The organism is Enterococcus sp. 4E1_DIV0656 (assembly GCF_002140695.1).
In the GTDB taxonomy this organism is placed as follows: domain Bacteria; phylum Bacillota; class Bacilli; order Lactobacillales; family Enterococcaceae; genus Enterococcus_D; species Enterococcus_D entomosocium.
In genome coordinates this window covers 24,887-82,557 of sequence record NZ_NGLF01000004.1, presented here as the reverse complement: position 1 = coordinate 82,557, position 57,671 = coordinate 24,887, and the positions used below count along the sequence as shown (strand labels likewise).

64 protein-coding genes (1 of these 64 cut by a window edge) are annotated in these 57,671 nt (G+C 38.4%); 59 read left to right on the top strand and 5 right to left on the bottom strand.

Going from position 1 to position 57,671, the window contains the following annotated elements; translation table 11 throughout:
* The 4 genes from A5882_RS19010 to A5882_RS18995 all read left to right on the top strand — a co-directional run.
* A protein-coding gene (locus A5882_RS19010) for a primase C-terminal domain-containing protein (protein ID WP_086373501.1) crosses the window boundary here: on the top strand, positions 1–1,195 show its 3' portion. Its footprint begins 305 nt before the window's first position; only the last 1,195 of its 1,500 coding nucleotides appear in the window; its start codon lies off the left edge, out of view; the stop codon is at positions 1,193–1,195.
* Between the two features lie 136 nt (positions 1,196–1,331).
* A complete protein-coding gene (locus A5882_RS19005) occupies positions 1,332–1,619 on the top strand; it encodes a type III secretion system protein PrgN (protein ID WP_086373500.1) in 288 nt (95 codons plus the stop codon).
* 267 nt (positions 1,620–1,886) lie between these two features.
* Positions 1,887–2,297 (top strand): hypothetical protein, encoded by a 411-nt coding sequence (locus A5882_RS19000; protein WP_139843269.1) that lies wholly within the window; start codon positions 1,887–1,889, stop codon positions 2,295–2,297.
* A gap of 12 nt (positions 2,298–2,309) precedes the next feature.
* Positions 2,310–3,062: a hypothetical protein gene (locus A5882_RS18995; RefSeq protein WP_086373498.1), complete on the top strand. Its 753-nt coding sequence runs from the start codon at positions 2,310–2,312 to the stop codon at positions 3,060–3,062.
* A 117-nt stretch (positions 3,063–3,179) separates the two neighbouring features.
* Here A5882_RS18995 and A5882_RS19960 read toward each other — a convergent pair whose 3' ends face one another.
* Together A5882_RS19960 and A5882_RS18985 are read right to left on the bottom strand one after the other, a co-directional pair.
* Positions 3,180–4,124, bottom strand: coding sequence for a helix-turn-helix domain-containing protein (locus A5882_RS19960; RefSeq protein WP_176462069.1), 945 nt, complete (start codon positions 4,122–4,124; stop codon positions 3,180–3,182).
* 354 nt (positions 4,125–4,478) lie between these two features.
* Complete coding sequence (locus A5882_RS18985) at positions 4,479–4,748, bottom strand: helix-turn-helix domain-containing protein (protein ID WP_034872731.1); 270 nt, start codon at positions 4,746–4,748, stop codon at positions 4,479–4,481.
* Positions 4,749–5,417: 669 nt separating this feature from the next.
* Here A5882_RS18985 and A5882_RS18980 point away from each other — a divergent pair.
* The 38 genes from A5882_RS18980 to A5882_RS18800 all read left to right on the top strand — a co-directional run bounded on the left by A5882_RS18980 (position 5,418) and on the right by A5882_RS18800 (position 42,332).
* The gene (locus A5882_RS18980; protein WP_054115557.1) at positions 5,418–5,819 is read left to right on the top strand and encodes a hypothetical protein; all 402 of its coding nucleotides are present in this window, start codon (positions 5,418–5,420) and stop codon (positions 5,817–5,819) included.
* 867 nt (positions 5,820–6,686) lie between these two features.
* On the top strand, positions 6,687–7,031 hold the full coding sequence (locus A5882_RS18970; protein WP_086373497.1) for a hypothetical protein: 345 nt from the start codon (positions 6,687–6,689) through the stop codon (positions 7,029–7,031).
* A 60-nt stretch (positions 7,032–7,091) separates the two neighbouring features.
* Positions 7,092–7,433, top strand: coding sequence for a hypothetical protein (locus tag A5882_RS18965; RefSeq protein ID WP_086373496.1), 342 nt, complete (start codon positions 7,092–7,094; stop codon positions 7,431–7,433).
* 250 nt (positions 7,434–7,683) lie between these two features.
* Complete coding sequence (locus A5882_RS18960) at positions 7,684–8,112, top strand: hypothetical protein (RefSeq protein WP_254908557.1); 429 nt, start codon at positions 7,684–7,686, stop codon at positions 8,110–8,112.
* A gap of 92 nt (positions 8,113–8,204) precedes the next feature.
* On the top strand, positions 8,205–11,831 hold the full coding sequence (locus A5882_RS18955; RefSeq protein ID WP_086373494.1) for a collagen binding domain-containing protein: 3,627 nt from the start codon (positions 8,205–8,207) through the stop codon (positions 11,829–11,831).
* Between the two features lie 13 nt (positions 11,832–11,844).
* Positions 11,845–12,165 (top strand): hypothetical protein, encoded by a 321-nt coding sequence (locus A5882_RS18950; RefSeq protein ID WP_086373493.1) that lies wholly within the window; start codon positions 11,845–11,847, stop codon positions 12,163–12,165.
* Positions 12,166–12,216: 51 nt separating this feature from the next.
* Entirely contained in the window at positions 12,217–12,378 is a 162-nt protein-coding gene (locus tag A5882_RS19650) for a DUF2065 family protein (protein ID WP_139843268.1), read from the top strand.
* 67 nt (positions 12,379–12,445) lie between these two features.
* Positions 12,446–12,832: a hypothetical protein gene (locus A5882_RS18945; protein WP_086373492.1), complete on the top strand. Its 387-nt coding sequence runs from the start codon at positions 12,446–12,448 to the stop codon at positions 12,830–12,832.
* Between the two features lie 4 nt (positions 12,833–12,836).
* Positions 12,837–14,300, top strand: a complete 1,464-nt coding sequence (locus A5882_RS18940) for a CpaF/VirB11 family protein (RefSeq protein ID WP_086373491.1) — start codon at positions 12,837–12,839, stop codon at positions 14,298–14,300.
* Complete coding sequence (locus A5882_RS18935; protein WP_086373490.1) at positions 14,269–15,126, top strand: type II secretion system F family protein; 858 nt, start codon at positions 14,269–14,271, stop codon at positions 15,124–15,126. The genes A5882_RS18940 and A5882_RS18935 overlap by 32 nt, the downstream gene beginning before the upstream one ends.
* Complete coding sequence (locus tag A5882_RS18930) at positions 15,123–15,887, top strand: hypothetical protein (RefSeq protein ID WP_086373489.1); 765 nt, start codon at positions 15,123–15,125, stop codon at positions 15,885–15,887. Before A5882_RS18935 ends, A5882_RS18930 begins: the two co-directional genes overlap by 4 nt.
* A 17-nt stretch (positions 15,888–15,904) precedes the next feature.
* Complete coding sequence (locus A5882_RS18925; RefSeq protein ID WP_086373488.1) at positions 15,905–16,273, top strand: hypothetical protein; 369 nt, start codon at positions 15,905–15,907, stop codon at positions 16,271–16,273.
* 4 nt (positions 16,274–16,277) lie between these two features.
* The gene (locus A5882_RS19950; protein ID WP_176462067.1) at positions 16,278–16,421 is read left to right on the top strand and encodes a hypothetical protein; all 144 of its coding nucleotides are present in this window, start codon (positions 16,278–16,280) and stop codon (positions 16,419–16,421) included.
* A 13-nt stretch (positions 16,422–16,434) separates the two neighbouring features.
* The gene (locus A5882_RS18920; RefSeq protein ID WP_010749182.1) at positions 16,435–16,845 is read left to right on the top strand and encodes a hypothetical protein; all 411 of its coding nucleotides are present in this window, start codon (positions 16,435–16,437) and stop codon (positions 16,843–16,845) included.
* 26 nt (positions 16,846–16,871) lie between these two features.
* Positions 16,872–17,165, top strand: coding sequence for a hypothetical protein (locus A5882_RS18915; RefSeq protein ID WP_086373487.1), 294 nt, complete (start codon positions 16,872–16,874; stop codon positions 17,163–17,165).
* A complete protein-coding gene (locus A5882_RS18910; protein ID WP_010749184.1) occupies positions 17,119–17,397 on the top strand; it encodes a TrbC/VirB2 family protein in 279 nt (92 codons plus the stop codon). The genes A5882_RS18915 and A5882_RS18910 overlap by 47 nt, the downstream gene beginning before the upstream one ends.
* A gap of 63 nt (positions 17,398–17,460) precedes the next feature.
* Complete coding sequence (locus tag A5882_RS18905) at positions 17,461–19,737, top strand: hypothetical protein (RefSeq protein ID WP_086373486.1); 2,277 nt, start codon at positions 17,461–17,463, stop codon at positions 19,735–19,737.
* Between the two features lie 11 nt (positions 19,738–19,748).
* Complete coding sequence (locus A5882_RS18900) at positions 19,749–22,379, top strand: VirD4-like conjugal transfer protein, CD1115 family (protein WP_086373485.1); 2,631 nt, start codon at positions 19,749–19,751, stop codon at positions 22,377–22,379.
* Positions 22,380–22,423: 44 nt separating this feature from the next.
* Positions 22,424–22,912, top strand: a complete 489-nt coding sequence (locus tag A5882_RS18895) for a hypothetical protein (protein WP_254908555.1) — start codon at positions 22,424–22,426, stop codon at positions 22,910–22,912.
* Positions 22,913–22,962: 50 nt separating this feature from the next.
* Positions 22,963–25,341: a pLS20_p028 family conjugation system transmembrane protein gene (locus A5882_RS18890; protein ID WP_086373483.1), complete on the top strand. Its 2,379-nt coding sequence runs from the start codon at positions 22,963–22,965 to the stop codon at positions 25,339–25,341.
* Between the two features lie 11 nt (positions 25,342–25,352).
* The gene (locus A5882_RS18885; protein WP_086373482.1) at positions 25,353–25,802 is read left to right on the top strand and encodes a single-stranded DNA-binding protein; all 450 of its coding nucleotides are present in this window, start codon (positions 25,353–25,355) and stop codon (positions 25,800–25,802) included.
* 12 nt (positions 25,803–25,814) lie between these two features.
* Positions 25,815–26,123 carry a DUF5592 family protein gene (locus tag A5882_RS18880; RefSeq protein ID WP_005230821.1) on the top strand — a complete coding sequence of 103 codons (309 nt, stop codon included), beginning with the start codon at positions 25,815–25,817 and terminating at the stop codon, positions 26,121–26,123.
* A gap of 3 nt (positions 26,124–26,126) precedes the next feature.
* On the top strand, positions 26,127–26,696 hold the full coding sequence (locus A5882_RS18875; RefSeq protein ID WP_086373481.1) for a hypothetical protein: 570 nt from the start codon (positions 26,127–26,129) through the stop codon (positions 26,694–26,696).
* 17 nt (positions 26,697–26,713) lie between these two features.
* Entirely contained in the window at positions 26,714–28,639 is a 1,926-nt protein-coding gene (locus tag A5882_RS18870; protein ID WP_086373480.1) for a VirB4 family type IV secretion system protein, read from the top strand.
* Between the two features lie 4 nt (positions 28,640–28,643).
* Entirely contained in the window at positions 28,644–29,759 is a 1,116-nt protein-coding gene (locus A5882_RS18865) for a lysozyme family protein (RefSeq protein WP_086373479.1), read from the top strand.
* 24 nt (positions 29,760–29,783) lie between these two features.
* On the top strand, positions 29,784–30,449 hold the full coding sequence (locus A5882_RS18860; RefSeq protein WP_086373478.1) for a hypothetical protein: 666 nt from the start codon (positions 29,784–29,786) through the stop codon (positions 30,447–30,449).
* 356 nt (positions 30,450–30,805) lie between these two features.
* Complete coding sequence (locus A5882_RS20280) at positions 30,806–31,042, top strand: hypothetical protein (protein WP_176462070.1); 237 nt, start codon at positions 30,806–30,808, stop codon at positions 31,040–31,042.
* A complete protein-coding gene (locus A5882_RS18850) occupies positions 31,042–31,914 on the top strand; it encodes a hypothetical protein (protein ID WP_254908554.1) in 873 nt (290 codons plus the stop codon). The genes A5882_RS20280 and A5882_RS18850 overlap by 1 nt, the downstream gene beginning before the upstream one ends.
* 56 nt (positions 31,915–31,970) lie before the next feature.
* On the top strand, positions 31,971–32,414 hold the full coding sequence (locus tag A5882_RS18845; protein WP_086373475.1) for a hypothetical protein: 444 nt from the start codon (positions 31,971–31,973) through the stop codon (positions 32,412–32,414).
* A gap of 278 nt (positions 32,415–32,692) precedes the next feature.
* Entirely contained in the window at positions 32,693–32,965 is a 273-nt protein-coding gene (locus A5882_RS18840) for a hypothetical protein (protein ID WP_005237637.1), read from the top strand.
* A 17-nt stretch (positions 32,966–32,982) separates the two neighbouring features.
* A complete protein-coding gene (mobP2, locus tag A5882_RS18835) occupies positions 32,983–34,494 on the top strand; it encodes a MobP2 family relaxase (RefSeq protein ID WP_086373474.1) in 1,512 nt (503 codons plus the stop codon).
* A 16-nt stretch (positions 34,495–34,510) separates the two neighbouring features.
* The gene (locus A5882_RS18830) at positions 34,511–34,702 is read left to right on the top strand and encodes a hypothetical protein (protein WP_005230848.1); all 192 of its coding nucleotides are present in this window, start codon (positions 34,511–34,513) and stop codon (positions 34,700–34,702) included.
* A gap of 119 nt (positions 34,703–34,821) precedes the next feature.
* Complete coding sequence (locus A5882_RS18825; protein WP_086373473.1) at positions 34,822–38,244, top strand: DUF3991 domain-containing protein; 3,423 nt, start codon at positions 34,822–34,824, stop codon at positions 38,242–38,244.
* Positions 38,245–38,257: 13 nt separating this feature from the next.
* Positions 38,258–38,671, top strand: a complete 414-nt coding sequence (locus A5882_RS18820) for a CPBP family intramembrane glutamic endopeptidase (RefSeq protein ID WP_086373472.1) — start codon at positions 38,258–38,260, stop codon at positions 38,669–38,671.
* Between the two features lie 61 nt (positions 38,672–38,732).
* Positions 38,733–40,913: a DNA topoisomerase 3 gene (locus tag A5882_RS18815; protein ID WP_086373471.1), complete on the top strand. Its 2,181-nt coding sequence runs from the start codon at positions 38,733–38,735 to the stop codon at positions 40,911–40,913.
* Positions 40,910–41,374: a single-stranded DNA-binding protein gene (gene ssb / locus A5882_RS18810; protein WP_086373470.1), complete on the top strand. Its 465-nt coding sequence runs from the start codon at positions 40,910–40,912 to the stop codon at positions 41,372–41,374. Before A5882_RS18815 ends, ssb begins: the two co-directional genes overlap by 4 nt.
* Positions 41,375–41,479: 105 nt before the next feature.
* Positions 41,480–41,959, top strand: a complete 480-nt coding sequence (locus A5882_RS18805; RefSeq protein WP_086373469.1) for a transcriptional regulator — start codon at positions 41,480–41,482, stop codon at positions 41,957–41,959.
* Positions 41,960–42,188: 229 nt separating this feature from the next.
* Complete coding sequence (locus tag A5882_RS18800; RefSeq protein WP_080542687.1) at positions 42,189–42,332, top strand: putative holin-like toxin; 144 nt, start codon at positions 42,189–42,191, stop codon at positions 42,330–42,332.
* Positions 42,333–42,622: 290 nt separating this feature from the next.
* On the opposite strand, the gene A5882_RS18795 is transcribed toward A5882_RS18800, so the two are convergent.
* The 3 genes from A5882_RS18795 to A5882_RS20200 are packed head-to-tail and all read right to left on the bottom strand — an operon-like array spanning position 42,623 to position 44,728.
* Entirely contained in the window at positions 42,623–43,609 is a 987-nt protein-coding gene (locus tag A5882_RS18795) for an alpha/beta hydrolase (protein ID WP_086373468.1), read from the bottom strand.
* A gap of 4 nt (positions 43,610–43,613) precedes the next feature.
* Positions 43,614–44,594, bottom strand: a complete 981-nt coding sequence (locus A5882_RS18790) for an alpha/beta hydrolase (protein ID WP_086373467.1) — start codon at positions 44,592–44,594, stop codon at positions 43,614–43,616.
* Positions 44,594–44,728, bottom strand: a complete 135-nt coding sequence (locus tag A5882_RS20200; RefSeq protein ID WP_254908553.1) for a hypothetical protein — start codon at positions 44,726–44,728, stop codon at positions 44,594–44,596. The genes A5882_RS18790 and A5882_RS20200 overlap by 1 nt, the downstream gene beginning before the upstream one ends.
* 110 nt (positions 44,729–44,838) lie before the next feature.
* Here A5882_RS20200 and A5882_RS18785 point away from each other — a divergent pair, with 110 nt between their 5' ends.
* From A5882_RS18785 to A5882_RS20195, 17 genes are all read left to right on the top strand, one after another.
* Positions 44,839–45,339 (top strand): TetR/AcrR family transcriptional regulator, encoded by a 501-nt coding sequence (locus A5882_RS18785; RefSeq protein WP_086373466.1) that lies wholly within the window; start codon positions 44,839–44,841, stop codon positions 45,337–45,339.
* 576 nt (positions 45,340–45,915) lie between these two features.
* Complete coding sequence (gene dcm / locus A5882_RS18780; RefSeq protein WP_086373465.1) at positions 45,916–47,373, top strand: DNA (cytosine-5-)-methyltransferase; 1,458 nt, start codon at positions 45,916–45,918, stop codon at positions 47,371–47,373.
* 313 nt (positions 47,374–47,686) lie between these two features.
* Complete coding sequence (locus tag A5882_RS18775; protein ID WP_086373464.1) at positions 47,687–47,890, top strand: hypothetical protein; 204 nt, start codon at positions 47,687–47,689, stop codon at positions 47,888–47,890.
* Positions 47,891–47,934: 44 nt separating this feature from the next.
* A complete protein-coding gene (locus A5882_RS18770; protein WP_086373463.1) occupies positions 47,935–48,264 on the top strand; it encodes a hypothetical protein in 330 nt (109 codons plus the stop codon).
* A gap of 93 nt (positions 48,265–48,357) precedes the next feature.
* The gene (locus tag A5882_RS18765; RefSeq protein WP_086373462.1) at positions 48,358–48,537 is read left to right on the top strand and encodes a hypothetical protein; all 180 of its coding nucleotides are present in this window, start codon (positions 48,358–48,360) and stop codon (positions 48,535–48,537) included.
* Between the two features lie 98 nt (positions 48,538–48,635).
* The gene (locus tag A5882_RS18760; RefSeq protein WP_086373461.1) at positions 48,636–49,298 is read left to right on the top strand and encodes a DUF2786 domain-containing protein; all 663 of its coding nucleotides are present in this window, start codon (positions 48,636–48,638) and stop codon (positions 49,296–49,298) included.
* Positions 49,299–49,325: 27 nt separating this feature from the next.
* Positions 49,326–49,571, top strand: coding sequence for a hypothetical protein (locus A5882_RS18755; RefSeq protein ID WP_086373460.1), 246 nt, complete (start codon positions 49,326–49,328; stop codon positions 49,569–49,571).
* A complete protein-coding gene (locus A5882_RS18750; RefSeq protein WP_086373459.1) occupies positions 49,561–49,878 on the top strand; it encodes a hypothetical protein in 318 nt (105 codons plus the stop codon). Before A5882_RS18755 ends, A5882_RS18750 begins: the two co-directional genes overlap by 11 nt.
* A 43-nt stretch (positions 49,879–49,921) precedes the next feature.
* Positions 49,922–50,308: a DUF6075 family protein gene (locus A5882_RS18745; protein ID WP_086373458.1), complete on the top strand. Its 387-nt coding sequence runs from the start codon at positions 49,922–49,924 to the stop codon at positions 50,306–50,308.
* Positions 50,309–50,415: 107 nt separating this feature from the next.
* Positions 50,416–50,865 (top strand): NUDIX hydrolase, encoded by a 450-nt coding sequence (locus A5882_RS18735; RefSeq protein WP_086373457.1) that lies wholly within the window; start codon positions 50,416–50,418, stop codon positions 50,863–50,865.
* A 66-nt stretch (positions 50,866–50,931) separates the two neighbouring features.
* Positions 50,932–51,519: an HNH endonuclease signature motif containing protein gene (locus A5882_RS18730; protein WP_139843267.1), complete on the top strand. Its 588-nt coding sequence runs from the start codon at positions 50,932–50,934 to the stop codon at positions 51,517–51,519.
* A 19-nt stretch (positions 51,520–51,538) separates the two neighbouring features.
* A complete protein-coding gene (locus tag A5882_RS20275; protein WP_139843266.1) occupies positions 51,539–51,850 on the top strand; it encodes an AAA family ATPase in 312 nt (103 codons plus the stop codon).
* Positions 51,851–52,717: 867 nt separating this feature from the next.
* Complete coding sequence (locus tag A5882_RS18720) at positions 52,718–53,035, top strand: LPXTG cell wall anchor domain-containing protein (RefSeq protein ID WP_086373454.1); 318 nt, start codon at positions 52,718–52,720, stop codon at positions 53,033–53,035.
* Positions 53,032–53,691 (top strand): WxL domain-containing protein, encoded by a 660-nt coding sequence (locus A5882_RS18715; RefSeq protein WP_086373453.1) that lies wholly within the window; start codon positions 53,032–53,034, stop codon positions 53,689–53,691. Before A5882_RS18720 ends, A5882_RS18715 begins: the two co-directional genes overlap by 4 nt.
* A gap of 110 nt (positions 53,692–53,801) precedes the next feature.
* Complete coding sequence (locus tag A5882_RS18710; RefSeq protein ID WP_176462066.1) at positions 53,802–54,458, top strand: WxL domain-containing protein; 657 nt, start codon at positions 53,802–53,804, stop codon at positions 54,456–54,458.
* A 96-nt stretch (positions 54,459–54,554) separates the two neighbouring features.
* On the top strand, positions 54,555–55,550 hold the full coding sequence (locus tag A5882_RS18705; RefSeq protein WP_086373451.1) for a DUF916 and DUF3324 domain-containing protein: 996 nt from the start codon (positions 54,555–54,557) through the stop codon (positions 55,548–55,550).
* 256 nt (positions 55,551–55,806) lie between these two features.
* A partial coding sequence (locus tag A5882_RS20195) for a BspA family leucine-rich repeat surface protein (protein ID WP_176462065.1) occupies positions 55,807–57,671 on the top strand: 1,865 nt, incomplete at its 3' end.

Below are 57,671 nucleotides of genomic sequence, written 5' to 3'. Positions count from 1 at the left end.
AATCAATACTTTCTTTGTTGATTTTGACACATTGGATCCAAACTTTGACTACGGAGAAATTATCTTGGCCAGTCACGAGATCGGCTTTATGCCGACAATGATTCTACGTACACCGCATGGATTTCAAGCTTTCTATGTACTAGAAAAGCCTGCATACGTGACGAAGAAATCAAATTTTAAAGTGATCAATGTGGCCAAAATGATCTCAAAAAATCTAAGGAATAAATTTTCAAATGATTATCGGTTTCCTGTCGATGTAAATGCCAATCATTTTGGGATCACACGGATGCCTTCTGAAGAGAATGTTTTATTCTTTGAACCACAGTATCGCTATAGTTTTGAAGAATGGATCGACTGGTCAATGAGAGAAGATGCGGACAAAAAAGCGGAGATCAAGAACGTTTTTGTATTGCCATCTACTCAAGAATTTCGTCAAGTCGATGAACCCTGGTTCCAGCTGTTGCTAAAAAGTCAAAAAATACAAGGTGAAAAGGGCGTATATGGTCGAAATAATGTCATATTCACCTTGTCTTTGGCATACTTTTCGTCAGGATACGAAGTAGAAGCATGTGAATTGACGATGTTAGAATTCAATGACCGCTTGGCTAACCCTTTATCTGATCGAGAATTAACCAGAATCATTCGTTCCGCTTACTCCGGAAAATATCAAGCAGCGCACAGAGAAAAAGTTGTCCTATTATGCCAAGAGTGGGTCGATGCCAATCTTTCTGAAGAGCAGCTATTCAATAAAAAACGGGGTTGGTGGAAATTCAAGAAAGAAAGAGCTCTTCGCAAGTATTCACATAGTCATGAATGGGCAGAAGATCTACTGTCTTATTTGAATGAGCAATCCTATGAAGAACAACCATACATTATTTCTACAAAAAAAGAGTTAACTGAAAGTTTAAAGATCCCAAAACGTTCCCTGGACAAAGTACTGAAGCAGTTAAAAGAAGAGAACAAAATTCATATTAGTGTTCGTGCTGGTCGTAATGGAGGTATTATGCTAGCCTCGATACATGGATTGATGCGCTCCGTTATCCGGCTAAAAAAAGAAAGCCAGGGGGCTTATTTCGCTGCGATCTCAGAAGCTTTTGGAAGAGAATACACGTTTATCCAGACAGCACTGAAACGCTTGATAGAACCCAATAAGATCGGCGTGCAAACAAATCTGTTCATGATCGATACAGGTTGAAACTAAAAGGTGCAAATTGCCTATTACATTATATCTATGATACGTTGCTCCTTTTTCTCCGTCTTGCTTGCTGGTCTTAAGAAAGAGTAGTACTATTATCGCAAACGTAATAATATGGTGGGAGGTTTTTCTGACTATGAGTATCAATACCTTTGTATATCCCTACCCGATCAATGTATTTATTATTTCGCGGTTAGGTATGACAGTAGAGCAATTTTGTGAGTTGCATGGCTATAAGCAGAGTACAGTAGCAAGCTGGGTAACTAGAAACCGTGCAGTAAAAACGTTACCTTGTGATTTTTTATATTGTCTTAGTCTTTCTTCAGGCTGGTCGATGGATGATGTTTATCGTCATTTATTGGTATTGGAGGAGAAGTTCTTAAAGAGTATCAATCCAAAAAAAGAAAAAGAACAAATTAATTAGTTATGTCGATCATTCTTCGTTGTATTTTAGGTTTTTACGTGTTCGTTAAGTGATATAGGCAATGTAACACAATAAATGATTTTGTCAGTTTACTTTTTTGGGAAGGTTCAAGTATCTGTATTTATTTGTGAAAGGTAATATTATTACATTTTTGTAAGGGTTATTTACAATATCCTGTTACTAAAATATACTTGAGTTAGAAAGGGGGAACAGTAGATTCATTTTTCGAATTTACTGAAAGATATGAAGAAATCAAAAAGGAAAGTATTGACGATTGTTTTATCTTGCACAGTTTTGGTAGTACTTGGTACACTATTTTTCCTGAAAAACAATGGTAAAACAGGCATTTTTATTGAAAATAATAAAGGTGCAATAGAAGTTCCTATTACAATAGCAAGAAATTATCTGAATGATTCAGAAGTTCTTTATGAAAGTAATTCGATAAAGTCTACGAATAAACCAATAGAGGAAGTTAGTATAAGTGGTGAGAGTTCTATTTCAGTTACCATTTATGGAGAAGAGCAAACAGTTACTGGATATGTTGATAGCAATACAAAAAACTTTTCTTTATTGTTAAAAGTAGCTAGTTATGACGAATCTACGGGTAAAATAGTATTAGATTGCAACTATGATGATGGTATAAACAAAATAGAAAAACAATTGATTTTCCAAAAATAAGGAGAACTAAAAATGAAAAAAATATTTTTAACGTTAGTTTTATTCTTTGGTATTTCAGTATCAAGTAGTATCCATGCTTATGCAGATGAGATTGCAACAGATGAATCAGGAGCAGAACAAATTTCAAATGAGAGTCTAAGCGATGAAGTAATAGATAGTTTAACAATTGATGATTTTGTTAAAGCTTATGAAATTTCGAGCTCAGATGAAGCATTTAAAGATCTATCTGAAGATGATCAAAACTTATATATGATTAAGCTATACAATGATATATACGAGGCAAAAAGCTATAGGGTAACAGCAAGATACCTGCCATCTGCCTACGAGAATTTGAATAGCGCGGAGAAAAAACTTGTCAAATCATATCCTGCGCAAGCAGCACAAGTGTATACTGCTTCTAGTTTGGCTACCAAAAGGACAAATGCACTATATAAAAACGGGTTGCATAATGGAAACGGAGATGCTTTTAGACATACTTATTGGAATTCTGAGATGACAACGATGTTAGCTGGATATGGATCAAGTTTCAATCCTTCTAACGGTAAAACAAATGCGAAAAGATGGGCAGATGCTCACGAGGAAAATAAAAATCAACCAGCTAATGAAAAGCAGATGGATCTTTTCAATAATAATGTTGGTAGATCGATTGTAAATAAGAAATATTCATCAAAGGATTTGGAGAAGAAGGCTTTAGCAAAAGTCGATGCAGGAAGTTGTAGAAGAATTGTAAATAACAAAGTAGTTGCTACAACTAAAGCAAGATAGTTTTTCGAGAAGAGATGAATATTATCTCTTCTTTTTTTGTAGTGATGATTTGGGAAAATAGGAAACTTCAGTTTTAAATATATAAAAAAAGCCCAGCAAAGAATACTAGGCTTTTTCCTATGGTTTTAAAATGTATACAGGTGGAATATGAATATTGTTTGGACGATCACCGTTTCTATCAGATAGACGTTGGAAACCGCCATGTAGCCCTTCTACCAAACGACTTGAGGGTAATAAATTGTGCCAATTAGTAACAATTTGATTCAATTTGTTTAGCTTATTTTGTTTTTCATTGTTTTGATTTTCGGTGTAGATGGCTAGAACATTCTCTAAGTATTGTGCCCACATTTTCAGTTCAATGGAGTCAACATGGTCTGCTGTAGCTATTAATTTACTTAAAGGCTGCTTGGCTTCTTCAAAATAACCTAAATCCATTAAGCAATCGGATAGGTTTCCTAAGCAGATTGGATAATACTTTTTGTAGAAATGATTAAATGAGTCCATAACATTGAAGTCGACGTCTATCAATTTTTGACTGACAATTTGAAGCTGATCCATTGATAGCAAGGTCATAAAATCTGCAAAGAATTGAAGATCGTAAGAGGTCAGATGATTTGTAACTAATATTTGATTCATTAATGCCTGGACTTCAAGAATATCTATTTCAGGTATTTGTCTTGTATCATTTGCAAAATACTTTTCTAGCAACAATCGCATTCTGGTTAGCGTCAAACTATTTTTTTGATAGTTTACCAGGTCTTCGTACAGGATAATTGCTTCAGCTATATCATGTGTATCAGTGACAATATTGTATCGCTTGAAAAGGTTTTTGTATTCATGGTTTTCACTTCGATAATAGAGATCCAAGATATCTTCAATCCTGGCATTCAATTTTTTTGCTAGTGGTACAAGTATATATATCGGAAATTCACTTTTACCTTTTTTTATTCTTACATACGAACTTTCACTAAGAATCGTATCAACTAATTCCTTCTGAGATAATCCACGACTTTTTCTCAGATCCTCGATTATTTGCACTAAAATGATAGAATCCTCATTCACAGCTCATTAAACCTCCATAAGAAATTGCGGATTCCGCAATTTCTTAATTTTTTGTTGTAAAAATTTTACCAAGTGGTACTATTTGACTTGTAAATTTACACTATTAAAGTATCGGAGGAAAACACCTATGAGTTTAGATTGGATCTTATTTTTATTTGCTGGTTCAGGTAGTGTTCAAACACGTGATGTGCAAATTGGTACACGCTAAAAGTATTTGTGAGATAAAGTTTTAAAGTCTATTTTAGAGTGATTTTGTAAAGATGATCATTAAAAAAACACGTCGGCGGTAACAATACATTTTCAATGCTTACAATTTCACTCTTTTCAATCCAAACAAAAAAAGCTAGTTAGAAACTAGCTTTCAGGTGGGTAGCGATTAAATGGCGGCATATTTTCAATTTCACTGAATAGCTCCGTAATTGGAATCTCAAGTATTTCAAACAATGTCAGATAGACATACATCGAAGGTTTTTCAATGCGATTGTTTTCGATTGTTGAAAGATACGAGTAATTAATATCCGCAATTTCAGCTAAATCCCTTATTGTATATTGATGTTTGAGTCTAGCTTCTTTGATCGCTTTAGCTAGATGATATTTAATATTTGTGTACTCTTCATTAGTCATTAATTTAGCCTTTTTATTTTTGAAAATACCATATAAAGCAAAAAAACGTTTGTCTATATACAAACAAAATGGTATAATATTAATGTGAAAGTGAAATATAGTATTGTTGATGTAGTAACTTAAATACTTAGTTAAAATGACCGATAGTAGAAGAAGAGACAAGGATGTTATTTTAGATTGAAAAAATAAATTGTTGTCAAAATAAATTTCTTATGCTATGTTTTACACATAAAAATAAAACAATATTTTTGTTTGACATACTTGTACGAAGCCAAACAAAAAGGAGCCCCCGAAGTAAATCTCGTCACTGCAAGAGCGCCAACTCATGCAGGAGTCAATGATAAACCTCGGTTTCCAATCAAGTGTACACGCACCTGAACGGATTGAGCTCCTTTGCGTCGTAGCTTCTCTACAACGATGTAATTATAACAGATAATGATTGTAGAAAGAAACTTCTGATTCAATGTATTATTGAAAAATGTATGTTTGATCTTTAGTTTCTTCTACAGTTGATCTAGGTGTATGATAGGCCAAATCATCATTTTTGACGCCATCTGTTATTTTCGTTGAAGAGACTGCGATTCTTAGGAGGTAAATTCATGTTCTCGTGAATTTACCTCCTTTTTGTTTGCTTTTATGTAAGTATGATCTAGGAAATGAGGAATGACAATGACAAAAGGGTTAGCAGTATACGTTAAAGATCTAGCAAGAATCAAAACAACGGTACAACTATTTAACACGCAGCATTGGATGATCGAAGGGGAAAACGCCTATCGCTATACGACTCTTTTTGAAAAAGGGAAGCCAAAAAAAATATTTTTCGGGGCTGCCAAAACGGAAACGATCTTTCCCCAAATTAAACTTCTTTTTGATCAAAAGGAAAGAGTCATTGCTCAACGGTTAAATTCAAATGGTCGTCTGATAACGACACGGGAAAACAAATATTTCAAAGTCCGGAACCATCGAGCGGAACGAGCGTTAGAAGTATATGCCTTGATCACTGCGATAGAAGAAAAGGAATACGAAGAAATGATTCAAAATTATTGGTACCAGGAACGAAAAAGAGCGTAACTGCTTTTTGAACATTTAATTAAACATCTTTTGTTTGCTAGTTTCTAGCAAAATCTCTTGATATGAGTTGATAACGAACGAGTATCGAGAACTAATTGAATAAATGAATTGGGTATTAGAACGCCCCTCTAAACTAAACAGCATGGCTACTAAGGGGTTTAGAGTAACCAGGAATACAATGAACTGGTGAGCCAAAAACATTGAAGGATTTGCCAAGACCGCAAGTGTGCGAGCGAATATCCGGCCTTCATAGGAGTTAGATTTCTCCGGTTGTAAAAATCTGCGACTTTTATTTTGTTCTATTTACGAATCTGGTAAACAAAAGATGTTTAATTGGTTAATAATAAATTTTAATAAGGGAGTGCAAGTTATGACGAAGACAAAAAAGTTATTGGCAGTTGGAAAGTTTTTCTTGAAGATGATGTTTAAAGTTAGTATGGGATTGCTGAAGGTTGCGGTATTTATCTTCATTTTTACTTTCACGTTTGCTGCGATCAACGCTACTTCAACATCATTTTCTAGAAGGTGATAAAAGTGAAAGTCTCTGAATTAATCAAGATCACGAATAAAATAAGAAAAATAGATAAGTTGAAAAGCCGATTATTTTCTTTGCTGATTGTAATAACAGTTTTGTTTGGTATTGGAATCTTAGGCACATTATTTTTATTCGGCAATCAAGGGTTGGTTGTATCGTTTGTTTTAATCAAGTGGCTTATAGCAATAACTATCGTCATTTGGCTTTCAATTAGCGTTTTGCAGATCAAGATTCTCCTAGAAAAGCGGAAAATTTGAACTTATTTCTTGTCTATATCAAATGTAAAACTGAAGTAGGAGGGAAATATTCTGAAGACGGATCAACTGAAAAGAATGAGAAAAACTAATCCAAATGAATTTAAAGAGACATGGCGTAGCAAGCAGATTAGATTAAAACAAGAAGAGCAGCAAAAGCTAGACCATGCTACTGTTAGAAGAGGATCCTTTTCTTGGAAAGAAGGGGAAGTCATTAATTGGAAGATATTACCAATCAGAGATGAATTGAAAATAATGAATGAAATTTACAAAGAATATAAGACACGTTATCCAAGTATCGTGCCTCAAGGGTCAGTTGGTACTTGTACTGAAGTAATAAATGCGCAAGTCTTTGCGTTAAAGATTAAATTCGATAACGGTGAAGAATTTTGGTTTATGAGAAGGGACTTAGAAGAAGTCTGATTCCACTATCCACCAAACTAGTTAACTAACAGAATAAATCAAGTAGAAAGAGAGTTAAACATGTTAAAAGTAGGAGATTTAGTCCTGTGGGGAATAAACATCAGTCCTGTATGGCATATAGTTGTCGAAAGAACTCAATTTAAATGTGAAACTCAATATAGTTTTATAACACTAACTACTGGTTCTCTTACTACAGAGTGGTTTGACACACTAGATGATTTGTACGAACGTTATAAAGATTTCATTATCTCACGTATAAGCCCTGATTTTTCACCAACAATTGAAGAGGTAAAAAAAGAATCAAGCCATAGTATAAAAACAGAGTTGGAAAAATTGGAAAAAGATATAACTAGGATGAAGGCGTTAAATGATCATTCTGAATTAGATGATTGGGATCGATGATAATCTTTGTTTGAAGGGATAAAAAAAGGTCTCCTAGTTTCCGCTAGAAAGACCAAATTATTATGTCCTAAGTAATTATAATAAAAAGAAGAATTATTACAAATATATTGACTTTATTTTTTGAATTCGGGAGCTTGAGGAATATTTCTCAAGTTTTTTTGTTACCCAAAAAGGAGAAAAAACATGAAGAATGTCTGTCGTAGTCCATAACTAAAGAAAATATCAACGAGTGAAGGGAGGGCAGAAACAGATGGATGCTGAAAAGAAAACCTTGTATTTAACCGTAGGAAAGGAGGTTTCCCTAAGTTTTACAGGAAACGGTGAAGCATTACAGTATATTCGCTTGAGCGTGAATAAGCTGGCAGAAATTATTAATAATGGCTTGGTCGATCGCCAAAGTATTTTTGAAATTGACGAAGTTTCACTGATCACAAAAAGTAATTATAAGACCGTTGTGCAAGTGGTCGCTGGGAAACAAGTATTACACGGTAATACGGATCATGTAGACGTGGTTATCGATACAGATAAAACAAAACAAAAAGCCGCTGGAAAAGATATTTTCACAAATGGTGACTTTTTATTTATCGTTGATCAAGAACAACACATATCGAAACAAGAGCTGCATACGCTAAATATAAAGAACTCAAAAAGTTATTTAAACGAAGGAGACCGCCTATGATCTTATATGGCCAAGGAACAAAGAATGCGTAATCGAGCGCCACCGTCCTTTTCGAAAATCCATTTTGAAGGAGAGGATGTGAACAGGTACCAATGAAAAAGAAGCACAAACTCGTTGTTTCGTTTTCAGTGATGATCATTTCTCTTCTTGCTATGGCCAACTTTCCTTATGTTTTGGCACAAGAACAAACAGATACCGCTAAAACGGATCAGGAAGTGGCTGCAGTATCGGAAGAGACCTTAAACAAAGAACAGGAATCAACCGTTGTTCAAGGTGCTGATGGCTTACTGTACGTGGTAGCAGACAAATCAGACAAAGAACAGCTGATTTCTTCAGATACACCGCAGATCGCTGAAAAAACAGAAGGAGACTTTACAGCTGTTGAAGTAGGGGTCGATGAAAAGCGCCAGGAAAAAGCGGATCAGGCAGATCAAGAAATCAAAGACTTTGATGAAATCGATCTAAATGATGTTGAATCGCTGCAATCGGCAGTCAATAGTGAAGATCTTCCATTTATTGAAGAAGATCAAGTCGCTGAAGAATTGTCGAAAGCCAAAGATTTAGAAGAATCCGAACAGATCTTAATGCAGACACGTTTCTTTTATGCTGAAGAGATCCTGAACCAAACGAATAACTTTAATGATGTTCCTTCTATGCTAAAAGAAAGCAAAGTTGCTTTACTGGCTTCTGTTTCAAAAACAGTCTCTGAAACAACGATCAATCCACCAGCTGGCTATCCTTGGCTGATGTATATCGTTCGTAGCAACGGCTATTCTTATACAGAAGACCGAGGGATCCGACGTACGATCGATGGGAAAGATGCGTTTTGTTTACAAGCAGGGGTTACGGCAGCTAAGACGTACACGGATGTCGGCAGCAGCTATTTAAGTACTTCTCAAAAAGAAACGATCACGTCTATTATTAGTGCTTACCGTGAGTTAGGCGGTTGGGCAAATAACGACGCTGGAAAGCAACGTTGGATGGCTGCAACGAGTCTTGTTTGGGAAAATTCAAATGAAAAACCAAAAAGTATCACCATTACCCCATACCACAAAGATGGTGTAACTGACTGGAAAAGCAAAATGACTACACGAGCTAGTCAGATCCGCACACGTCCGCAATGGGACGCAACGTCTAAGACGGTCTATGAAGGAGAAAAAGCAACCTTTACTGTGAAAAACAGTTGGGGCGATCATAACCTCTATGTGGAATCCGTCAGTGGTGGGGCAAAAGCAACGATCAGTGGCAATAAATTAACCGTCGATACGAATGGATCCACTGCAACAAAAATCACTGTAAATATGGTGAAAGGTTCGAAAACAAACGAAAAATACCCCACTACTGTCTGGGCAAACGGTTCATATCAAAAACTGGTCACTGGTTCTTTTTATGTTTCAACTTCCGTAACCGTGAATGTGAAGCGAAAAGGGACTGTGGATGTCTTGAAAGTAGATGCAGATACGAAAAAGCCACTAGCAAATGCGACCTTCCGCTTTACGTATGATGGAAAGACAACAGACGTAAAATCAGGAACGGATGGGAAGGCAAAGCTAGGAGAACGCTTAAAGGCTGGGTCAGTAGTCAAAGTGAAAGAGATAACCGCTCCTTCAGGCTATAAGTTAAACGGAACGGAGTTTTCAATCACGGTAGGGGAAAACACGAATGTTTCGAAGACCTGGACAAACGAGCGACTCGCAGGTGCTGTAGAGCTTACTAAAATCGCAGACGTCGATCAAAAGTCGTTAGATGGTGTGGTATTTACACTATACAAATCCGACGGATCCATTTTACAAGATAACCTAAAAACCGATACAAATGGCCAACTAAAAGTAAAGGATCTAACGCTGGGATCCTATTACTTTAAGGAAAAAACGCCATTGGTTGGTTTTGAAACAGATAGTAAAAACTACTCGTTTACCATTACTGCAGATGTGACTGAAGCAAAGCCGGTGAAATTAACAATCACCAATCAGTACAAATTGAGTGCTTCAAAGACGGTATCAGACAAGAATGAGACAGGCAAAACCAGCAATACTTGGTCAGCTGCTTCCGATGATTTTCTACAATATGATTTAACGACAAGTACGGTAGAAAAACTAGGGTCTCGTTACTTAGCTGATTTTGTTATAGAAGATCAGTTTCCAGCTGAAACGGCTGCGATTTCTACGGTACAAGTTTTGGCGCAAGGTAGTGATGTGACAGATCAATTTACAATTACCAAAGATCTGACGAACGGGAAAGTGATTGCTACTGCAAAAAGCACCGCCCTTACAACTTCTGGATTTTATGGGAAATCATATGATCTACGTACGAAAATGATGCTAAAACAAGAAGTTCTGACCGCTAAAAACAAAGCAACACTGGCCTTCAGTAAGCAAGGTAGTGTGAAAACAGGAACGAAAACTGCTGCTTCAAACGCTGTTACAACGACTTTACCAGCATTCAAGCTGACAGTGAATCATGTGACAGAAACAGAAAAAGCGCTGCTTAAACAAGTCGTTGAGACCAAGTACGATGGGGAGTCGTACGAGTATAAGCCGCTGGATGATCTATTCGACGTGAAAGGCAATCGCTACCGCTCGAAAGTGACTAGAAGTGGGGTCGTTGCTGGCAAAGATCTTGTACTTGAGATCCCGTATTATCTACCGTCCTTAGAGATCAATGCCGAGAAAGTTTCAATACTGACTGGCAAAGCGTCATTGACGGACAACTTGAAGGCGACGATCACTTTTTCAAAGTCAGCGAGTTACGAAGAAGAATTGAAAAACGTTCTTTATCGATTGACTGTAACTGATCAAAAACAGAAGAAAACTGTCTTTACAAAAGATATTTCGCTTGGTTCTTATGCTTCAAGCCTAGCTGTTGATTTACCTACTGCAGGCTTTACTAAAGGAGAGAAGGTTCCTTACTCTCTTTCCCTTCAGGTGCTGAAAAATCCTGACAAAGTAAAGGCTGAAACAGATACGATCGATTTTTCAACATTCGGGTATACCGCTTCAGAAAAAGTTCTCACAAATGCGGATCTGAAAAACGGTAAGCTTTCCTATGGCGCAGTGAGCCAAACAGAAGCAACGAGAAAAACCAAAACGTATGTAGAAAAGAAAGAGACTCTTCAGTTTGATTTTGAAGAGCAGCGTTCGTCAAAAACGGGCTATGGGCTACCAATCACATTAGCGCCAATCTACAGTAGTGAGATCCAAGATACGCCACTACTCTCGTTTACACTTTCTTCTCCAACGAAGCTAGTCGATACCTATTTAGATCTTCAGTATGTCGAATCAAAAGGGAACGTTCAAATCCCGTTAGATCGTACGATCAATCAAGTAGCGAAACAAACGACGGCCGCTATTACTTCTACAAAATTTGAGTTTCCTCAAATAAGCGTAGAGGAGAAGACGGGTGCATTGTATACGCAAGAACAAGTAAAAAATCCAACAAAAAAGATATCAAACAAATTACTTGATGGGGGAAGAAAGTTTTATTTGCCGATTTGGGCAGAAAAAGGGGACTACAATCTGACGCTGCAATCGAATGTGGTTGGCCGGAACTTTATTCAAGTATCGATGAACCAAACGCTTTCGATCTACGCAAACATGTATGCGACGATTGATAGTAAAACAAAGAAAGAAGATGAATTGTTACTCACGCCGGTTTATCCTGATACGACTGTGCCAAACGGATGGTCAAAAGCAGAGATCACGTGGTTAAGAGGAAAGTAAGGAGTTGGGCAATATGTATGGTTCAGCCGTTTTTGATGTACGATCGGAATTAAAACAGTCCAGGCACCTATTGCGTAAAGTAGTTTTTAGCAGTTTAGGGATCCTGGTCTTTTTCTTTCTCTTTAAGCAGTTGATCGGGATCCCGTTCAATTACTTGAATCAGATCAGTTCTTCGTTTTTAAACTTTGGTGCTGGAAGCAGCAATGTCTCCGGTTCGCTGACCTCAGCGATTCAACAAAATCAATTTGTTCAGGCCGTTATGGTATTCGTTACTGGGATCTTGGCAGTCTGCACCAAATTTTTTGATGAAATCAAACAACTATTTTTCAAGTAACGATCGGCTTTGATAGCCGGTTTCTATTTCTACTGAAGGGAGGTGACATTCATGGATACAGTTCAACATCATTCTCACACATTGATGAACATTGCGATTGCAGTAGGTTTAGTTGCGATCGTCGGGGGTGCAGCTTTCGTATTTTTTCCTGACTTAACAAAACAAATGCTCGCTAAAATCACTACTTACGTTTCAACATTACCAACAAAATAATGGATAAAAAGATGATCGGGGAAGACACTCTTTGTCTTCTCCTTTTTCTTGGTTAGGAGAGGGAGGAATGACACATTATTGGCGACAGATCACGGTTATGATCGTAGGAGCACTTTTTATGATTTTAATTGCGTGGTTTTTTATCGGAAATGCCAAGAAAGATACGGAAGCATTTAACATTACTGAAGCGTTAAGAACAGCTGCAATCAGTAACAAAGATGATTCTGCACGCATTCAACCAGGCACTTTTTACTTGGATCAAGCCAACTTTGAAAAAGAGTTTGAGCAGACGATCAAGAAGCAGCCGTTTTATGCAAAAAAAACGGTAAAAGTGACGTTCAACTACTTAAAAGAAGCAGATAACAAAGGAATCAAAGGCATTCGTGCCTATGTTGAGTCCGATGGATCCATTGACGAAGCCACATGCATTTTAAGTACGCCGGAAGGAGGGTAAATCAATGGTTGTTATTAGAGAAAAAAAGTCCGTCTTTCAAGATGAAAAAGACGTGTTAAGAAATGTAAGAAATCTCGTGATTACCAATCAATTTCGCAATGTACCGTCAGCTGCTGAAGAAGAGCAAGACGATTATTTGAAAAAATTAGTTGAAGAGAGTCGAGTCGAAGTGATTCGAGACGATTTAGTCGAGCACTATCCAGATGAAGTGATGCGTGCCTTCACTTCTAAAGTTTCTCGTGAAAAGCTCGTTAAGTTGGTTCAAGAAGAACAACGATTTGGAAAAAATGACGAAGGACACAAAAAAGCGGCTTATGTTATCAATGAGATCGTCGGCTTTGAATTTATCGATTGCCTGCTTTTGCAAGACGAGACAATCACGGATATCGGATGGAACAGCACGTTTCTAACCGTCGAAAGTGCGGATCAACTACGAATTTACACGGCAGAACAATTACAGTTGACCGATCCTGAAAAGACGGTATTTCGAATCGTAAAGAAGTTCGCGGATGCTGTAGGAAAGCCATTTACTCGAAATGACCCTATCTTGGATAGTGTATCAGGAAATTTACGATTAAACGCTATGCATCAAGTGATCAGTCCAAGTGGCACTACGATGTCCTTACGGGTCAGTCGACCAGGTCTAGTGTTGACCGAAGAAACGTTTGTCGATTTTGCGCCATCTTTTGTTTTAGACTTTCTTAAAATAATTATGAAGGCTGGATCAATGAGCGTGATCGGTGGGGAGACGGGTTCTGGGAAAACAGAATTGATCAAAATGATGTTGTCCTTTGTACCAAAAAAAGACCGTATCTTTATGATTGAGGACGTTCCTGAAACAAGGATCAAGGAACTTTTGCCAGATCATGATATTTTTTCTCTCGTTACAGGAAATATCGTGACGATTTCAGATCTGGTTCAAGCCGCTTTACGGAATTATCCTAAATGGATCGTTCCGTCAGAGACACGGGGTTCTGAAGCTTATGAAATGATCCAAGCTGCACGGACAAACCATTCGGGATTGACGTCGATTCACTCAACAAATTGTCGCGCACATCCTCGAAGGTTAGTCACCATGTCTAGTATGGGGTACAAAATCAATGAAGAAGCAGTTACTGAAGATATCCTTACATTCTTTGACTTTGGGTTTCAGATCAAAACTGCTTATATCGAGATCGATTCGGAAAATCTTATTTTCAAAAAAATTCGATATTTGTCAGAAATCGTAGAGTATTCAGTAAAAGATACGGCCATTACTTTGTTTAAACAAGTATTAAACAACGGGCAGTTCTATGTTACTACGGGTCAGTTGTCTGATCAGTACAAGGAAAAGCTAGCAGAACGCTTCTTAACTTTTAATTTTCCTGAAATGACCAATGAAAAGATTAATAAATCGGAAGAGCTTGAACAGATTCTTCAAAAGGCGGTGAAAGAGTTTGCGGATCAATCAACTTCAGACGGAAACTAAAAACCGTGTAAATCTTGAAGAATTACATGCATTAAACAGTGCTTACGGGCAGCGATTAAAGCAAAAAGAGATCGTTCAGCTCGTTGGACTCCCAGCTGTAGTCTTAGGCGTTTTTTCATTGATTCTGACGTATATTTGGTGGATCGTTATCGGGTGTACAGTGATTGGTGCCATCTACGGCTATCGGTTTATCTTGCCAAAGGTCGTGAATCGGCGGTACCAGATACAGTCATTGGTGGCCAGAAACAAATTTCTTTTGAATCTCACACAAGTGACAATGGACAATGATTTGACTGTTCTTCAGTCGTTGGCCTATGTGATCGATGAAACAGAAGGAGAACTTTCTGAAGATCTCCGAAGCTTGTATGCCGCTCTTGGTGTAGGGTCTGATCCGGAACGGGTCTCTTATTTATTGAATACCTTATCTGAAAAGTATCATGATGATGCGATTTTTGGTCAGTATTTGGAACAGCTTGACACGATTATTCAAGAAGGGAAAAACAATACAGATTCGTTGCAATACCTAACAGAACACCACAGTAAAATGTTAGAAAAAGTCAATTCGTTTCTAAAGAAGAAGAATGAAATGTTAAGCGGTGTGCAAACACTTCTTTTTTTAATGGGCGCTATTATCTTACTATTTCATGGGGTTTCTTTCTTCATGAATGGTGATTTTGCGCAATACATGGACGGCTATGCGCACCATCCAATCGGTTATGTCAGTTCAGCCATTTGTCTCATTTCGCTTAGTGTGATCTTAAATAGTTTCTTCAAGCAGTATTTTGATGATTCTGTCACGGAATTGGGGGTGCGAACCAAAAAATGAATCTCGTTATTCGAAACAAAACCGCTGTACCAAGTGAGAATCGACCATTTTTTTCCCGTTTACTTTCAGATGTTGTTTATCAAAATCTATTAGAAATGAATAATACTAAGGAAAACATTGAAAAGTGGGCGAAAAAGAAAATTCGCACCTCTGCCATCTGTTTTTCTATCTTTGTGGTTCTTGGCTTTTTAATGAGTTTGTATCTGATTCCTATTGGGCTAGTTGTCAGTGTGCTGATTTATTTGGACACGATCAAATCAGTTAAGGTCGTTTATCAGCAGTTTCGATTTGAACGTCAAATTCAATTTTCAAAATTTTCACGGCTACTTGTTCCGATATTAAAACAAACAAGAGGGGGGATCAATCTTCGTTCTGTTTTTGAGCGAATCGTTCCAAGGATGCCACATGAAATCGATAAGAAGATCTTACAACGGCTCATGTTGGATATGAGTCGAAATCCAAGCAGTTTCGATCCGTTTAAGATGTTCGCTAAACAAATGTCTGGCACTGACAGCAGCCGGTTATTTATGGTTACTTTGGCACGTTTGGCACAAGGATCAGCGAATTTGCAAGTGATCGATCAGCTTTCCAGGATTGCTAGTGAAGAAATGATGGCCGGTATTGAACAAATCATCCATTTTAAGCTCAGTCGATTTTCGGGGTTGTATATGAAGCTAGTAGGAGCGATTTTGGTCTTTGTTCTCGGTGCTTCTATTGCGATCATTCCTTTCCAACTTGGAAAAGTTTATGTTTATCTCTAAAGAAAGGAGCATAAATTATGGATGTAGAAGATAGTCAGGGAGAAATTTTCAGCTTGTTGTTTTACTGTTTGACTGTGCTTGCCTTTTTGAGCGTCGTCGTTTTCGGTTATCAACTTCAAACAATCACTACTTATCGCCAACAAGTCAATTATCAGATCGAGCGAAAAGGTGGACTGACAGCTGAAGCAGTTTCAGAACTTAAAGATTACTCAACTAAACAATTCCACGGGTGGTATACGATAGAAAGTACACAATTAGGGAAAAAGGCCGCCTTTGGAGATACGGTGGCTTATACGATCAAAGCGACCTATCCAGTTTTATTTCTACCGGACAATATCTCTGTGAAAATTGGAATTGAAGGTCAAGCGCCTTCTCAAGTGAGGTGAAGACATGGGAAAAGTATTTTCAAAGCTATTGCGGTTGATCATCAGTTTGGTCGTGGGTGCGCTTTTTCTTAAAGTAGTCATTGATTATCAAGACGTCATAAAAGCTGCATGGGAACAGTGGTGGACACAAGGAAGCATAAGAATGTGAAAGGGGTGATCGTGTGTCCGGGCAATATCGGGTACATTTTTCGCACGTCAACAAAAAATTGACACGAAAATACCGTGCATTGAACACAAAGATGGTTCACGGTATCTTTCAAGCACAACAGATCATGGAACAGCTACAGCGTTCAATCACGGAGCCTACGAAATTGTCAGTAGTGATTGACAATGGCGAACAAGAAATAATCTTAGAAGACGTGGTCGTTGATCCTACACGGAACACGGTACAACTGTTAGATATGTTGCAAGAGGAGATATCCACTCTTGAGTCAAATCGCTTGGAAGGAGAAAAGCTTTACCAAGAAATCAATCGGCAATTCAACGAAGAACGAAAAGCATTGCCGGAAATGGAACCAAGACAAAAGCGAACCTACTCGAAAAAATCGAGGGGTTTTTCTTTTTTTAGATAGTCAATTAGCCAGGAAGGAAGAAGCATATGGCAGGGAAAAAATCTACGGCTTCACCATTTGTAGAAGCCGCAAAAGAATTACTTTCTCAAGAAGGTATTACCTTTAAGGAATGGACGAATGATCATTTACGAGATAAAAAAATGGCCATTCTTGAAGGAAAGGACAAGGAATGGGAAGAATCAACGATTGAAAAGCAATGCGAGTCTTACGTGCTTTCAAAAATCAATACTCTTGTATCAGATAAAAACCAAGTGAAAAATGGAGGAAATAAACATGTTAATGAAACTACAACTAGCACTACTAACGCTACCAACGAATGATTGGGTCAGTGAATTAGACAAGGCAGGAACAACGATTTATTCAGCTTTACAAAGACTATCGTTTCCCGTGGCTGTTATTACGACGATCGTAGCTGGCATCATGTTCATGAGTTCCGATCGAAAAGCAGACGTCGCAAAAAGCATTTGGTTTCGTGTAGCAGTTGGGATGATCGTGATCATGTCAGCTGTTTCATTAGCAACGTACTTCCAAGGGATTGGTAAAAAATTCTAATATCAAACGTTTAAAAGATGGGAAGAAATAAAACTTTCCATCTTTTTTATAAAGGAGAGAACCATGGGAAATTATATTTTGCGTTTTACAAAATTACCAAAAGAAATCAAAGATACGAAGCGATTGACCCTGAAAAAGAAGTATTCTCTTCCTGAAGCGAGAGAACTTTTTTACCAGGTTCAAGCAAACGTTGGGCCGCTGGATCATAAGATGACTTTAGAGATCCATCGTATAGAAGGAACAAAAGACTATTGGGAGTTCACTCTCCCCTTATCAAAAGATGTGCCTTTAGACCTACTGATCGACGAGGATATTATTCAGGAGCTTAGAAACTTAAAGGGAAGCCAAAAAGAACAGTTTGAAGAACTGGAAAATGATCTTTTAATCGAGTTCGATCAGCCATTTGAACTTGTCGAAGAAGAAGTCAACGAAACAAAACACTCGTTTCTTGGCGGCTTGTCCTTGCCAAAAGTGAAATTGCCGGAGGTTGCGGAAAATTTGCTTTCTCGTGTATTACCGAAAAAGCAACAAGAAGCAGCTCCTGTTATTACCGAAGACCAATTAAATGTGCCTGTCGAAGAAGAGGAAGAAGTAATAGATTTATCTGAAGGCGATTATATTCCTGATTATGAAACTGTAGAAGAGGGCGAGCTTTCATTTGAAGATCCAGAAGAGAGCAAGCAAGAAATCACAATTTCTCAGAGTTCAGAGGAATTGAATCGTGTCTCTACAGCGAAAGAGCCGGCTCCTGGCATCGTGATCCCTCCTTTGGATACCTATTTGGATTTAACGACTCAACCGATTTTTAATCCTATCGAATCGCTGATCGCTAAACTAGAAGCAAAGCTGGATCGTCAGACGCAAGAATTGATCGTGTATTTTGATTTAGCTGATAAAAATGACTTTATTAGTGAGCGAAAGAAAGAATTTATCCGAACACAATACAATCCAACGTTCTACAAACAGTTGATCTCAAGCCTATATAAATTAAAAAATGACGTAGAGAACAAATTGATCAAAAAGTTGACGATCGCTTATCAAGAAATTACTGCAGACGATGGTTCTGAAGAATGTCTTGCGGAATTAGCTGCTAAAAAAGCAATTTTAAGTGAAGAATTTACTGATAAGATCGAAGCAGCGTTCACTTCTTTAGAGAATCAATTAGCGCTTGATAAAGCGAGGATCCAAAAGCGCCAACAAGAAGAACTGGAACGATTGAATAAGCGCCATCAAGACGAGCTTTATCAAATCGATGTCAAACTGCAGGCAGACAAACAGGAAAAAGCGGCACAATTCGATCAAATGAGACAAGAAGCAATCGAACAAGAAGAAGAAAAAATCACTGCTTCTTATGAAGAAAAAGCTCATAAGTCACAGTACAGCCGATTGATTGAGCGTAAGAACAGTCAACTCGAAGAGTTAAGCACGATCCTGGTCGAATCAGTGCAACAAGCCACGGATCAAGAACTGCAGTACTTACAGTCCATGAAATCAAAACTGATTGAATCACAGCCTATCTTTGAAGAGCAACGTCGGATTCATGAACAAGAGTTACGAGAAAAAGCAGTACTTGCGCAGCGTGATCGTGAATTGGCTATAAAAGAAAAAGAATTGTCCCTAAAAGACCAAGCCGTGCAGAATGTTGAATCGACGAAGCAACAAAATCAACAAAAAGAAATGGAAATCTCGCAAATACTTGCAAAACTGATTGATGATCATACCCGAAGAGGGGCTGAAAACATAGCCACGCAACAACAGCTGATGGCATTTATCCAACAGCAACAACAAGGCACACCTTTACAGGCAGCGTCAACACAATCAAGTGCTGCACAACAAGTAGCAGGGAAACCGTCTTTATGGAAAAAAATCACTTTAAGTGGTGCGGTTTTACTTGCTGTGGCAGGATTTGGCGGCTATGTTCATGCAAAAGCCCAACAAGATTCAAATCAAACAACTGTATCTGCAGCTGTTCAAACAGAGAATTCTTATGCGAGTTTCGAATCAACGGAACCAGCGGTTCCTTCTTATGATGATCAAATCAGTGCTGGCAAGTATATTGAAGCGGCTAAAGAATATCCTGAAAATATTGACCATGTGGTTCAAGTCGTCTTTGAAAAAGAGGACACAGACACCTTAAAGCAGTTAACAAAACTAGGCGAATCTGATTATGGTTTGTTAGATCTGGCCATTCTACAGCAAGATCAAAAAGCCATTACGTCTATCTACCAAGAGCTGTCAGATGCGTTGAAAAAGGATTTAACCATGGGTCAAAAACAACAGATCGCTTCTGCTTACTTATTACAGGACAAGCCCAAAGAAGCAAAATCGGTATTGGAATAAGGCGAGCGTCTATGCGAGTACGAAGTAAGAAACGCTCCTTTTTCTACCGATTATTTTCTGGTTTCGGACTGAAAAAAATCGCCCTTTTTGTCGGAAGGGGTTATTCGATAAAAGGAGAAGGACTAGCCGAAGAACATAAGCGTCATGCGCCAATAGCGTTTCTTGGTTTTTTCAGTGCCTTCTTCTTGGTTTATTTTATGAGCAACTATCTGATCAATTTTATCGTTTCATTTCTGCCGATTCTTGGCCAAGCTTTTACACTTTCGATAAACCAGGACTTTTCAACGGCTGGGAAGCTGTTTCAGACGTTTCCTTATTTTGCCCGTTCCTTGTTCATTCATGTAGGAACGAACAAGCAGCTGCTTATCACGCTACCCTTGGCTTTCTTTTTTGCCTGGTTCGTCTTTAAAAAACTGACTCGAAAATTTGATTCATTGAGTTATGGGCAAGAAGGAGACGCCCGTTTGGCGACGATTCAAGAGATCAAAGAGCAATATTCGGCCGTACCTGATCGAAAGGAACGGTTTGAAGGAATCGGCGGTATTCCTATCACGCACTATATGAACAAGTTTTATATCGATCTCAATACAGTCAATTCACTCATTCTAGGTACGAGTCGATCAGGTAAAGGTGAGTCGATCGTTTTTCCACTAACTGATATCTTGAGTCGAGCGAAGGAACAGTGTTCTCTGATTTTTAATGACCCGAAAGGAGAACTCTACAAAGGATCAAAAGAAACATTAGAAGAAAGGGGCTATGAGGTACAAGTACTTAATTTAGAAACACCCGATCAATCCATGAGTTATAATCCGCTGCAGCTGATCATTGATGCTTATGTAAGAGGGGATTCTTCTTCTGCGCAGATGTTGGTGGATCAATTTACGTATGCATTGTTCAACGATCCAAATGCCGGTCAGAACAAATGGGTCTATAGCGGTGCGCAGAAGCTGTTAAACGGTGTGATCTTAGCCCTAATCGACTATTATTTGGAAAAGGACGATTTAGGAAAGATCACAATGTACAATGTGGCACAGTGGATCATTGAAATGACAAATCGAAAAGTCATTGATCGGGTCACGAAAAAAGAGTACACACAACTCGATCTCTACTTTGAACGTTTGCCGCAAGGGCATATCGCCAAAGCACAATACTCTTCATTTTCTTCTATGGATTCGAAGAATAAAGGGCCAATTCAAAGCGCCGTCTTGGATAAGTTAACGATTTTCCAAGGGTTTGAAGCGATTGCGAAGATGACGTCAAAAAATAGTTTTCGGCTGAAGTCGGTGGGTTTTCCTAAGTCGTTGTTCTTCCAATTTGATCGATCGATGTATGATCAAATTTTGAAAGTTCGCTTCTTGCGCAATGGGCAAGTATTAGGAGTAGAAACGATCCGTCCGAATATGGCTGGTGTGGTGGATTTGAACTTCAATTTGAATTTAAACACTGGCGATCAATTAGAAGTGGTTTTTCAAGATAAAAAAGCAACCTATTCGATCACTCTACTTGAAAAAGATGGTGAGTTAAATCGAACCAGCGGAGATTTAGACGAGTTGAAGCAATGTGAACTTTTCTACACAGAAAAACCGATTGCTGTATTCATGATCACGCCGGATTATGATCCGTCTAAAAATGTGATTTCTTCCATGTTTGTTAAACAACTGTATACAACACTTGCACAAAATGCTGGAAATACGAGAGGTGGGAAGTGTTTCCGAAGAGTCCATTTTATCCTGGATGAATTTGGGAACATGCCAGCCATTGAAAGCATGGATAACATTGTGACCGTTTGTTTAGGGCGAAACATTCTGTTCGATCTATTTTTACAAAGCTATGCGCAATTAGGTTCTGTATATGGGGACTATACGGCGAAGATCATCAAAGAGAATTGCCAAAACCATTTGTATATCATGAGCCAAGACAAAGATACGCACGAAGAAATATCGAAACGAGTTGGTGAGAAAACGGTAGAAAAACATTCGACTGGTGAACAGGATCCACTTTCTCTTGATACGAGTAAACAAACCAACGTCGGCTCTCAACGAATAATTACTCCGTATAAATTATCTACGCTTATGATGGGTGAAATGGTTGTACTGAGGTTGCACAGGGAAAACAAAAAGCGTCAAAAAATCCGGTCGTATTCTATTTTTTCTACGAAAGAGACGTCGATGCCTTTCCGATTTGAATATTTGGGTGAGTACTTTGACCCGAACCGACCGATTGAAGACTTTAACATTCCCTCTGAACATAAAACCTTTGATTTAGCAGCAAACGCAATCGACGTCGATGATTTGATTTCAGAATCAATCAACCGATCGCTGCTCTTGTCTTTGGAAGAAGGCCTTCAGTCAGAAGAGGAACTGTTACAGATTGATGAAGAAGCCTTTGAGTCAGTCCTCAAACGTTTTGATACAAAAGATTTGGAAAACTATCGAGAAATTATCAAAATTTCGATTGTCGAGGATCCGGAAGAATCACAAAAAATTGATCTAATCGACTTTTTGAAACAAGCGGTAACCGAAGATCTTCAACCACTTTTTAAAGAAGAAGAACGGTGTGCGTTTTTACAGCTGGCGAATTTCTATTTAAACAAGCCATACTATAAAGATATTTCTAATTTAGTCCGATTAGATACAGAGTAGACGTGCTATACTAAATTCAAATGAATAGAAAAAGAGGGGTTACTGTGAAACGTTTAAAAATGAGTGTTTTCGGGATTTTTTTGGTAGTGGGTAGTATATTTCTTTTAAGTGGGTGTTCGAATTCACCTGAAGCCAAACTGGCAGATCTTTTTGAAGAGGGAAAATCTTTCTATTTATCTAATTCGCCTTCAGATGAACCAGAATTTAAAATAGATAAAATGAAGGATGGTTCTCTTACTGTTTCCAATATTGATAAGGGAATTTCTGAAACAATGAATTATGAGGTTGAAGAGCAAGAAAAAGGTTTATATCATTACAAAATAGCAAATAATGAGAATTATGGAATATTTGAAGTTTTGGACAATTTTATATCAGATACAAAGGACTTTAATGTATTCTATGACGAAGAGAATGAAGGATATGCCTTTGTACCTATTTCAAAAAATTATTCGAAAATGGATTCTTCTTTGAAAGAAACTAGAGAAATCTATTCTACAGACCCTCACTATTATGTTGCAGAATATAAAGAATAGATAGTCACTACGAGGAGCCTGAACAAGGCTTCTTTTTTTATGATTGGAAGGTGAGTAAAACGGAAAAAGCAACGGAATTTCTTCAAAAATTTAGTGATTGGATTCAAGATGCAACTTTATTTAGCTATTTATTTAAATGGATAAGTGCAAACTGGGTAAAAGGACTATACAAACTGGCTTCTGGGGTGGAAGATATCTTGGATCAAGTGTTCAAGGTCTTTGCATTTCTTGATAATGGGACAATCGGTAAAATATATACCAGCATGCGATTAGTCTCATTCACTATTTTGATTATTATGATTATTGTTATTGCTTACAAATATATTTTAAACGAACGAGTGGATCTAAAGGCAGGCCTTTTCAGGGCTGTCTTTTTTGTTTGTTTAGGTGTTCAGCTTCCAGGCTTGATTACATCAAGTGTGGAGCTTTCTCAAAAAGTTTATGGAGAAACAAAAAATTTAGATACGGCTGAGAAAAGTACACTTTCCTACAGTATTGTAAAAGAAAATTTGTCAGACTTGCAGTATTCTTCGAAAAACGGTTTTTCTCGACTGAATAGTGATGCGGGAACTCAAAAAAACAATTTGTCAGAACAAGCTTTTAAAGCTACTGATTTATCAGAAGTTTTAACTCCTGAAAAAATCGGAAAAATGAAGGATAAAGCTAAAAATCAAGATGAGACTTCTTATCTAGAATATAGGCTAAAGACTGACGAAGATGGAAAAGTCATATCAGAAAAAATCGAAAATGGAATGTTCGATTTTTTTAAAGAAGGTAAATTTCGTTTTTCATACAGGACGGGCACAATCACTTTGTCATTACTGACAGTGTCGTTTGCTTTTATCTGCTCTGCATTTATAATTGCAACGTCTTTGATTGAGCTAATATTTGCAAAGTTGATGTTTCCAGTTCTTTCTGTTTCTGATATTGAAACCGGACAACGAACAAAAAAAATCCTTTTGGATATTGGGAACAGTTTATTAGCGATTATGTTGACAGGGTTTAGCTTGAGTATCTTTAAGTTATATTTTTCATTTATAGGTAATCTTGATGTCGATTTTCTTCCATATTTAGTACTTTGTATTGTTGGTGTCCGAATTACGATCGACGGCCCAAATTTCTTTGGGAAATTTCTGGGGTTGGATATCGGGCTTCGTTCAGGATGGCAAGCTATGGTTGGTACAGCAGTTGCTGCGAAAGCTGCGACAAGCGCTGTAAAAGGTGGAGTGAATGCTGGTAGTAGTATTAAAGAGCACGCCGGAAATGCAGTCAGCCGTATGAGAGTCAATAACGGTGTACACGAAAATAACAATGATAAATCGATTCAGAGTCGCTCAACGGTTCCAGGAAACAATGGATCTTCTAAAAGCAGTGTACAGGAATTTGCGGCCAACATGTGCCAAACATTTGGTATGAATGATCAACAAGAGCCGGTGACACAAACGCAAGGATCGAATCGATCAGCGGTTCCAAATGATCAGATAAGTCCATCGGTTCAAGACAAGGATCAGGTTTCTGCTAATGGAGAGTTGCCTTCAGGAACCAATCTTTCACCAGAAACAATGTATCAACCAATGAACGCTTCTGCTTCTTCCAGCACCGTTTCCCAAGGAAAAGAAACAGATGGAAAAAGCATTGGCAATATTTCAGCTGAAGAGCTGAAACATATGGGTGAAAGCGGCAATCGAACTGAATCAACGATCGACCCTATCAACGGCAATCGTGCGAATGGTTTGGCAACGGGGAAAACGGACGCTTCACAAAAAATCCAACGAACGACCATTCCACCGATTCATACGCCAAGTAGAAAAGCCGCCATTCAAGCAGCGACTGACAAAGTCAATCAGGGGAATAAAACGCAACAGTCAAACAATCCGAGTGCATCTGAAGAAAATCCGGATAGCAATCAAAGAGCCAATGATCAGGAAGTGAAACGAGCAACACCAGAAACGTCTTACGGCACTTCTGCAGTAGCACCTAGTCAATCTGTTCAATCGAGTGAACAAGCGTCTGAAGGAGCTTCTGTGGCTCTTGAGCGGGTCACAAGTGTGTCTCCTTCGACAGGTGCAGTCGTACAACGAAGCAATCCATCCTCTACCAGTGCTGGCACTCAAATGGTGAAACAATCACCAACTAGAGGAATTGATCGATCAACGGTGACACCTGCTAGACGCAGTGAGCCAAAATCAGGTTCGATCAAACAATCAGGACAACCAACGAACCATCGATCGGTGACTAGCCAGAAACCTGCAGAAAAATCAACGGCACCAACGTATCATATTCCAACGGTTGAATCAAAAACGAAGGAGCTTTCTACACCAAAAGAATTGGCCACCAAATACTTGAAAGAGTCGAGTGTGACACCAGAAAATGATTACTATGATATCTATCAATCCATGAATAAAGTAAATGCCGATGATTATATTTAGGAGGAGATCTCGTGTTAAATGTCCATTGTATTGAAGGCCGATTGGCTGAAAGTCCCATCTTAAAGAAAACGGAACGTGGCACGTGTTATACACGTGTCTTGTTAATATCAAAACGAAACTTCAAGACAAAAAAGGAATCTGACTATCAATCAGATTCCTTTTTATGTGTGCTGTATGGCACGATCGCAAAGTCCTTTGTTGAAATGACGTGTCGAGGATCTCATGTGTCTTTTGTGGCCAGAGTCCAAGTCCGACCGTATGAAAATCAGTCAGGGGAACGGTGTTACGTTTCTGAAGATATTGTACAAAGCTACAACTTGTTAGAAACCAAAGAAGTGACCGATCGTCGGCGAAAGCATTTATCTGAAGGTCAGCCGGCAGAAGAAATGGCTTTAAATGAGTACCGTCAAGCAGTAGAACATATTCCAACCAGTTATGACGAAGCAGATTGGTACCAATAGAGGAGGAAAAACATGGATAAATACCACAATATCGTGATTCAACGAAGTATTAAACAAGAACTAAAGTATAAATCTTTGTATATCTTGGATCTTCTGATCGTCTTTGGCCCCTCGATGTTCCTTTTGTATCTACAAGGGTATCTGCATTTTTCTCTTGTGACGTCGATCCTATTAGGCATTGTTTTCTTTTTCCTTGGCTTGTTCCTATGTGCAAAGCCAGCGTCAAACGGCAACAGAAGAAATTTGTATACGATCTATTGCTTGATCGTTATGGATCGAAATGTGTATGAAGTACAAAGCTATAAAAAAAGGAGAGGGTAAGGCATGGCCGCAAAACAAGTTCAAAGTTTCCGATCAATAGGACGAAAGCGCACTAAAGGGGAGAACCCTTCTATTCAAGAATTGGTACCAATCAAAAAAATGATCAGAGGAAACGTGGTCAAAAAAAATGGCCGGTACCTCTCTTTTTTGAAAGTCACGACAAGAAATATCAACGGTCTCAGTGCCAGCGAGCAATATCAGGCTATGCGACATTTTGAAAATATGTTGCGGGTCTACGAAGAAGAAATGAGTATTTTATCGATGATGTTTCCTACAAATATCGATGATAATCTTGTCTATTGGAACCGACAGCTGCAGCTGGCAAGGGAAGAAAGAAATTCCGTTCGAGCAAGAATCATTCGAGAACAGATCAGCCGTTTGGTGTGGGTCGAACAAGAACTATCAAATTTAGAATTCTATTTTATCGTTTATGGAAAAACAGAGAAGGAGCTGAATCTTTCCAAAACGATTCTAAAACGAGCAGGCGGATCCAATCTAGGAATCAAGGATATTCCGCCGAAACAAATTGAGCAGATCTTAATTAAATTAAATAACCTGAATACCCCGATTTAGTCTGGAGGATAAAAATTATGTTAAATGAAAAAGAAATTCAAACACTTGTTAAAGAAGGCTTTGACCTCAGTTTCATCGAAAAAATACAACCTCAAGGCGGCATTACGTTTCCTGAAGACCGAATGGTCGCAGGGGACGGTACCTATGCTTGCCTTCACATCTATCAATTAGCCAAACGGCCAGCGCCATTTTGGTTGACCACGATCATGAACAATCAAAATTCAATCACAAAATTCGATCTAGCGCCGATCGACAAAGAAGTCATTTTGAGCGATATTGACAAAGCTATGCGTGAGTTAGACTCACAAGCAGAAGAAAACCGAACCCGTACCCAACGAAATGAAGCAGTCAATGAGTTCCGATCCTTGGAACGTTACGCAAATGAAATCAATCAAGGCGACGAAGTCAGTAAAATGGTCGATATACGTATCTATGTGACTGCAGATACACAAGAAGAGCTTGAAAAAGAAGTGGGTGATCTTAGACGTTCGCTCAAAGCCATGGGCTACAAATCCGTTTCCTATATTGGAAAACAAGCTCAAGAATGGCTAGCTTTCTTTCAAAGTTATTCTGAACAACAAAATGAACCAGGCAGTAAGGAAGGCATAACCGTGCCAAGTTCTGCGATCGGTGGCGGTTATCCTTTTAATCACCAATTTTTAAATGATACGGGTGGTGGCTATATTGGGAAAACAGACACAGGTGGATCATTTATCTACAATCCGTACATGATCACTGCACTTAGAAAATCATTTAGTTCTATGCTTCTTGGGAAATCTGGTATGGGAAAATCGACGTTACTGAAGCTAATTGAGGAATTGTTATATGGCAAGCGGACGATCATTCGAGGGTTTGAAAAAAATCGAGATTGGTATAAATTGATTCAGTCGCAAAACGGGAAAATTTATGATCTTTCTGGAAAAGAAGGCATGTTAAATCCGATGGAACCACTAGCCACAATCACCGATACTAGCGGTAAAGTGATCGATGAACTGAACAGTTACTTGCAGCATAGAGCAACTTTTTTTAACAAAGTGCGCTTCTTAAATCCTGCTATGCGTTCAGTAGATATTCTCGATTTTGGTAAGATTATGGATGATTTTTATATCTATTACGGTCTATTACCTGAAAACTATACACAGAATCAAAAAGATATCCATATCATTGGATTGGATCCTTCAAAATATCCTACAGTTGGTGAATTCAAGCAATTCGTTGATCAATTTGTGGAAAGCGGCTATAAGGATCGTGTGACAGACGTCAAAATGGTGGAAATGGAAAACTTTCAAACGGTGATCACGTCAATGTGCGAACAATATGGGTCGATCTTCAATGGACGCAGCACGTTTCGAAATATTGATGAAGAAGATGTCCTTTTCTTTGATATTGAAACGATCGGTCACTTTGACGATGAAGTGTACAAATGCATGCTTTATACGGCTATGAATATCGTTTGGAACCAGGCACTTAAAAATGGCCGGAAACAAAAAATTGCTTTGGAGAATGGCGATATTACTCCTGATGAAGTTCGATTCTTTGCCTTTTTCTTGGATGAATGTCAAGAGATCCTAAGTCCTGATACGGTATTTGTCGTCAAACAAGTGGTCAAATTCTTAAAAGAAATGCGGAAATTTTCAGCAGGTGCTTTCTTTGCGACACAATCACCGCAAGAGCTATTGCCTGAAACGTCTTCTGATGATTACATTTCAAAAATCAAACAAGTATTTGAATTATGTAATGCGAAATTCTTTCTACAGCTGGATGCTTCAGTCAGTGAAACAATGAAAAAAGCAATGGGAAATCTGTTGACTGATGGACAGTATGAAGACCTGGCATTACTCGAACAAGGAGAAGTAATCGTCAATTTAGGAGGAAATAACAACTACAAGATCAAAACGGATCCTGATCAAGAACAGTTGAAACGATTTGCAGGAGGTCATTAATAAAATGAAATCGAAAATAATTAAATTATTGGCAGGAAAAGCAAGTAAGAAGGAGAAAATCCAACTCTTACTTGCTTTTTTAGGTAGTTCAACCGCTATTTTAACTGCTCTAGCTGTTGTAGTAGCCAGCTTGCTTCTCGTGATCTTTATCGGTGGTGCTTCTCAGACAGCATCGACTGAGGGAGGTATTGAGGGTGGCGGAATTAGCGTCTCAGAAATGACGATGCAATGGAAAGATAAGGTCGCAAAAGAAGCAGAGAAGAACGGGATCCCTGATATGGTGGATCCCTTACTTGGAATTATTGAAGCAGAAACGGGTGGAAATGCCATTCGGTATCCAGATGTCATGCAGTCCAGTGAGTCACAAGGGAATGCACCGAATACGATCTCAGATCCTTATACGAGCATTGAAGTCGGCGTAAAGTATTTTGCTAGTTTGGTTAAAGCACATAAGGATATGGATTTGTTAAATCTCATTCAGGCCTATAATTTTGGCCCTGGTTTCTTGTCCTTTTCGACAAACAATTACGACTTAAATCGAGCGATCGCTTTTTCGAATAAATACGCTCACGGTGTACAAGTGACCTACACGAATCCGGTAGCAGTAAACCTCGGTTATACCTATCGTTATGACTATGGGAATATGTTTTATGCCATGATCGTTAAACAATATCTAACGCCAAAAAGTTCCGGTCTTCCTGGCGGAAGCAGCGACATGGCGAAAGTCGCACAAGCAGAAATCGATGAAGGTTTGCATGTTGGAGGACAAAAATATTGGTCATGGTATGGCTATGGTGGACGTGTTGAATGGTGTGCAGTCTTTGTTTCCTATGTGGCCGCAAAAGCAAATGTGAACATGGAAAAATTCGCCTATTGTCCCACTGGTATTCAAAATTTCAAACAAAAAAATGAATGGCAGCCAGTCGGTGTGGAACCAAAAGATGGGTGGGTGATCTTCTTTGATTGGGACGCAGACGGCATCAGTGACCATGTGGGCATCGTAAAAAGCTACTCAAACGGCACAGTCTATACGTTGGAAGGAAACTCAGGAGACAGCACGAAAGAGCGTAATTATGGCAAGACCAGTCAGTATATTATGGGCTATGGCACACCTAAATAAGTCATAGCAAAGGAGCATAACAAAATGATAAAAGAAGCTTTTAAACAGTGGAAACATGAACTAAAAGAAGAGCATTTACAAATTAAAATCCAAAACAAATGGTTCGAAGAACTAAAAAAAACAGACCTTTATCGACAACTTAAGAAGTACAAATGGCTGAGGAATGGATCTATTTTGATCGACTATATCATTTTAGTCGGGTGCTATCTATCTATTTACACGTTGCCAGTTAGTAAACTAAATGCTATTTTGGGTAGCCACATTACAAAAGAAACCTATCAAAATATTGTATTTATTTATACAATTTTAGTTTTATTACTAATGATTTTCTCTGTTTTCTTTACTGTAGTTCTATCTAAAGACAAGCCGAAGGATGTTCGGGTGCTAAATAATATGCTTATTTTTTTCTTGTTTGGCGGTGTAAATTATTTGTTGCTTTGTTTGGCCTGTATCATTCAACCAGCATACTTATTGTTTGTTTTAGGACTAGTTATTGTAAAAGTAGTCATTCGAAAATGGAAAGAACTACAAAGAGAAGCCGTCTTCCTATCTTATAAAGAAGCAGCCAAAGAAGGCTTGATCAGTCATTATAAGCGTCACGGCATACTAGTTGAAATGGAAGATGAGCCACGTATTTATCGAATGGACTATTTTCAAGAAGAAAATAAAAATGAGGAGTTGAGATCATGAGTTATCAACGATTGAGCGGTATTTTAATACTTGGTTTATTAGCTAGCTGGGGAGTTTTTGGACTCTTTATCTGGCATTCAAGCAAACAGTCAGAAGCTGCTTCAGAACCTAAAATTGAACAATCTATTGAAGAAAACCATTCGGATCTGGACAATAGCAGCACGGTTGATCCTACTGAAAATCAGGCATCAGAAACTGTTGAGAGTGAACAAACAAATCAATCAATGGATAAAAAAAGTGCCGTTGTGCAAGACTTTGTGACGACCTATTTCAACACAAAAGATGAACCATTTCTTAAAGATCGTGTTTCGCTGTTGAACGAAAAAAAATTGATTACTGACGAATATAACCAAGAAATGACGCAATCGATTGGGGATATGGACAATGAAGATGCCAAAATGAGCGTAGAAGATCTACGTGTTTATACGAACGATGATCAAACCTATTTCGTCGTTTTTGATCTTATATATGAAGGATTGGATTCAAATCAAGTTCTTGTTTATGTAGCATCTGCACACGTCAGTAACTCTAATCAAATTGATCATTATGAGCTTATCGCAACAAATACCAAATTAAAAAAGGGGAATGAATGATGGTTATTTTCGGAAAAATCTCTCACTTTATTTCTTCAGTAAAGGAAATGAAATCGAAAATAAAACATAAACATTTTCGAACGAAGACACAAACATACACCAAAATATTAATGGCTTTTGGTTTTTTATTTCTATCGATCATCGGTCAAGCTGTGTTATCAAAACCAGCAAATGCGTATTCGGAATCGTCAGTTGAAAAGCCGATTCCTTTTGATGCAGGAGAGGTCACCGTACTAAAAAAACAATATTCACCTGTTAGTAAAAGTTATCGAATGGATATTTATGTCGATTCAGAAGTCGATCTTGTATCTGATGGAGAGCCAGTTACAAAGGCAACTGTCGTCACAAAAGAAGATATCAATACACCGTTAAAAGTAGAAGTAATTCCCGTTTCAGAAAATTATTTTGTTCTTTTAGCACAAAATATCGACGATGAATTCGGCGCTTTGCGGTTTGATCTTACGTATAAACGATCCAAAGATTCCGATGAATCAGCGCTTAGTCTGTATGGATCCCAAGAAAAATCGACGATCGTTAAAAGTGATCTTTCAAATTTAAGTCAAGCTGAATTGAAAATCAGCGGACTTGAAAATGATATCCGATTACAGCAGCTAAACAGAAAAATGATTGAGGAAGAGAACAAATCTCTTGTCGAAGAAATCAAAAATACACGAGAAAAAATTGCTTCTTTCACTGAAGAAAAAGAATATCAAGTCGGAGAGCAGTTAGCAAAAACGGAAGACTCAATCACCAGTTTGGAGAATACGATTGAATCATTTAAAGGGAACATTTCAGATAATCAAACCAAAATTTCTGATATCGAAAAGACAATTCAGTTAATTAACGAAAAGATTAATGAATTAAAAAAATAAACTTTTCGTAGTCTAAATCGAATTAATAGGACAAAACTAAAGAAAGGTGGAATACCATGGCAAAAGAAAAACTACAAGTTTATATCGATCTAGAACATAGGGAAGCTTTGGAAGAATTAAAACTCTGGTTGCCCGTAGATGAGAGTGTAAAAGACGGTGCGCTGATTCGATATATCATAATCGATTTGTTAAATCGTTTGCGAAGAGAAGAATCATTTGAAAAAAAAGTGCTGGATTCTTTGTCTGTTTTGTCCGTAATGACGAATGCAAAACTAGAACAAGATCATACAAAAATTCAAGATCTTTTTTCTTCTGATGTGTATCAAGAAGCAGTCACAATGAGCAAAAAAATTGTTCGAAATAAAAATTATCGGTTCAAGAATAGGAAAAAAGTTCAGATTAATCAGGAAAATAAAGACAATAACGTTGTTAAAGAAGATACAAAAAAAGAACTTAGTTTCGAAGAAATGGTCGCTCCCTATCTTCACAAAAATACCTAATAGCAGGATTTTTTCTAAAGAAAAAGGTAACAGCGAAAGTAGTCGCAAAGTAGTCAAAATAGCTAAAATGACTACCTGAGTATTCGTAGTAGTATTCATGGGAGAATACTAAAAAATAGGGTGTGGTGACTTCTCTAAAGGTCTTGAAACGCAATAGGCACAGCCTATTTTCCCACTCTCTCCATGAGAGTGGTGCGTTCACCTTATGCTCTTTCATTGTTCTACCTCTTTTAGGCACTCATAAGATTCAAAATGATTAAATTGCTGGAGGTTTTCTCATGCCAAGATTTACTTTAATAATTGAAAACGAGCCGTTGGTTGCGTACCTCGAACAGCGAGCTAAGAAACAAACCTTTAATACAGGAAAGAAAGTCACTCGAAACGAAGTGATCAACCAGATTCTTCAAAATGAAATGATCAATGATCTAACGAATAATCGAGAAGTTGATGCGATTAAAGATAGTTTAGATGATTTTAAGCACATTCTACAACAATACGTCGACACGAATAATGCGCTTTTGTATCGTGCATTTGAATCTGATGGCATTTAAATGAACGAGGTGATCACATGGCACAATCTGCTGGCTCTTATATAAACTTAATGAGCGGTTTTGTTATTTCGTTTGATTCTGAGTATGTAAAGTATATGGATCGAGAAGATAAGAAAGTGTATCAAGAAAAAGACCTTTCTGATTTTGAAACGGCCATGACGAATGACGATCCTAGTCAATCATTTGAAGGCTATTTGGATTATATGGATCGAAAAAATGCGTTACTTGCTCAATCAAAATTGACAGATGAAGAAAGAGTATCGCTAGGTGAGATCAACAAACGTCTCGCTGATTATTCGACTTTATCAAAAGCGCAAATTGATATCATGCAAAAGGAAACGCAAGAAAAAATATGGTCACTGAATACAGGAATGTTTGATTTTAGTAATGATGATCTGACTCAAAAAGAAGTTGAACAGTATAAAGAATTATTCGATCAAGCGAACAAAAATGAATCTGTTTTGTTTCAGGATGTGGTGTCTTTCGATACAAAAGCATTGATTGAAGCAGGCATTTACAATCCATATTCAAATGAATTAAAAAGGGAACCGTTGATCATGGCCGGTCGAAAGATGATGAACGTTCTTTATGAGAAAGAAAAATTAAATGGATCAACAATCAGTGTCGGTGAGATCCATTACAACACGGGTCACTTTCACGTGCATTTTGCGACGACGGAAGTCGAACCTACCCGTGAAATGATTTTTGTTAAAGAGCATAATCGCTATGAACGAAAAGGGCAACGTTCCGATGAAACATTAGAAAAAATGAAATCGACTTTTGCGAATCTGATCTTTGATCGTTCGAGCGAATTGGAACGATTGAATGATTTGAGAAATGGTCTGCGTAATGAAATAAAAACAGAAATGGCAACACCAAAAAAAGAAAGTGTTTTGTTACTTGAGGAATTAAAAGCACAGCTGCCGGAGAATCAAAGCAAGTGGAATAGTAAAAACTTAACGCCAGAAAGTCGAGAAACAATGAACCAGCTGATTGATTCATTGATGAAAGACAATGGCCACTTTGAAGAGTTCAAACAGCTGGCAAAAGAGGAAGACATTTTCAAGAAAGCTACTTATGGTGAGGGAGATCCTAACAAAGAGAAAAAATCATTTTACGATGGCCGAATGTACGGGCCGGATGGCATCTACTATCGATTAGGAAACAGTATCCTCCAAGAACTAAAAAAGGAAAATGATTCTTCCCAACAAGACCAACCTTTCCATCGATCTTCGGTATCAGGGCAACAAAATCCAAACAAAGAAACGTACGCGAAACTTAAACATGATTACTTCATGAGGAAAGATACAAATGAAAGTCGATCACCGCCAAAAAGAAATCCAAGTGAGCGAACCAAACCATTTAAGGAATCATTCAAGTATCGTCGGTCGGTCACAAATCAAGTCAAACACCTGGAACGGGTGACGAGCAATGAATTTGATCAATTCAAAAATAAAGTAGCTTTTGAAAAGCTGCAGCGTGAAATCGACCAAGCCAAAATGAGTCAAGAGTCAGACCTATTCAATTAGGAGAAAGAGGAAAGTCATGGAAAATTATTACTTTATCAATAGCGTGGATCCAGAAAACCAAACGATGCGTATTCAAGAAGTGGGTGCTGGCGAAATGAGTGCGCAACAGGTACGTATCACGAAAGAGGATGCCGATGTTTATTCTTTAATGTTGGATGAAGCAACGCAAGAAGGGGAGCCGTTGATCGTTCAGCTGGATCTAAAATAAAGTCAAAACCAGCCGTAGAAAAATTTTTTTCAGATTGAAGGTGGCTGCTTTCAATCAGTAAATAGCAGAATAAAAAAAGAAGATCGGCGAAAGCCGATCTTTTTTTGGAGGGAAAGTTGATGGAACAACAGGACAATGATCAACAAGAAACGGACAATAGTCGATTAGCAAGAGCAAAAAGAAAGTTGGAACGTCTGAAGAGAGAGTACAGTGCGCAAATTTCAAGAGTCTTTGATCATCAAGCACAAACAAACGGTCAGCCGATGAATGACAAAGCAAATGGCCGATCTTTTTTTAATAGGCAAGAGCAGCTGGAAGGTAGGGCTAGAACTTTGCTTCGTGAAATAGAAGCACAAGAGGAACGGATCTCGATGCTGGAACACCAAAAGGAACGCAAAGCACTCGGACTAAATAAGCAAGGCGGTCTAATCATGAGCATTGATAACATTCCAATGATCAAAGCAGAAATCGAACAAGCCAAACAAGGAAACTCGATGTATTCGGCCGCAACGATTCGGAAATACGAAAAGCAACTGGTTGAGTTAGAAGAATTGAAGCGTCGATCAGAAAGGGCGGATAAACATATGAATGAACAAGCACAAAAAATGATTGAAAGTGGACGTCTGACACAATGGAAAAAAAATCCAATGATCTACTTTGTAAAAGGCTATCGAAAACTGGCCGTTGAATTAGCGGAGTCGGGAACATTCGAATCTTCTCAACGGTATGCCGCAAAAACGGAAGCAGAACAGTCGGTCATTTCTGATATTTTAAACGAACTAACGGGTGACACTACAGAGGTACCCAACGCTACAAAAGATCAAGAAGCTGCCTTGAACCATTTCTATCGAGTGGAATTTAACGAGGGGTCGGAAAGCATTCGTAATTTTGAAGGAGAGATCGTTTCACAACCTTTGATCGAAGAAATCAAACGTTTAGATCGACCAATGGAAAGTGGGTATTATAAATTTTACTTTCAGGAAATTAAAGATGGAGAAATCGGCGATGCGTTTCGTTTAGACGTCGGGGACGGGGTCAATAGTAACCAAGACTATTATAAAAAGCTTGAATCGTTAGCTGCAAAAGATAAGACGAATGCCGTAACAAACGAACGTTCAAAAGCAGCTTACTATTTAAGAATTGAAAACCATGCAGAAGGGGCTTTTTTCAGAATCTTTACGGATGAGGAAAATATTTTTAAAAGTACAGTAGCGTCCTATGAGTTTGATTTACATGCGAAATTAACTGAAGAAAATATTTGGTTCAGTCAAGATCATAAAGAAGCGGAAGAGAAATTGAATGCTGATTTTTTGGTAAATAACCGATTGAATCCAAAATATCTTTCCTCTTTTATTAGCCAATGGAATGACTATAAAAAACAAAATAATGTTTATATGGGCGTGCCTATTGATCATGGACTGATCGAATTTGATCCGAGTGATTACTATAAAGGAACGGCATTACCTTTGACACAAGGGAAACTCACAATCGATAGCCTAGATACTCAAAAGAAAGTTGAACACTCTGAAGAAAAACGGTCAGTCAAAAAAAGAAAATCGGCCGAGGAACTAAAAAAAGAAACCGACCAACTCGTCAAAGATGCCATGGAAAATATCAAGAATCATTTTGATGATCCGGAAGACGTCTTAGAATTAGGTGCGTTTATGAGTAAGTTTTACAATTACTCACTAAAAAATACGGCATTGATCCAAAAGCAATTACCTCATGCTCACGCTGTGGCCGGTGCGAAAAAATTCAAAGAAGCTGGCTTTTTTATTCGCAAGGGAGAAAAAGCCATACGGGTTTTAGCGCCAACGACCTATAAGTGTTTTATCAACGAACAGGGACGTACGCAATCATTATCGAAAGCCACTAAGCTACAAAAAGAGAAGATTCTCAAAGGAGAATTGAAAATAGAAGAAAGAAGGGCATTCAAAAACGTGCCGGTCTTTGACATTAGTCAGACGACGGCCACAGCCGATGATCTGCCGAAAATTTTCCCTAATCGTCCTTATAACTTTGATTTGAAGAAGGCCACAAACACGAAACTATTATACCAATCATTAGAAACCTATGCCTTATCAGAAGGCCTAACGATCATTGATGATCTAACGACTGTTACGCCAGTGTTAGGAACCGCAAAAGGAGCATATGGTCAGGGCATCGATGGCTCAGAAATGCTTTTCATGAATCCTCGGTTTACTCAAACAGAACAAGTGCCAACCATGATCCACGAATTGGCACATGCAAAGCTTCACTCAAAAACGAGTAACTCGACTTATTCTAGCTCAGTCAAAGAATTTCAAGCGGAGCTGGCTGCGTATATCGTTGCCCACCATTACGGCATTGATACGAAAGAAGAATCGATTCCTTATATTGCGGCTTGGACAAAGAATGGACAGACCGTTGAGGATAAATTGGCTCAAATGGAAGAGGTGAAAGTGTTCTCTCGCCAAATGATTGAACAGATCGATACGCAACTTATGATCCAACAAGAATTGGAACAAAAAGAACAAGAGCAAGCGCCCACGGTAGAAAAACAAAAGCTGACCAAATCACAAAAGACGTACAAAACGTTCTCGGAAGAGATTGCTTTTGCGAAGACGGTATCGATCCTAGATATCGCTCATAAAAATGGCATTGACCTAAAAAAAGATTCTGCCAAACAATATCGTATTGCAGACAATCATTCTGTAGTTATTACAGCCCCCAAAAATTTGTTTATTGAAAATAATGGACATTTTGGCGGAGGGCCGATTGACTTTGTCCAAAAGATTGTTGGAATTAAGGACTTTAAAGAAGCCGTTAGACATATTACAGACAATGATTATGACGCAACGGAATTTGTACCAGAAGAAAAAATTGACTACAAATATGATAAAGAAAATGAACGGCCTTTTGTTCGAGCAAAAAAATATTTAATAGAGGAACGCTGCATTGATGAAGAGCTTGTAAATGTTCTTCATAACAAAGGGTTTTTACGACAAGATAAACGTAATAACCTAGTATTGATTTGGAATAATCAAGGGGAAATCTGTGGAAACAGTGAAAAGGGAACGATCAAAGACTCAACCTGGAGAAAAATCGAACCAGGTTCCGATAATTTTGTTGGATTTAACGTTAGAAATGGCGAACCTAAACGGTTGAAATTCTTTGAATCTGGCGTTGATCTTATGAGCTATATGACACTAAATAAATCTGATCTGCAGGATACCTGGTTTGTTTCTATGGAGGGTTTGAAGCCGGAAACGGTCTACTATTATCTAGAAGAGTCACAGCGTGTAGCGCCTTCAGGAGTTGAAGAAATATCCTTCTGTGTCGATAATGATAATTCTGGGAAAGAATTTTTGGAGAGATTTAAAAAATTCACTTACAATCAAAAAGAAAAACAACCGATTGAATTTCAAGCAGAGTTTCCGCAAGCTCCGGTCGGACAAGAAACGCAAAAATGGGATTGGAACAATGAGCTGGTCTATCAGGTAAACGAGGGCGAAAATCAAAGAAAAAAGTCTCTCGAATCTGAACCAGCATTGAGCTTATGAAGAAGGTGAACGGATGAAACGAATGATTTTTACAATCATTCAGGGAATAGGGATGGCCGTTGTGCTATCCCTTCTTAGTATGTGGATCGGCGAACAATTTTTTTCAACGTATCTTCCTAGACTTCCTGAAGCAAGACACGGAATTTCCATTTCTGCCGCAACGTTCTCTATTGTATTGGCACCGATCATTGAAGAATACTTGATACGGGTCAAACTATTGCCTTTTTTGATTCGACGTACGAATTTACCAGCTGCAGTTCTTTTCTCTAGTTTCATTTTTTCTGTTTTACATGGGCAGGTTTTTCTACTGCCCTATTTTTTAAATAGCCTGGTCTATTCGTGGGTTTCACTCAAAACAAAAAAAGCCTATGGCTCGATGATCGTTCATAGTGCTTATAATTTTATCGCCCTGATTCCTGGTTTATAAGAAATCTAAACCATTTTTCGTTATACTGATTATCAATCACAAAAAAAGAGGTGTGTACGTATTGACTACCGTAATTTTAGCAGAAAAACCAAGTCAAGCAGCTTCCTATGCTGGTGCGTTAAAGCATAGCGTGAAGAAGGATGGCTTTTTTGAGATCCAAGATCCAATTTTTTCAGATGAGACCTTTATCACCTTCGGCTTCGGCCATTTGGTCGAATTAGCAGAACCAGGACATTATGATGAAAAATGGAAGAATTGGGCATTGGATGCATTGCCTATTTTTCCGCAACAATATGATTTTCAGGTCGCAGCTGACAAGAAAAAACAATTTAAGATCGTTTCCGGACTGCTAAAGAAAGCCGATACGATCATTATTGCAACAGATAGCGATCGAGAGGGGGAAAATATCGCCTGGTCGATCATTCATGAATCAGGCGCTTTTTCTACTAAAAAAACATACAAGCGTTTATGGATCAACAGTCTTGAAAAAGATGTGATTCGCAGTGGGTTTCAAAACTTAAAACCAGGAATGAACTATTATCCTTTTTATCAAGAAGCACAGACACGGCAAATTGCCGACTGGCTCATTGGCATGAACGGGAGTATGCTTTACACGTTGAATCTTCGTTCAAAAGGGGCAAATGGAACGTTTTCTCTTGGACGGGTACAAACACCAACGCTTTACATGATCTATCAACGCCAACAACTGATCGAGCATTTCAAAAAAGAACCATTTTATGAAATCGAATCATTGATCAAGGCAACGAATGGCTCGTTCAAAGCCCTATTAAGCCCGTCACAACGTTTTTCCACTGAAGAGGAACTACTTTCCTTTGTTTCTTCTAAGGGCGCTGCAATCGGCATACAACCAGGAACGATCAAAGATCTTCAAACAAAAATGAAGAAAACGAATAGTCCCAATTTATTCTCTTTGAGCAGCCTGCAGTCAAAAATCAATCAGCTGTACAAAGCAACAGCCAGTCAGACGTTGAAAGCCATGCAAGGACTGTATGAAGCAAAATTGTTGAGCTATCCAAGAACAGATACACCATTTATTACAGACAGTGAATTTCAGTACTTAAAAGCGAATTACGACAGTTATGCCCGTTTTTTATCCATAGATGAACCCATGGCACAAGATCAGCCAAGAAAGCGATATGTCGATGGTAGTAAGGTGCAAGAACATTACGCCATTATCCCAACGAAGCAAGTCGCAAGTGAGTCAGCCTTTAATAAATTAGATGATCTACAAAAGAAAATCTATCTGCTCGTCATGAAAACAACGATCGCCATGTTTTTACCAGATTACACGTATGAAGAAACCGTAATAGAAACCAGGGTATCAAATCTCTGTTTTAAAGCGACGGGAAAAGTGCCAAAAGTCGAGGGATGGAAAATCCTATTCAAAGCCGATACCAACAAGGAGAACGAAGAGAGCCAAACATTACCAGCTGTGATGATCGGTGAAGCGATTCAAGCGGAGGTAAAAAGCGTACAGAAAGAGACGCAGCCACCGAAACCATTTACTGAAGGCACGTTGCTTACAGCAATGAAAACGGCTAATAAGACCGTAGATGATGAACAAGCGATCAAGATCCTTCAGGAAGTCGAAGGAATCGGTACAGAAGCAACACGTGCGAGCATTATTGAAACATTGAAGCAAAAAGAATATATCAAAGTAGAAAAAAATAAATTGATCGTTACCGAAAAAGGAAAATTATTGTGCCAGGCAGTCGAAAGCCAGCACTTATTGACGAGTGCTGAAATGACGGCAAAATGGGAAACATACTTAAAGAAAATCGGGAAAAAAGAAGGGAATCAAGAGACCTTTATTGCCAATATCAAGAAGTTTATCGTGCATTTGATCGAACACGTGCCAGATGATGTGCAGAAGTTGAATTTCCACACCTACCAAGCGGAAGTCAAAAGAGAAGCTGATAAGCAGACGATCGGTAAATGTCCGAAATGTGGCGGAAATGTGGTGTTGAAAAAGTCTTTCTACGGTTGTTCGAATTATCCCGACTGTACGTTTACGTTATCTGATCAGTTCCGGAAGAAAAAATTGACGAAAACCAATCTGAAGGATTTGTTAGTCGGGAAAGAAACCGTGGTTTCAGGAATCAAAAAAGCAGACAAGACGACCTATAATGCAAAAATCAAGTTGAGCGATACCGGACAGATCACTTTTGTATCATTTGTCAATGCGCCAAAAAAAGCGAAGAAAGTAGGGAATAAAGCATGATCAATAACGTCGTATTAGTAGGAAGATTAACGAGAGATCCAGAATTAAAATTTACACCGAACGGGGCTGCAGTGGCCACGTTCACTTTGGCCGTGAATCGAAATTTTACCAATCAAAGCGGTCAAAGAGAAGCTGACTTCATCAATTGTGTCATTTGGCGTAAACCAGCCGAAACCCTTGCCAATTACGCCAAGAAAGGGACGCTTCTCAGCGTGACTGGACGTATTCAGACAAGATCTTACGATAACCCACAAGGACAGCGAGTGTACGTCACAGAAATCGTGGCAGAGACGTTTCAATTAATGGAGTCAAAAGATGTGTCTGAGCAGCGTGCGAATGAATCCAACGAAACAGCTGAAAAAAGCAAACCAACACCGCCACCGCTACCTAAACAAGAAACGGATCCATTTGCACAAAGCAGTTCGGCAATCGATTTACCAGACGATGATTTGCCATTTTGAGAAACAAAGACGAAAAAAGACCTGGAAACCCCAGGTCTTTTTTGATATAAAATTCAGGTTCAAACGACAACTGTTTGTATCACCTATCACGAAAAGAGGAATAATGTGCGATTATTTGATGTTCACCAATTTGAATTACCTGCAAAAGAGGTGATCGATTGGGAAAAAACCAAAGGAGAGATCGGATCGATGCTCTCTAGTTATCTTGTTTCAAGAGAAAGGATGGGATTGACGAGGATGCCGCCGATCCATTCAACGTATTCGCTCTTAGACCAAGATATACCAGAAATCAAACACTCTAGCTTTGTTCAAGAAAATCAGCAGTTCAAACAAGAGTTTCTTTATTTTCACCACTTGTTTTCTTTGGGTCTTACGGCCATTAGCCATCCATATAAACCAGAAATCACCGATCGGAGACGAAAGATTTTTTTGATGCGTTTTGTCTACGGATTATCAATCAATCATGTGAGCGATCGGATCCATTATCAGAAAAATGTGATCGTCGATGATTCTCAATCCAGCTTACTGCAGTTTGCGAATGCTTTGTCTATTTTAGCTTTAAAAGAACAAGAGATCTCTGCCTGATGCTGGTAATTTTTTCTATTGATCACTTCGGGTTGTGTCAACAACACGGTTTCTGAAGGAGCGGTGGTGGTGGCTGGAGCGACTGAAGGAACAAGCTTTTTGCTTGAATAATGTCGATAAAAAAACGCTAAAAACCTTGATAAATCTAGGTTTTTAGCGTGGGTTATGGTATAATATGAGTACAGTAAAGTTTGTGACGGTGGCTATCTTTTGGAAGGTGGTGATGCTTATGAAAGTAAGTGTTCACTCTTTAGAAAGGAGAAGCCTTTTGTCTGTAGCTGAAGCATTAGGGCTAATGATTAGTTTCGGTTCTTTAATCGCAACGATCATCTTTGGCATCCTAACAGCAGTGAAAAATGACAAAAAAAAATAACCGTCTACTTTAGCAGGTCACGGTTATTTTCGTTTAAATAATAGTACTGCCACCGTCTTAAACGGTGCTGTAGGGGAGTTGTTAGCGCAACTCCTCTTTACATAGTAATTATAGCAAGATTTCAGTGAAATATCAACCTTTTGCTCTACAGACGTGGCTTGCACGTCTATTTTTTTGCCCTCCTAAGTGGTGGAGGCGGTTGGAACGTGGAGGGCAAAAAAATCGCTTTTCTTTTGTAAAAAAGTTCTTTAATGTTCTTGTTATCGTCTGTTGATAATTAATTTTGTGTTTTATTGATGCTTTAATACCTTAACATCTTGATATAAATCATTTTTTAATAGTTCTGGTGATTCGCCATAAAAGACTTTTCCTGCCTCAGTGTCATTCATTAGGTAGTACCTGAACCAAGCGGTCATATATCCATCAAATTGTAAATAAGAATCTCCATGATCAACTTCTTTTTTTCTTGCAAAGGCCTTGTCGATGTTATTCGGCAAATCTTCTAAATTTTCTTCTAAGCTCCATAAGGGAGTGATACCTTGCATAATTCCTGCTTTTTCATCGGACTGGATGTTCTTACTTAGAGCCGTACCTGAGTCAAAAGATCCTGTACCTGCTGTCATAAATGTTGGAGCATCAATAAGCGACAGATCATATTCCCAGCCATCTTTGAAAATGTTTGTGTGGTAAGAAGAAGTAGGGCTTGCTGCATACACAGCTTTAATTCTATCTTTATTGCTTTGTTTTCCAGCCATATTGAATACCGACGGACCGCCTTGGGAATGGCCGCCTATCCCTATATTTTCTACATCAAACTTTTGATAAAACATACTATTTTTATTTTTATTTTCTTTAATTAAGAAGCTTATTGTGTCATTCATGGATTTTCCAGTATGTGTGTTTGGATCTCCATTTCCTACCGCAATAAACCCCCAAGAGGCAAGGTGACTCAGAAATGATTTGTAAGTTTTTGACGTGCTGCCAGTTCCATTGGCAAAGACTACTATTGGATATTTTTTATTCCCAGTTTCCATATTTTTAGGATACCAAAGTGCAATTTTTTTCATAACCTCATCTTTTGTGTCAAACTCTTTATATGAAACTTCTTCACTGCCCATTGCTGTATATTTTTTTTCTAAATTTCCGGAAACCTTTGTATATTTATAATAGTTTTCTTCTTTATGTTTTGCTAGCATTACCAATCCTATTGATATCACGCAAATAATAAGTACTATAATCCCAAAAACTTTAAAAAGCATTTTAATTCCTCTTTTCATCTACTTACTCCTCCGTCGGTAAATACTTCTCTAAATAGTCTTCGATTTTTTCATAATATAACTTCATCATCTTTGAATCATTTTGAAGCCCGTGACCTGAATGTTCAAAGACCAAATAATCGTGAGGAACATTGTAATTTTCAAGTCTTTTATTTAATCTTTTTGATGCTTCAAACGGCTGAACCTTATCAAATTTACCATAAGCTAATAATGAGGGGACGGTATTTTCGTCGATCCAAAGAAGAGCAGAAATATCCTTTATTTCTTCATCATATTTGTTGGTACCTAAAATTTCAGGTTCTATTGTTTTTCCAGCCATTACACCAAATAGATCTGCGGCTGCTTTCCTTGTTTCTTCATCGTCCTTATTTAAACCATAGTTTGACCAATCTTCATTGTAAAAAGATGAGGGCCCTACAGCTCCAAAAAGCATAGTTACTGGCACAGGAGCTTCTTTTCCATCACGATAAGCATAAATCATGGCAAGTGTGTGACCTGCAGAGCCACCGCTTAATGCCATTTTATCAATGTTATAACCCAATTCCTTTGCTATTTCTATTACTTTTGGAATGCTTTTTTTAATTTCAAGAGATTGTGTATATACGCTTGCTTTAGGATTATTCTCATTTCTTAAGGTATAATTAATCCCTGCCGCAACATATCCCTTTGATGCGAGCCATTGAAGCATCTCTTTATCGTCCTTTTTGTCTCCCGTTGCAAAACCACCTGCATGAAGATACACAACAAGTCCGTATGAATTTTTTGTAGTATTCGATGGAAGATACAAATCAAATTTATTGGATTCCTCTGTACCATAGGCTATATCCTTGTGGATTGTTCCTACTTTTTCGCTCCACTGAACCATGTAATTTTTAGACCAGCTCGGTGTATAGGTCATCTTAACAACTACCGAACCTACAAAAGCTAAGATAAACGCAAAGGTATAAATCATAAACCATTTCAATCTCCCATTGTGTTTTTTCATTATAAAAAATCTCCCCCGAATAGTGTTCCACCCATTAGAAAGTTTAGTACAGCTCTAACAGCTAACCTTCCTAATACAATTCCTGCTGCTATAACAATTAAAAGTATTATAGTTCTCTTACTTGTAATATTCATAAAAGCTCCTCTTGTTTTTCTTTATTGTTGAGGGTACAATTATACCACCGCATTAAAAAACAAAACAATATAAAAAGGAAAAAGGTACAAAAGGAGGAGTTTGTTCCATCATGGGAAACAAAGAGCGAAACAAATATGTTATCCACCAAATCATTTCAGCTACACTAATCCTTTTTCAAGATAAAAAATGGCAGGAAATATCTATTAGTGAAATTATTACAAAAGCTGAGGTTAGTAGAAATTCCTTTTATAGAAATTTTGAGAATAAAGAAGATATTTTAAAAAAGCATCTTAAAGATCTATCTAAAAGTTGGTTTTCTGCAGTGACTGGACAAAATGATTTGTCATTCTCTGAAAAGCTAAAGTCTATTTTCTCTCATTGTGAGGATAATAAAGTTTTTTACCAAAGATTAAATGAACAGGGACTATTATATTTGTTTAAGGATATTATGACGGATTCCATGGATCTTACCCCTGAGTCCACTGCAATGGAAGCGTATATGAAATCATATGTCATATACATGCTTTACGGATGGGTTGAAACTTGGTTAAACCGAGGAATGAAAGAAAGTGCAGAGGATATTTCTTTTATTTTTTCAACAGTTAAATAGATTTAATAGTCAACACGTAAAATTTTCAGTTTTCCTACTAAGCCAAAGTTTATTTGTTTCTATATTCCGATACATGATGGTAAATTTTATTTCTTTTCTTGTTTATTTCAAATAAGTTGCCTTTAACAGCATAACTTTTTGTTTTCATAAAAAAGAGGTTTCCAATAATTGGGAAGACCTCTTTTTTAATTGCTTTATGTTTAACTTGTCCATTAATTATCATATTTTTGAAACTATATTATTCGAGGTGTTTTCTACGATCAGTACGAACTTTCACTTCCATCAACTGATTTTCCAGTTCCTTTTTCAAACCTGCAGATATATTTCAAACATACTTCTATAGGCTGAACAGAATACTTTGCTCCTTTAATAAGAATTATATGTTTAATTTTTGATGATGTTTTTATTTAGTTTTCCTCAAATGACTAACGTGGAGAGCCAAAAGGTCTCTTTTCTTTCTTAAAAAAGGTATAAGTACCACCATTGTTCCGTAATTTAACCATCCATTTTCTCGGTATTCTTAATCCATCAGGTACTTGAAATACCTTTCATGCGCATGAAGAAACTGAGTGAACAATGGAAAATGGTACAACAGAAAATAAAGGCACCTTTTTAGATCTTTTTTCAGGAATCGGAGGATTTCGTTTAGGAATGGAACAAGCTGGCTACCGATGTGTTGGGTATTGTGAGATCGATGGCCATGCCAGAAAAAGTTATCAATCAATTTTTAACACAAAACAGGAGGTAGAAATGCATGATATCACAAAACTTTCAGATGGATTTATTCGAGGAATCGGACGTGTGGACATTATCACGGGAGGATTTCCGTGCCAAGCTTTCAGCCTTGCAGGAAAAAGAAAAGGTTTTTCAGATACTAGAGGAACTCTCTTTTTTGAGATTGCACGCTTCGCATCTATCTTGCGACCTAAGCTTTTATACCTTGAAAACGTCAAAGGACTCCTCAACCATGAACGAGGGGCTACGTTTGAGACGATCCTCCGAACCCTGGATGAATTGGGGTATGACGTGGAATGGCAACTGTTTAACAGCAAAGAGTTTGTCGCCCAAAACAGAGAGCGTGTATTTATTGTCGGACATCTTAGAGGAGCAGGTACCAAAAAGATTTTTCCTCTCACAAGAGAAGAAGGATCAGCTGATCAAAAATCAGGAAGGATCCATTTAGCTGGAACGACACATGCAGCGAATGATTTAAGTCGATTTACACGAGAAAGAACGTACTATACGGACGGTCTGATGGGGACTTTGACCGCAACGGACTACAAAACACCGAAACAAATCGTTGTTGGCAACGTCAATCCAAGCGGTGGCGGAATGAATGGCCAAGTGTATGACGCTTCAGGACTTAGTCCTACGATCACCACAAACAAAGGAGAAGGAAATAAAATTGCGATCCCGATCCTAACGCCAGATAAAGCTACTATTCGTCAAAACGGCCGTAGAATGAAGGAAAATGAAGCGCCGATGTTTACCTTGACCACACAAGATCGTCACGGAATTATCGTGGCAGGGTCGATCGATGGTTCCTATCGATCAGCTGCAGCGATCCATTCCGTAGAAGGGCTATGCCCTACACTTACCACCATGAGTGGTGGCGGCCACGAACCCAAAATACTGGTGAAAGAAGCCACGAAAAAAGGCTATACTGCAGCACTACCAGGCGATAGTATTAATTTCGCTTATCCTAAATCTACAAAACGTCGGGGACGTGTGGGAAATCAGCAAGCAAATACCGTCGTTACAGGTGATCAGCAAGCCGTAGTAACCGATGATTTTCAGATCCGGAAACTAACACCACTTGAATGTTGGCGACTGCAGTCGTTTCCTGATTGGGCCTTTTTGGCAGCGAAATTCGGTAGTAGGCAGATCGCTGAAGAAATAATCAGTAATCGGCTTGATCACTATAACTGCAGATACGATCAAAAAACTTCGGACAGTCAGTTGTACAAACAAGCTGGAAATTCGGTTACTGTATCCGTCATTTATTTCATAGCAAAACACTTCCAAATTGGTTAAAATCAACTTTTTTGACCATTAAAATCAAAAAAAGTAATAATAGATTGTTAATATCGGTATACCGTGGTATAATAAATACAACGGTATACCGATATGTTTAATTTTTAGAAAGGATCTATAACTATCTGAAGATCCGGTATACGGATAAAAAAGGGAGGGATCACTACTGCAAAATAAAAAAGCACTTATTCTGAGTGGGTCAGAACAAGCGCAAGTAACAAATCCTTTGACGGGAATGCTACTACTCAAAATATACCATAATTGTGAGTAGTGGCAAGTTTTAATTGTCATACTCCTTTCAGGAGGAAAAAAGATGTACGCAGATAAAGATAAAATAGAATGGTTGCTTTTTGAAAGTGGAAAATCATTGTATGAAATTCAAAAAAAATCAGGAGTTGCCGCAACAACTGTTGCAGATCTTGCTCATAAAAGGTCTTCTATAGAAAGAATGCGATTTGATAATGCCGCCAAGCTTACAAAACTTGCGGATCAATTAAAAGAAGAAACCACTGAATAATCAGAGCTTAATCTTGTAACTCCTTATCTCTAGGAGGAAAAATAATGAATGCCGTTTTAAATAAGAAAAAATGTACTGTGATATTTGATCACTATGAAGATAATAACAATGTAGCGATTCAACTGGTTAAGAAAAGAAGAGGTCAGTCTGAAGAAGAGCTGATTGCCACGGCCACGGTGAACACGAGTATCGGAATCAAACAAGATTTCGTCGCAATCAAAGGGTGGTCTGAAAATACGGGCATTGAAGAGGTACTGATAGCAGCTGGTGTCATTTGTGAGGAATCTGTAGGGGCAATTCCTTGTGGCATGGCTGTTGCAAAAGTCTTTCCACTTACAGAAGAAGCCAAGGAAGTTATGAAAAACAATCAGTAGAAAAGAGTCGATTCAAAGATAAAGCGAGTGTGGTTACACGCTCGCTGCGTCTTTGATTAGATCTACGATCGTTTCAATGAAGGAGAGCGAGTTATGGCCATTGCAAAAGGAAATACGCGTCTTCCTGTAACGCTTAATGGAAAGAGGAAGCAGGGGTTGAAGCACTTGAACACCAAGTACAATAAAAGTGAATCGAAATTAATGTGTATCGCTTTAGATATGTTGCTTGAGCAAGAAAAAGCGGGATTTGAGATTCCTGCGCTCAGAAAGTGACCGCACTTTATTTTCTATTTAATTGAAGTGCTATCACTTATCAGTGAAACCGTTATCCAATACGTGGTAAACTAAAATCAGACAAAAGGTGAGATCCAATGGATGAAAAAGCCAAAAAGAAAATCGTAAAATTATTAGCTCTTGCAAATGATGCCAATGACGAAGAGTCGATGTCAGCCTTAGCAAAAGCACAAGAGTTGATGCTTCAGCATAATATCGATGAATCAGACGTTTTTCATTATAAGCAAGAACAAAAGTCAGAAGCAGTGATCAATACGGTGATTTATGAAGGCCGGCCACAAAAATGTCTTTACCGATTAGCGAGGATCATTGCTAAAAATTTTCGTGTCCGGTATTATTATCAGTCCGGAAAACCGATTGAACTTCACTTTGTTGGGATCATGTCCGATGTACAAATTGCTCAAATCACGTTTGAGTATGCTCGTGGTAGTGCCAGCTACTGTGCAAGGCAGTTTCTTCAGTTGCCAGAGATCAGACGAAAATACAAACGGAAATGGCAGTTAAAACAAGACTATTTGGAAGGATACTTGAAAGGTTTGTCGCAAACATTTCGAAAACAAGTGCTGACAAACGGCTATGAATTGGCTTTGCAAGTACCTGAAGTGGTTCAGGCTGAAGTCGAAAAAATTGGACTGGTACCTGGGAAAGATACCTCTCACACCGTGAGGGATCGGGAAGCATTTTACTCCGGTTATGCAGACGGTGTCCGTTTTAAGGATAAGGATCGATTAGGTACTTAATCGTATGTTGAAAGGGGACTTATAAAGATGGCTGAAGAAAGACAATGTTACGGTGGGCAATGGAAAGTACCAATAACGCCCTACAATCGGCGCTTATACTGGCCGCCTAGCTGGATCAAATGTGATTGCGGTGAGTTAGCAAAACAAGCAAGAGAAAGAAAAGGGGATCGTTTGTATGCGAATGGGCGTTACTTATGTAACTCATGTCACCGAGAATATGAGATGGTCTATGGGAGAAATCAGTTTATTTTGGTGAATGAGAATGAAGACTGAAGGGAATCTCATTTCTTTTGAGAATAAGCGAAAGAAAGGATGGACAGTCATTGTCTTGAGCCACTTTTCAAAAGAGCTTATTGGATTTTTGAGTGTGGATGCTGCTACTGAAAATTTATGCTTTACTCAAAAGAAGGAAGAAGTGGGAGTATTTACAGAAACTGAAGTAATTGAAATTCTGGAGTCAATTTATGCCTTAAAAGATGAAGGAGATGTAATCCACAGAACAAATGAAAAAAACGGAACTGAAGACTGGATATCAGGAAAATATTTTGATTTTAAAAAAGCAAAAATCGAATTCAAATAATCAGATTACACTTGATTGGTATAGAACCTAGGAGGAAGATATTATGGAAGAATTATTTTTAAACAAAGAACACATTGGGAAATTCGCTGACATGATGAATGAATTAGGATTTGAGGATCTTAATGATCCGTACTGGAGAAGCTTAGTGTATATTTTGTCTGGTGATGATAGACTGTTCAATGAACGGCACACGTTAGTTAATATTAAAGGAAAAGAGATCAATAGTGAAATCTGGTTTGATGGTCATTTATCTGGCGGTGAGCAAAGACTGCTTGCTTTGGCTTATAACTTATTTACAAATCAGGACTTCTATGAGTTTGCGAATGGGAAGAAATACTACATTTCTCCGCTAGAAATTTTTTCTGGTATCGATGAATCAGGTTATAAACTAGCTAAAAATGCAATGGATGTGAGACTCAATTTCTTTTAAGGAGAGGCTATTCAAGTTTTATATGGCAAAAGTAATATGGGATTTGGAGTATTCAAAGATAGTTTTTATATTGATGAAATATTATTTAAGGAGATAGATTAAAGGATATCACCAGTCATTTTGAAGTTTACGGGGTATGCTTTAAAGATAATAAATTGTTGTGTATTGAGAAGAATGCCGGACCTTACAAGGGAAGACTTGATCTTCCCGGAGGCAGCCAAGAAATTGGTGAAGGATTAACTGAAACCTTGACAAGAGAATTTCTAGAAGAAACAGGTTATAGTATATTTTGCTACTCCAATCCTAGAATGTATGATGTTTTTGTCAAGGAAGAAAAAAAAGATTTTATGGTTCATCATATCATGGCATTTTATGATGTTGAAATAGACTTGGCTGTAAATAAACAATTATTGCCTTCTTCATTAAAAGATGGCTTAAATGATTCTGATTCGGAAATATGGGTGGAACTAAGTGAAATTAATTTGGAAAACTCGTCCCCACTAGTTCTGAAAGCAAAACAAGAACTACTAGGAATAGTAACTATCATAAACAACTAAAATTATAAGGTAGCAACGGATGTCAACGATTGTCTTATTCCTATCCAATATCAACTAAATCTTGTCATGTATAACCAGCTAAAAACATATGGTTATTCAAATAAAGGAAGCTATCTTGGAAAAGACAAAGGAATTTTGCCTTATCTGAAAAGCGAAATGGTACGTTATATTATGGACTATCCAATTCTTCCTATTGGTTTCATCAAAACTAAAAATGCAAGATTGAAAAATCATAGAATCAATAAATATAACAAGGAGGGGCGAGTGCTCATTCATCAGAACCAAAAAGCTGTAGATGAAACTATGTTGGCTTGGTTAAGGAATTATCTAATCAAAGGAAAACGAGGTAATATCGAAGTTAATGACAATCGAATTTCCTTATTCGTTGGTCAAGGTGGGAAATGTTCTGTAACAAGAGAAGTATTGGAACCAGGTAATTTTCACCTTCACCATAAGATTCCTTGGTATAAGACAAAAGATGATAGTTATTGGAATTTGACTTTAGTTTTAGAGCCAGTCCACCAACTAATTCATGCGATAAAAGAAGAAATCATTCAAAAATATCTATTAAAGCTCGATTTATCAAAAGAGCAACTTTTGAAAGTAAATAAATACCGAAAAATACTTGAACTAGAACCAATCAATTTACCTTAAAAAGTCACCTTAAACTATAGTGGAATATGAATTTTCTGCAAATAAAATTATCGATAGAAAGCCGTGTGAGGTTCAGGAGCCCGAAACTTCACAGCATCCATCCAACCAAAAAATGCTTATAAACTCGTTGCTAGAATTGAGTAAAGCCGAGAATACTCAAGTAATTATTACCACACACACACCTGACATCGGGGGCACTGTACCTAAAGAGTCGTTAAGGTTTGTTACACAGGAAGATAGTCGTAAAATGGGTAAGCATTCAGATCCTCAGGTTTATATTCAAATTGTTGGTACCCTAAATCAAAAAAATATCTGGATGGAGAAAGATTGACGTGGATATAGTCTGGCTTGCTCATTACGGTAATCAATGTGATGAAATTGACCCAAATAGGGACTTGATCTACCAAAAATGAATAGAGAAATAAGGAGCTCTCGAAAAATCACTTGATTTTCGAGGGCTCCTTATTTTTGGGAGAGCGTAACTAGTTAGCTTATGTCACACCCTTGCAGTGTATTTTTGGGTTCGCGAATCTACTGGACAGAAATCCTCAATAAGATTCTAAATCCAAACAGTTGCCTTTTCTTGTCCATTTTTCGATGGATTTAGTACGTGTGATTTATGATAAGTTATCCCTGTATCTGAATAAAAAGTATATTTACCAATAAAGTTAATGTGTATTTTTATGATGCTACAAACAGGCGAAATGTAAACGTCGTAACTTCTCAGAGGAACAGGAGTGGCTGGGGACTAAGCATCTCTTCAGTAGAAAGTTCATAAAGGAGACGTTGTTAATTGTCTATGAAGATAGTAGCACAAGTGTTTACTACGTTTAGTTTTTGTCCAAGATTAGGAAAAAAAAAGTGTGTGGGAGCAGGGGAGTGTTGGTAGGATGAATAGTGGAATATTCATATTCTAAAAAAAAGTATTGAAAAATCTATAGGGGAAGAGGGTGTGTGATGCCTACTGCAGTTTTTAAAATGTGTGTAGTGTCAATTACTGGAGCCGAAAAGAGAGAGGGGTGCAACTAGAACGAATCGTCGCTTTTGACTCAACCCTGACAGGAATAGAAAGTTGAAATATTTCGTTTGGTTGTTGGGAAGATAGGGAGGCTATCGAATATGTGGATGAATTAGAGCGTGATATTCTATGTTGCTGATCCAAATTTGATAATAAGATGGTGAAAGTGAGGGGAGACCTATGCGGAAGATCATAAAAGTAATAGTTTTTATCGGTGTTTTTCTACCGATACTCGCACCCACAGTAGGGAGAGCCGACGCATTACGGGATAGTATTCCCCGTAGGGGATCAGACGTGCGAGTAACAATCATTAATCCAGAAGACTCCTCAGAGGAGACAACGGATTCGACTACCAATGGAAATGGTGGGAAGCCCCCAGGCGGCACCCTTCCTCAAACAGGTACAAGCAACGATATGAGGCTTGTCGGCAGTGGTGGAATATTGGTGGTACTTGGGTTGTACATTCTAAAAAAAAAGAAAGAAGGAAAAAAATTATGAAAAAAATGAAGTTTGCAAGTATGAGTATTTTGGCGCTATTGGGTTCCGGTGTTGTTGCACAAGCAACTGAATACCCAGCAGCAGGTTTAGCAGAAAGCCCTGTAAGAGTGACGATTCACGGTGACGAGGAAGTTCCTCCAGTTGATCCAGAAAATCCAAATCCAGATCCAGAGAATCCAAATCCAGATCCAGAACTATTAGACATTCTCTATGCTTCTCCATTAGAGTTTGGATCAGTCACATTAGATGGGGAAGAACAAATTTTAGATGCTGCTGACGATCGTTCTGTCAACGGGGATTCCTTTTCTCCGATGGTTTCTATTCGCGATCGACGCTCAGATGACACACGTAGCGGATGGGCACTATCTGTTAAGTTTGAAGAGGAATTTTTAGATGGTGCTGAGATTCGGATGAATCCATTTGTTCACGAAAACAATGCGTTACTGGGGATTGTTGGTGGAGGAGAAATCACCGTAGGTGTTGATGCACAACTATTTGCTTCAACTACGACAGAGGGGTATGCACGACACTCTGTTTCAATGGCAATGGCGCAACCTGATGAGGCAGTTCAATTAGTTATTCCAGGGGAAACGGATGTTGACACTGGGGAATATACAACAACACTTGTATGGGAATTGACAGATGCCCCGTTATAATTCGGAGGAAAGATGTAAGTAGGAATTCTCACTTACTATAGAAAATGAACTAAATTTAAACTGAAGAGAAAGAAGGAAAAATCATGAAAAAAATTCATTTGATGAGCACCATGGCACTTATAACAACATTAGTAGGAACAAGTTTACAAGCTTCAGCGGCAACCACATATCCAGATGCACTGAATGCAGAGTCTCCAGTAACAGGAGAAGTTACTTTACCAACAACTCCACCAGGGATTCCACCGATTGATCCGGAATCACCAGAACCACCAATTGATCCAGAGGAAGGAAACCCTGAGTTAGGAGATGGCTTGTCCATCCTTTATGTGTCGCCACTTGATTTTGGACAAACAGAATTCTCAACGGAGGCCCAAACCTTGTTGGCTGAAAAACTTGTAGATGAGGACGAAAATGAATTTGAAAACAGGGTGACAGTTACCGACCTACGGGCTGATCGTGATGGTTGGGAATTAACAGTTGCCCAAAGTAGCGAACTTATGGATGGTGCGACTCTTACGATGTACCCTAATGCACATGCAGGCACTGCTGCAGCTCTAGGAGTGACGACTGCTTCAGGACAGCTACTTCTATCTACAGATGCTGCTACCTTTGCAACAGCAGATAATGAAACTGCAGATGCAGGAATTATTTCAATGGGCATGGGCGAGGTGGAATTAAATTTACCTGCCAGTGCTGGAGCTGGTGAGTACAGTACAACGCTGAACTGGACCTTGACTAACGGGCCGGTTGCACCTGACCTTGACTAAGTAGGTCAGGTGCACCTAAAAAAATATAATTTGTATCGGAGCAGAAGACAATGACCGACATCTTCTGCACCTGTTTAAGAGAATGGGGGAGCGCGTATGCGACGATTTTTTATGAGTAGTATGTTTTTTATTGTCATCTTTGCCTTTTGGGTGATTGGGGTAGACTTTGCAGAAGCGAGTGCCCCCAATTTTAATGTCCAAGCTGTTTTGCCTAGCAGCCAAACAAACCCAAAAGTGTCCTATTTCGATGTTACCTTAAAACCTGAGCAAGAAGAAAATTTAGGTGTGATTATTACTAATAATACCCAGGAAGAAATGACGTTGGACATTAATATTAATACAGCGACGACCAATAGCAATGGGGTTATCAACTATGGATTTAGTGAAGAAACGCCAGATAACACACTGCCCATTGATTTTTCCGAGATTGCCACTGTTGAGTCACCAACGGTGACGTTAGCAGCTGAGGAAAGCCGCTTAGTGGAAGTACAGGTAGTCATGCCCAGTCAATCATTTGACGGCGTTCTTTTAGGTGGAATCACTATCTCAGAACAAACAGAACAAGGATCAACTCAAATTACAAACCGTTTTTCTTATGCTTTGGCTGTAGTGATTCATCAAACCGATCAAGAAGTGCTGCCTAAGGTCGACCTAACTCAGGTTCAAGCCGAGCAACGAAATCGTCGGAATTTTGTCGTTGCTTCTGTTCAAAATCAAACCGCAATGATATTAGGGGATGTCTCTATAGAGGCAGAAGTATTTAAGCAAGGTGAGGATACTGCTTTGTTTACGGCTGTGCGTAGTGATATGCGTATGGCGCCAAGCTCAACCTTGCCATTTGGCGTGAGTACGGGGACGAAACCTTTAGAGGCAGGGATTTACCGGATGGAATTAGTCATGACCTCTGGCGAAGACAAGTGGCAGTTTGAGAAGGAATTTGAGATTACCGCGAAAGAAGCAAGACAATTGAATGAACAAGCGGTCAATCTAGAAACAGACAATACAAGGTTGTACTTGATAATAACGGGTGCTGTAGTGGCTATCTTAGTGGGAATTATTGGCTGGTTGATCTATACAAGACGAAAAAAGTAAAAGCGGTGCCTTTCAAAGAACAAGATAAAAAAGCGGGCAATGTTTTTTGTCCCCCTTTTCGTTGGCATTGATAAAAAATTAGAGAAGAATGGCCTAGAGTCGGATAAGGTAAGGATAGAATTTTCGTTTGTTCAACCGGGAATACGTGAGGATTCGTTGAATTTTTAAGAAGAGGTGAGACAGATAAATGCATAAAAAGCGAAAGAAGTGGACTGGCCTGTTTTTCTTCAGACTCCTCGTAACGGGGAGCCTCGTGTTGTCTAACATACCATTTACCATGGTAAATGCAACAACACAAGCAGAGAACAAGGATGTCTATGAACAACCAACAGAAAATGATGGTAACAGCGATGCGACACTGGATGAGAGTGATTCAGTCCTCCAAGAGAATTTTTTGACAGAAGAACTTGTACCGAGTGAGGAGTCAACTGTTGAAGAAAACAAAGAAGAAAGTGAACCCGATTTACCAGAAGACAGTTTTACACAAGAGATTCAAGAGAGTGAAGAGTCGTTAGAAGGGGCTGTCGAAGAAGAGACTCCAACCTTTGAAGAGATAGCATCGACAGAGGAGTCCGCGCATTCTGAAACTCGTATAGTAATAGGGATGCATGGCTTGGTTACATTCGAACTTGATGAAAATACTGGCGTCTTGACGCTAGGTGGTGGCACTTTTGATTCAGGACTAGGATCGGTCGGTGCTACTTCTCGGTGGTCGGATTTACTTGATCAGGCACTAGTAACAAAAATTGTATTCACAGAACCTGTAGTGGCGCATCAAAGTAGTAGCTATCTTTTTGCAGGGTTCTCAAACTTAGTGTCTATTGAGAACTTAGAAATGCTTGACACGTCCAGTGTGATGAATATGCAAAGCATGTTTCAAAATGCAAGTAGTTTAAGTAGTATAGATTTAAGTGGCTGGGACACATCCAGCGTGGCGAATATGAACTCCATGTTTTCTAGCGCAAGTAGTTTAAGTAGTATAGATTTAAGTGGTTTTGATACATCCAGTGTGAGGAATATGTCCGGCATGTTTCAACATGCAAGTAGTTTAAGTAGTATAGATATAAGTGGCTGGGACACGTCCAGTGTGACGAGTATATTCTCCATGTTTTCTGGCGCAAGTAATTTAAGTAGTATAGATTTAAGTGGCTGGGACACGAGCCGTGTGACAGATATGCACTCCATGTTTTCTGGCGCAAGTAATTTAAGCAGAATAGATTTAAGTGGCTGGGACACATCCAGCGTGACGAGTATGTCCGGCATGTTTAGGGGTGTAAGCAGTTTAAGTAGTATAGATGTAAGTGGTTTTGATACGTCCCGTGTAACGAATATGATGGGCATGTTTCAAAGTGCAAGTAGTTTAAGTAGTATAGATTTAAGTGGCTGGGACACATCCAGTGTGACGAGTATGTCTGTCGTGTTTGATGGTGCAAGTAATTTAAGTAGTATAGATTTAAGTGGCTGGGATACATCCAGCGTGACGAGTATGTCCGGCATGTTTCAAAGTACAAGTAGTTTAAGCAGTTTAGATTTAAGTAGCTTTGACACGTCCTATGTGATGAGTATGTCCAACATGTTTCGTAATGCAAGAAGTTTAAGTGAATTAAAGCTAGGCTCTGACTTCTGGTTTGTTGATGGAACTTCAGCAGTTTTACCAGCAATATCAACGGCGAGTGGCGAGTACACAGGAGGTTGGTCTGGACTTGACACCGGCACCACTTTTGGGTCGAGCGCAACCTTTATGACGGACTATAATGGTGAAGCAGATACGTACGTGTGGGAAGAAAGACCACGACATGGTACAGTGCCATTTAGCCTTGATGAAGATGGTGTACTAACACTATGGGGTGGCACTTTTGATTCAGGACTAGGATTGGTCGGTGCTACTTCTCGGTGGTCGGATTTACTTGATCAGGCACTAGTAATAAAAATTGTATTCACAGAACCTGTAGTGGCCCATCAAAGTAGTAACTATCTTTTTGCAGGGTTCTCAAACTTAGTGTCTATTGAGAACTTAGAAATGCTTGACACGTCCAGTGTGACGAATATGACTGGCATGTTTAGTGATGCACGCAGTTTAAGTAGTATAGATTTAAGTGGCTGGGACACGTCCAGTGTGAC

Coding starts and splice junctions, on each gene's coding strand:
- A5882_RS18995 (WP_086373498.1), top strand. CDS start 2,310: ATGAAAAAAATATTTTTAACGTTAGTTTTATTCTTTGGTATTTCAGTA.
- A5882_RS18955 (WP_086373494.1), top strand. CDS start 8,205: ATGAAAAAGAAGCACAAACTCGTTGTTTCGTTTTCAGTGATGATCATT.
- dcm (WP_086373465.1), top strand. CDS start 45,916: ATGGAAAATGGTACAACAGAAAATAAAGGCACCTTTTTAGATCTTTTT.
- A5882_RS18945 (WP_086373492.1), top strand. CDS start 12,446: ATGACACATTATTGGCGACAGATCACGGTTATGATCGTAGGAGCACTT.
- A5882_RS19650 (WP_139843268.1), top strand. CDS start 12,217: ATGGATACAGTTCAACATCATTCTCACACATTGATGAACATTGCGATT.
- A5882_RS18910 (WP_010749184.1), top strand. CDS start 17,119: ATGTTAATGAAACTACAACTAGCACTACTAACGCTACCAACGAATGAT.
- A5882_RS18765 (WP_086373462.1), top strand. CDS start 48,358: ATGGCCATTGCAAAAGGAAATACGCGTCTTCCTGTAACGCTTAATGGA.
- A5882_RS18715 (WP_086373453.1), top strand. CDS start 53,032: ATGAAAAAAATGAAGTTTGCAAGTATGAGTATTTTGGCGCTATTGGGT.
- A5882_RS20200 (WP_254908553.1), bottom strand. CDS start 44,728: ATGAATATTACAAGTAAGAGAACTATAATACTTTTAATTGTTATAGCA.
- A5882_RS18930 (WP_086373489.1), top strand. CDS start 15,123: ATGAATCTCGTTATTCGAAACAAAACCGCTGTACCAAGTGAGAATCGA.
- A5882_RS18850 (WP_254908554.1), top strand. CDS start 31,042: ATGGTTATTTTCGGAAAAATCTCTCACTTTATTTCTTCAGTAAAGGAA.
- A5882_RS20280 (WP_176462070.1), top strand. CDS start 30,806: ATGACGCAATCGATTGGGGATATGGACAATGAAGATGCCAAAATGAGC.
- A5882_RS18785 (WP_086373466.1), top strand. CDS start 44,839: ATGGGAAACAAAGAGCGAAACAAATATGTTATCCACCAAATCATTTCA.
- A5882_RS18755 (WP_086373460.1), top strand. CDS start 49,326: ATGGCTGAAGAAAGACAATGTTACGGTGGGCAATGGAAAGTACCAATA.
- A5882_RS18720 (WP_086373454.1), top strand. CDS start 52,718: ATGCGGAAGATCATAAAAGTAATAGTTTTTATCGGTGTTTTTCTACCG.
- A5882_RS18770 (WP_086373463.1), top strand. CDS start 47,935: ATGAATGCCGTTTTAAATAAGAAAAAATGTACTGTGATATTTGATCAC.
- A5882_RS18800 (WP_080542687.1), top strand. CDS start 42,189: ATGAAAGTAAGTGTTCACTCTTTAGAAAGGAGAAGCCTTTTGTCTGTA.
- ssb (WP_086373470.1), top strand. CDS start 40,910: ATGATCAATAACGTCGTATTAGTAGGAAGATTAACGAGAGATCCAGAA.
- A5882_RS18985 (WP_034872731.1), bottom strand. CDS start 4,748: ATGACTAATGAAGAGTACACAAATATTAAATATCATCTAGCTAAAGCG.
- A5882_RS19950 (WP_176462067.1), top strand. CDS start 16,278: ATGGGAAAAGTATTTTCAAAGCTATTGCGGTTGATCATCAGTTTGGTC.
- A5882_RS18845 (WP_086373475.1), top strand. CDS start 31,971: ATGGCAAAAGAAAAACTACAAGTTTATATCGATCTAGAACATAGGGAA.
- A5882_RS18820 (WP_086373472.1), top strand. CDS start 38,258: ATGAAACGAATGATTTTTACAATCATTCAGGGAATAGGGATGGCCGTT.
- A5882_RS18840 (WP_005237637.1), top strand. CDS start 32,693: ATGCCAAGATTTACTTTAATAATTGAAAACGAGCCGTTGGTTGCGTAC.
- A5882_RS18880 (WP_005230821.1), top strand. CDS start 25,815: ATGGATAAATACCACAATATCGTGATTCAACGAAGTATTAAACAAGAA.
- A5882_RS18750 (WP_086373459.1), top strand. CDS start 49,561: ATGAAGACTGAAGGGAATCTCATTTCTTTTGAGAATAAGCGAAAGAAA.
- A5882_RS18940 (WP_086373491.1), top strand. CDS start 12,837: ATGGTTGTTATTAGAGAAAAAAAGTCCGTCTTTCAAGATGAAAAAGAC.
- A5882_RS18830 (WP_005230848.1), top strand. CDS start 34,511: ATGGAAAATTATTACTTTATCAATAGCGTGGATCCAGAAAACCAAACG.
- A5882_RS18730 (WP_139843267.1), top strand. CDS start 50,932: ATGTATAACCAGCTAAAAACATATGGTTATTCAAATAAAGGAAGCTAT.
- A5882_RS18960 (WP_254908557.1), top strand. CDS start 7,684: ATGGATGCTGAAAAGAAAACCTTGTATTTAACCGTAGGAAAGGAGGTT.
- A5882_RS18870 (WP_086373480.1), top strand. CDS start 26,714: ATGTTAAATGAAAAAGAAATTCAAACACTTGTTAAAGAAGGCTTTGAC.
- A5882_RS18925 (WP_086373488.1), top strand. CDS start 15,905: ATGGATGTAGAAGATAGTCAGGGAGAAATTTTCAGCTTGTTGTTTTAC.
- A5882_RS18745 (WP_086373458.1), top strand. CDS start 49,922: ATGGAAGAATTATTTTTAAACAAAGAACACATTGGGAAATTCGCTGAC.
- A5882_RS18980 (WP_054115557.1), top strand. CDS start 5,418: ATGACAAAAGGGTTAGCAGTATACGTTAAAGATCTAGCAAGAATCAAA.
- A5882_RS18970 (WP_086373497.1), top strand. CDS start 6,687: ATGAGAAAAACTAATCCAAATGAATTTAAAGAGACATGGCGTAGCAAG.
- A5882_RS18790 (WP_086373467.1), bottom strand. CDS start 44,594: ATGAAAAAACACAATGGGAGATTGAAATGGTTTATGATTTATACCTTT.
- A5882_RS18905 (WP_086373486.1), top strand. CDS start 17,461: ATGGGAAATTATATTTTGCGTTTTACAAAATTACCAAAAGAAATCAAA.
- A5882_RS18875 (WP_086373481.1), top strand. CDS start 26,127: ATGGCCGCAAAACAAGTTCAAAGTTTCCGATCAATAGGACGAAAGCGC.
- A5882_RS18860 (WP_086373478.1), top strand. CDS start 29,784: ATGATAAAAGAAGCTTTTAAACAGTGGAAACATGAACTAAAAGAAGAG.
- mobP2 (WP_086373474.1), top strand. CDS start 32,983: ATGGCACAATCTGCTGGCTCTTATATAAACTTAATGAGCGGTTTTGTT.
- A5882_RS18825 (WP_086373473.1), top strand. CDS start 34,822: ATGGAACAACAGGACAATGATCAACAAGAAACGGACAATAGTCGATTA.
- A5882_RS18775 (WP_086373464.1), top strand. CDS start 47,687: ATGTACGCAGATAAAGATAAAATAGAATGGTTGCTTTTTGAAAGTGGA.
- A5882_RS18900 (WP_086373485.1), top strand. CDS start 19,749: ATGCGAGTACGAAGTAAGAAACGCTCCTTTTTCTACCGATTATTTTCT.
- A5882_RS18965 (WP_086373496.1), top strand. CDS start 7,092: ATGTTAAAAGTAGGAGATTTAGTCCTGTGGGGAATAAACATCAGTCCT.
- A5882_RS18915 (WP_086373487.1), top strand. CDS start 16,872: ATGGCAGGGAAAAAATCTACGGCTTCACCATTTGTAGAAGCCGCAAAA.
- A5882_RS18865 (WP_086373479.1), top strand. CDS start 28,644: ATGAAATCGAAAATAATTAAATTATTGGCAGGAAAAGCAAGTAAGAAG.
- A5882_RS18795 (WP_086373468.1), bottom strand. CDS start 43,609: ATGAAAAGAGGAATTAAAATGCTTTTTAAAGTTTTTGGGATTATAGTA.
- A5882_RS18705 (WP_086373451.1), top strand. CDS start 54,555: ATGCGACGATTTTTTATGAGTAGTATGTTTTTTATTGTCATCTTTGCC.
- A5882_RS18950 (WP_086373493.1), top strand. CDS start 11,845: ATGTATGGTTCAGCCGTTTTTGATGTACGATCGGAATTAAAACAGTCC.
- A5882_RS18710 (WP_176462066.1), top strand. CDS start 53,802: ATGGCACTTATAACAACATTAGTAGGAACAAGTTTACAAGCTTCAGCG.
- A5882_RS18760 (WP_086373461.1), top strand. CDS start 48,636: ATGGATGAAAAAGCCAAAAAGAAAATCGTAAAATTATTAGCTCTTGCA.
- A5882_RS19005 (WP_086373500.1), top strand. CDS start 1,332: ATGAGTATCAATACCTTTGTATATCCCTACCCGATCAATGTATTTATT.